Origin of the sequence: Gilliamella sp. B2824 (genome assembly GCF_026536245.1) — a bacterium.
Classification (GTDB): domain Bacteria; phylum Pseudomonadota; class Gammaproteobacteria; order Enterobacterales; family Orbaceae; genus Gilliamella.
Map to the genome: position 1 here is coordinate 1 of NZ_JAFNON010000001.1, position 57671 is coordinate 57671.

Consider the following 57671-nt stretch of genomic DNA (forward strand, 5'->3'; position numbering starts at 1 on the left):
TGGCAGAAGGTTTACGTTTTGCGATTCGTGAAGGTGGCCGTACTGTTGGTGCGGGTGTTGTTGCTAAAGTTATTAAATAATTTTATACACTAGCGACAATAAGAAGGGTGTCGTTTGATACCCTTTCTTATCTAGTCTGTTTAGCAAAATGTTTTTCTTTAAAGAGCATTTTGGAAAATAGATATTATTATAAATAACATAATCATAGGTTTTATATGCTAGTAAGTAACGAGAGTCAAGATACAAACACGAATCTAGACAAATTCAAATGGGGTTTAGTTCTAGTACTGATTGCGTTTATTGTCTGGGGGAATTTCTATTTTGCTGGACCTAATGATATATATCAACCAAATACTATTGTACGAATTATTGCGGTTGTTGTAATTTCGTTGTTAACTTTATTTATTGCCTTTACAACAAATAAAGGTAAGGCATTTTATGTGTTTTTACAAGAATCTAGAAAAGAGCTAAGAAAGGTAGTTTGGCCAACACGTAAAGAGACCGTACAAACAACTTTACTCATTGCTGCAATTACTGTGATTGTCGGCTTAGCACTTTGGGGAATGGATTCTTTATTCCGTTCAATAGTCTTTTATTTAACATCAATAGGACGTTAATATGAGCGAAGCACAACAAAAACGTTGGTATGTCATTCAAGCTTACTCAGGTTATGAAGCGCGTGTTGCACAATCATTACGTGAATATATCAAATTACATAATATGGAAGACGCATTTGGCGAAGTATTAGTTCCTACAGAAGAAGTCGTTGAGATGAAAAGTGGTCAACGCCGTAAGAGTGAACGTAAATTCTTCCCAGGTTACGTACTAGTTGAAATGATAATGAACGATGCGACTTGGCATTTGGTCAAAAGTGTACCAAGAACTATGGGCTTTATTGGTGGTACATCGGATAGACCAGCACCGATCAGTCAACGTGAAGTTGATGCAATTATGAATCGCTTACAACAAGTCGGTGACAAACCTCGCCCTAAAACGTTGTTTGAACCGGGTGAGCTTGTGCGTGTTAATGAAGGGCCATTTGCTGACTTTAATGGTGTGGTTGAAGAAGTTGATTACGAAAAAAGTCGCCTAAAAGTTTCAGTTTCTATTTTTGGTCGTTCAACACCTGTTGAGCTTGATTTTAGCCAAGTAGAAAAAAGCTAATTTATTTGAATATTTTTAATTCAATGACAACAAAAATCACAGAAATTATTCTGTGATTTTTTTTATGCAAAAAATCTGCCTTAAAAATAACAATTACTACTTTTTATTCGCTATTTAAATGTAATGACGTAGATAGCCCTGTTTGGATCCACGTCAACGTTTTATCCTTTCGATAAAATGATAGGATAAACATAAAGGTGAATTTGTTCATCACCGACAGATATGATTTGTACTGCATTTAGTTTTTTGTCTATTTTTACTTCATTAGTATATTTCTACTAGCTACTCTTCTCATTAAGTATCTTCACTTAAAAATATTTTTATAGCTCATAATGGTGTAATTAACTTTATGTTTTAAATCAAATTTTTCATTTTTATGCTATTTATACATTATTTTGTATGGTATTGACTATAACCATCTTATGGTTTGTTATCCTCGTATAGGCTATGCAATAATATTTTTTGGTTTGAAATGATGATGATGCATAAGTTTGCTGGCTTTTAGGGAATGGAAGGTGATTGCTTTGTCATTAAAACAATAATAACAATTACCATATTAGTATGTGCCGTATACCCAACTCCGGCTATATTTTGACGATGTTCATGGACAGAAAAATTTATACCGTTTCAATTTATTAATATTTTATCAACGATCTATTTATTCGAGTTATTTTTAACGCAATTTTATTAGGTATTGCTGTTGGAGTTAATACGACATTTAGGGGTAATTTATGCACCGCATAGTGCTAGAATATGCTAAGCATATAATGGTTATAGGTCGAACTTTTTATTATCAATTATTACCCTGATTGTTGTTGTTAGACTTGTGTTATGCCGATAATGGGATGTTACGGAATTTGCTACCAACTATTTAGGTTTATCAAAAACTAATTTTATGGGTGTGCTAATATTTTCTTAGCACATTATCACTATGATTATATTTCAATTTTAGATTAAAAGCTGAAATGCCAAGATCAAATCAAACTTAAATCAACACAGTGTATTGTTGGTATTAGACTAGAAACTATTGAGTTGATGACCAAAAAAGCTGAAGATTGCCAAAAATATCATGCCGAAAATATAGTGTGCAGGGTGTCTTTGTATGAGATTTCAGTTAACTGGCATGATTAAATCTTACTTTTAAAAGTTAATTCCATTTAATTTAAAGCCAAAAGACGGCGATGAATTTTATCTAAAAATTCATCGAAAAGGAATGTTGGTATTAGATGAGTAAATTGCCTAGACAAATTCAATAAATTATTTTTAGCAATACAATTTGATTTGTTTAACTCTTTTTATTTTTTACTAAGGATAAAGTATAAGACTACCTTTCATAAGGCGATCTTATTTTATCTTTTACATCATTTGCTTTTGTATTGGTTGCTTTAGTCAACAGCAACCAAACAAGGATATATTTGTGTGCGAGGTTGCTTTTATTACAATATTCAAAATTAGCCATTTACAATAAAATACGTTTCAATATTGCTCTTTTAGTAAAGATTATTATGGCTATATGTTAATTAGCAAAAATAAAAGTCAAAAAACAATATTAAACCTCACAGTTAAAATCTTCTAGTTGCTGCTGTAAATCTAACCATTTCATCTCTGATTCTTCTTGATCACCTTTAAGTTGGCTCTGTTTAAGTAATAATTCGGTTAATTGTGATTTATTTTCTGTTTCGTAAATAGTTGGATCAGCTAATTGTTCTTCAATCGCTTTTAATTGTTTTGTCAGGTGTTCAAGAACTTGCTCTTCTTTTTGCAACAATTTTTTTATTGGCTGCATTTGTGATCTTAATTCCGCTTCACGACGTTTTTGTTCTTTGCGCTCTTGCGAAGAAATATTTTGAACACTATCTTTTTTAGCCGTATCTTGATCGGGTTCAGGCTGATTTTCAGCTTTCTGTTCTTCAGCAAGCCATTTTTGGTAGTCATCAAGATCGCCATTAAATGGTTCGACTTTATGATTGTGGACTAAATAAAACTCATCAGTTGTTGAACGTAATAGATGACGATCATGTGATACAACAACTAAAGCTCCTTCAAAATCAATAAGGGCCTCGGTTAATGCCTGACGCATATCTAAATCTAAATGGTTAGTGGGTTCATCAAGTAACAATAAATTGGGTTTTTGCCAAACAATTAATGCTAACACTAATCGCGCTTTTTCACCGCCTGAAAATGTTTTTACAGGTTCATTGACTTTATCACCATGAAAATCAAAACCACCTAAATAGTTACGCAGTTCTTGTTCTGTTATTTTAGGATCAGCAAGTTTGGTTAGATGCCAAAGTGGTGATTCTTCACCACGCAAATACTCTAACTGATGCTGAGCAAAATAGCCTAATTGAACACCTTTGGCTAAATTAATATGGCCTTCTTTAGGTTGTAGTTCGCCCGCTAATAATTTAATTAAGGTCGACTTACCCGCTCCATTGCGTCCTAATAAACCAATTCTTGAGCCTGGCACAAGATTCAATTTAATTTTTTCAAGGACAATTTTATCTCCATAGCCGGCAACCACTTTATCCATCATCAATAATGGACTTGGTAAAAATTCAGAAGGTTTAAAATTAAAATGGAAAGGATTATCCACATGAGCCGGTGCTATCAGTTCCATTTTTTCTAGCATTTTAATTCGACTTTGCGCTTGTTTCGCTTTGGTTGCTTTAGCTCTAAAACGGTCGATATAACTTTGCAAATGAGCGACTTTCTGTTGTTGGCTTTCGTATAATGATTGTTGTTGTGCCAGTTTTGCTGAGCGCTGTGTTTCAAATGAGGAATAATTGCCTGTGTATTCAAATAATTTCTTTTGTTCGATGTGAATAATTTTATTCACTAGCGGATCTAAAAAATCGCGGTCATGTGAGATTAAAATTAGTGTACCTTGATAATTACTTAACCACTTTTCAAGCCAAATTACAGCATCTAAATCAAGGTGATTGGTCGGTTCGTCCAGTAGCAGTAAATCAGAACGACACATTAACGCTTGTGCCAAATTTAGTCGCATTCGCCAACCGCCCGAATAGGATTTAACCGGTAACAGAAGTTGTTCGTTAGAAAATCCTAAACCATGTAATAGTGTTGCAGCTCTTGCCTGTATTGACCAAGCATCAATGGTATCGAGTTTTTCATGAATAATTGCAATTTGTTCACCATTATTTTCTTGATTAGAAATGGCTAATTTCTGTTCTAATTGGCGATACTCTCGATCCCCATCAATAGCATACTCAATAGCAGGCACATCTAAAGCGGGTGTTTCTTGATTAACCCAAGCAAGTTGCCATTGTGCAGGAATGCTCAAGCTACCACCGTCTGCTTGAATTTCACCTTTGATTAGCGAAAATAAGGTGGATTTTCCACAACCATTTTTACCAACTAATCCCACTTTTTGTTTAGGATTAATAGTAGCGGAAGCATTATCTAATAGTAGATTAACACCTCGGCGAATTTGGATGGAATCAAAAATAATCATGATATAGTGATCTATTATTCAAAATAAAATGCGCTATCCTAGCAAAAATTGAAGTTCAAGTAAAATCAAAATAGGATGACCAAGATGGTAATGAGTCCTTATAATCTAACGCCTAAAATTGCACAACAAATTGTTGATATAACCATGAAAATCATTGATTGCAATATCAATGTGAGGGATAGGTAGGTAAGGCTTTCAGATAAATGAAAGCCCTTTATGATTGCTAAAGGGCTTAACGTTATTTAGTTCTATTATGATTGTTTGATTGCTGTTAACGATCGACGAATAAAGTACAAACAGATCGCCACAAATACCGCTAATCCCAAATATTGTGGTAATGTACCTAAGTCAGCCGATATAGCCAGTGGTGCATCACTACCGCCACTGGCAATACTGATAACAATCACTACCGCTAATAACACACCAACTAAACTTTCACCCACAATTAATCCCGAAGCAATTAACGCCGCTTTACGATCAACTTTTTTATATTGCGCTTGAGGATCTAAATTTTGTTTTTTTGCCTTAGCATAAGCACTACGCTTAATTAACCACGACAGTATGGTGCCCACGAAGATTGGCATAGTAATGGTCGGTGGTAAATAGATACCTAAGCCCACCGCTAGTGCAGGTAAACGGAAGCGACATTTTGATTTTGCTAAAATTAAATCAATGATGATAATCATTGTACCAACCGCCAAACCGATTATAATCATGGTCCAATCAAGTTGATGAGAGAATATTCCTTTGGCGATAGTTGTTATTAAGGTTGCTTGCGGCGCAGCTAACACTTGTGACTGATCCATATCTGCTCGTGGTAATGCCCCAGTAAAACCATATGCGTTATAGAGAATCTCAAGAATAGGCGCGATAACAATAGCACCAACCACACAACCAATGAGTAAAGCAACCTGTTGTTTCCAAGGGGTCGCTTTAACAAGATAGCCTGTTTTAAGATCTTGTAAATTATCATTAGAAATACAAGCAACGGCTAAAACTGAACTGGTAGTAAATAGTGCTAACGCAGTCGCAAAATTGGATCCTTCAACGGATGCTAACATACCATTGGCTTCACCTAAACCTAATAAGATAAGCGAAATTACAATAGCTGCGACAATGGCAATGCCTGATATTGGACTTGCGGACGAGCCAACTAGTCCAGCCATGTAACCACAAGCGGCAGCAACTAAAAAGCCCATAATAAAAGCAAATAGCACTGCACAAAATACTAATGCCCATGCAACGCCTGTTGATAACCCACTGCCAGAAATAAATGAATAAAAAGTCACGATTAAGATAATTAGTATCCCACCCATTATCAAAAAGATTGATTTAGGCGAGAGATCGCGATCTGTTTCGGCGATATCATTCGCTGAAACATCAGAACGTAAAGTGCTGAATGATATTTTTAAGCCTTCAATAACTGGTTTGATTAATGTTAATAATGTCCATATTGCAGCAATTGCAATTGTACCCGCACCAATGTAGCGAATGTCTTTTGCCCAAAGTCCCATAGCAATTTTAGATAAAGGCTCATTAGTATCATAATCGGTTATAAGACTTAAAATAGGAATACCAAATCCCCAACCAATAATTGTCCCAACTAACACAGCAATACCCGAAATAATACCAATCAAATAACCTGCGCTAAGTAAAGCTAACGAAAAACCCATTGGTAATTGAAAGATTGATTTACCACCGGTAAACCAATAAGAGATACTTTCAGATAGTAATCGAAAACCATTGGTACAAACGCTGACTACAGAAGCGATGACCCCACCGACTAAAATATCTTTCAGCCCTTCATTGGTATCGTTATCCCCTGATTTTGAGCCAGCTTTTAAAATTTCCGCAGCGGCGATTCCTTCGGGATAAGGTAGTGTGCTTTTTACTACCATAACATGACGCAATGGGATTGAAAATAATACGCCCAACATCCCTCCTGCAGCACATATGGCAAAGGTTTGTAAAAACGGAAAACCTTGCCAGTAACCAATCATTAATAATCCCGGTAATACAAAGATAATTGAAGACAGGGTACCCGCTGCTGATGCTTGGGTTTGCACCATATTATTTTCTAAAATGGTTGAGCCAGAAAAAAGCCTCAATATTGCCATAGAAATAACGGCTGCTGGAATAGCAGAAGAAAATGTTAATCCAACTTTTAAACCTAAATAGACATTAGATGCAGTAAAAATAATCGTTATAAAGGCACCTAGAATAGTGCCTCTTAATGTAAGTTCACGTAAGTTATTCATTTTTATTAATGTAATTGATTTATCATACCGACATTATATACTGAAATTTACTTTATTTGTTGTTTATCTGTTTTTGTTTGTCTTATTTGGATTTTTTTTTGCTTGTTAAATTTTTTTTAGTGTAATTGTGCTTGAATTTATTATGAATATTTTGAGTAGTAATAGGTTAGTAATATTAAAATAATAACTGTTTTATTGTGAATATATTACAATATGCGCTTAGATCAATTTAATTGAGATATCTACCGTGAATGGATTAAAGCGTCTACAAGCTATTACAAAGCAACTTCGTGATCCGATTAATGGTTGTGAATGGGATCGCGTACAGACTTTTACCTCATTAAAGCCTTATACTTTAGAAGAAACTTACGAAGTTTTAGAGGCTATCGATCAACAAGATATGCAAGAACTGAAAAATGAATTAGGCGATCTGTTATTTCAAATTGTTTTTTATGCTGATTTGGCTGACGAACAAAAGGCGTTTAATTTTGATGATATTTGCAATGCGGTTGCTGATAAATTAGTCCGTCGTCATCCACATATCTTTTCAGATAATCCTGCTGCAAAACCCAATTGGGAGCAGCTCAAACAACAAGAGCGTAATGAGCGAGCACAGTTCTCGATACTCGATGATATTCCTAATTCTCTTCCTGCTTTGATGAGAGCTGAGAAAATCCAAAAACGCTGTGCATCTGTTGGTTTTGATTGGTTAGCGTTGCAGCCTGTCTTAGATAAAGTAAAAGAAGAGCTAATTGAAGTCGAGCAAGAGCTAAATAAATCAACACTTGAACAAGGAAAAATTGAAGAAGAATTAGGCGATTTGATTTTTGCAACGGTTAATTTAGCACGTCATTTGAAAGTTAAATCGGAACTTTGCGCGCAAAAAGCAAATAACAAGTTTGTTCGTCGATTTAAACAAGTGGAATCACTATTAAAACAAAAAAATCTGGCTTTAGTTGATGCAACACTTGAACAAATGGAAGACGCGTGGCAAAGTGTTAAGCAATTAGAAAAATCAAATAGCGAAGTAAATAAAAATGACTGAACAAAAAAACGAACTGTATCAAGAAATAGAAGCATGGGCACAAAATGCGATATTACATAGTCCAACATGGAGCATTAATCAGCTTGATTACTCTGAAAAGAGCATCACTGTTGTAGAAATGATTATCAGTGAAATTGCCGAAAAAAACTTTAGTATTCCTGAAGAACAATTAAATATGATTGCTCAAGAGTATGGATGCTACCTATTACTCACCGCACATAAAATATATGGTGGCGAGTTTTATTATAATGAAGAGTTTGAACAACCTATGCTGATTTGCTGTGAACCCGATGCAATGATTGTGCTAATGACCTGGAATAAAGTGAAAGGGCGTTTATTGGGTGATAAAACTGATCATATTGCTTATTTTCTTGATGAGTTTGGTAAAGCGACTTTCCAACCTGAAAAAGGCACGCATGTGGTTTATTTATAACTTCATAAAGTGTATTGTTTAAGATTCTTAATGAAAAGGTTAAGTAAGATTAGCGCCTAAAGCTAAACTTAATCTTTATTCCAAGGATGGCTGAAAATGAATTACACACTTTATATCGGCAATAAAAACTACTCTACGTGGTCTATGCGGCCTTGGGTGGTGATGAAATACTTTGATATTCCCTTTGCTGAAAAATTGGTTAAATTTGATAGTTTTGATGAAGATTCTATATTTAAAACTACGATATCATCCATTTCAAAATTTGGAACTGTTCCGATACTTGTTGATAACGATCTTGTCATTACTGATTCTTTAGCGATTTGTGAATACTTAGCTGAACAGCATCGCAATTTAGCACTATGGCCAACGGATATAAAACGTAGGGCAATGGCTCGTAGCTTAGTTGCAAAAATGCATTCGGGATTTCAAGCGATTCGAAATTATTTACCCATGAATATCGAGGCTGAATTGCCAGAAGTTGGGCAGATAATTTTACGTGATCACCCCGAAGTTAAAAAAGAGCTCTTGTTCTTAGATGATTTATTAACGTCTTTTTTATCTTCTAACAAATCAAATGATCGCTATTTATTTGGTGATTTTAGTATAGCTGATGGATTTTATGCACCTTTATGCTTAAGATTAAAAAATTATCATATTCAGACAAGCTCAACTTTAGCTAATTACATTGAAACGATTTGTTATACTAAAGGTATTCAAGATTGGATAAATGCAGCGTTAAAAGAACACAGTTTTGTCACGATGGATGAACCTTATCGATTACACCGATAATTAAAGATTTTGCTAAAAAATAACCCCACTTAACATTGCGTAAGTGGGGGTAATCTTTGGATTTAATCTAAAAACGCAATCACACTTCTAAATAATCTAAAATTCCTTCTGCTGCTTTGCGTCCTTCGCTAATGGCAGTGACGACTAAGTCAGAGCCTCGTACTGCATCGCCGCCAGCAAAGATTTTGGCATTGGTTGTTTGATAACCTTTCATTTCTGGAGCGATAATCCGTCCTTTATCATCAAAATCAACACCATGTTCGGCTAGCCATGGCATAGCATGGGGTTTAAAGCCAAATGCCATAATTACAGCATCAGCAGGAAGAACAAATTCTGAACCTTCAATAATAACCGGTGAGCGGCGGCCTTTAGCATCTGGTTCACCTAATTCAGTCCTGACCATTTTCACGCCGGTAACGTGTCCGGTATTGCTAATTTCTATACTTAATGGTTGTACATTAAATTGAAATTGTACCCCTTCCTCTTTGGCGTTTTTGACTTCGCGTTTAGAACCCGGCATATTGGCTTCATCCCGACGATAGGCACAAGTCACGTTAGTTGCACCTTGGCGGATTGAAGTGCGGACACAGTCCATCGCTGTATCTCCCCCACCTAATACAACTACACGCTTATTTTTCATGTCGATGTATGGGGTATCTTTGGTTTGTTCATGATGCATTATGTGCTTAGTATTGGCGATCAAAAATGGTAACGCATCATAAACGCCGTTAGCATCTTCATTTTCAAGTCCTGCGCGCATTGATTGATAGGTGCCTGTTCCAATAAAAACAGCATCAAACTCATTAAGTAACTCAGATAATTGAACTGTTTTTCCTACTTCGGTATTTAGACGAAACTCAACTCCCATCTCGGTAAAAATTTTACGACGGTTAATTAATACTTCCTTATCCAATTTAAATGCAGGAATACCAAAGGTTAATAGCCCACCAATTTCAGGATGACGATCAAAAACTACCGGTGTTACACCATTACGTACTAAAACATCAGCGCAAGCAAGTCCTGCAGGACCCGCACCAATAATGGCGACTTTTAATCCGGTTTTTTCAACATTAGTTAAGTTAGGTTTCCAGCCCATTTTAAAGGCTTCATCGGTAATATAGCGTTCAATATTACCGATAGTAACAGCGCCAAACTCTGCGTTTAAGGTGCATGATCCTTCACAAAGTCGATCTTGAGGGCAAACACGGCCACAAACTTCCGGTAAACTATTAGTTTGATGAGAGAGTTCAACTGCCTCTAAAATTTTACCTTCGTTAACTAATTTTAGCCAATTCGGAATATAGTTATGCACAGGGCAACGCCATTCACAATATGGGTTACCACAAGCCAAACAGCGATCGGCTTGGGCTTGAGATTGCGCAGGGGAAAATCCTTCGTAAATTTCAACAAATTCTATTTTACGAATATTCAACGGTTTTTTTGGCGGATCGACACGTTGTAAATCGATAAACTGATAAACATTTTGACTCATTTTCGTGCTCTCCTTACTGTGCTTGAACGCGTAGTTCTGCTGATGAACGACTACGATGACCAAGCAGCGCTTTTACATCGCTCGATTTAGGTTTAACTAAAACAAATTGTTTAGCAAAATCTTGCCAATTAGCTAAAATTTCTTCAGCGCGTGATGAGTGAGTAAGTTGAGCATGCTCCATGATTAAGCCTCGTAAGTGCTCTTCATGTATTGAATAATCAGCAACATTTAGCATTTCGACTAACTCTTTATTGATACGTTTATGAAAATCACCGTCAGCATCTAAAATATAGGCAAATCCACCAGTCATACCAGCACCAAAGTTAACCCCAGTTTTACCAAGTACGCAAACAATCCCGCCTGTCATATATTCACAGCCATTATCACCGATGCCTTCAACAACACTGATAGCACCAGAATTACGTACGGCAAAACGTTCACCGGCACGACCTGCGGCAAATAATTTACCGCCAGTTGCACCATATAAACAGGTATTACCGGCAATGGTTGCTTCATGGCTTAAAAATGCCGAACCTTGTGGGGGGCGAATGACTATACGTCCGCCCGCCATGCCTTTACCAACATAGTCATTAGCATCACCTGTAAGGGTTAAATCCACACCACCGGCATTCCATACTCCAAAGCTTTGACCGGCTGTACCATTAAAGTTAAGGTTGATAGGATCGGTCACTAAACCTTGATCGCCATATTTTTTAGCAATATAGCCGGATAAACTTGCCCCAACTGAACGATCGGTATTTTGAATTTCAAAATAGAAACTTTTGCTTTGACGATTATCCACTGCTTCTTGTGCTTGGGTTATGATCGCTTTATTAAGTAGTCCTTTGTCAAAAGGTTTATTATCCTCAATACAATATACCGGTTTACCTTCAAGCGGTGTCGCTGTTTTGAGTAATCCTGATAAATCAAGTTTTTGTTGTTTAGCTGTTATGCCATCGAGTTCTAACAGCAAATCAGTACGACCAATTAAGTCGATGATGCGACTAACACCTAGTTCAGCCATAACTTCACGCGTATCACGAGCAATAAAGCGGAAATAATTCATCGCTTTTTCAGGTAATCCATGATAGTGCTCACTTCGTAATTTCTCATCTTGAGTCGCAACGCCGGTTGCACAATTATTAAGATGGCAAATACGTAAATATTTACAGCCTAAGGCAACCATTGGCCCCGTTCCAAAGCCAAAACTTTCCGCCCCTAAAATAGCGGCTTTTACAATATCAACACCCGTTTTAAGGCCGCCGTCAACTTGTAGGCGTATTTTGTGACGTAAACCATTAGCAACAAGCGATTGTTGTGTTTCAACCAGACCTAATTCCCATGGCGAGCCGGCATATTTCACAGATGTTAATGGGCTGGCTCCGGTACCACCATCGTAACCCGAAATCGTGATTAAATCGGCATAAGCTTTAGCAACCCCTGTTGCAATTGTTCCAACACCCGGTTCCGAAACTAATTTAACTGAAATCATCGCTGTTGGATTGATCTGTTTCAGGTCAAAAATAAGTTGTGCCAAATCTTCAATTGAATAAATATCGTGGTGAGGAGGTGGTGAAATTAATGTTACCCCAGGGACTGAAAAACGTAATTTTGCAATATAAGGTGTGACTTTATCACCCGGCAATTGCCCTCCTTCACCCGGTTTTGCGCCTTGCGCCACTTTAATTTGAATCACATCCGCACTCATTAAATAACCTGGTGTAACGCCAAAGCGACCAGAAGCCACTTGTTTGATGCGTGACACTTTTATACTGTTATAACGAGCAGGATCTTCGCCGCCTTCTCCGGAGTTTGAAAAACCACCTAACGTATTCATTGCGGTTGCAAGAGATTCATGCGCTTCAGGACTTAACGCGCCAATTGACATCGCAGCGGAATCAAAACGTTTAAATAAAGCCTCTTCAGGTTCGACTTCATTAAGTGCAATAGCCCCACTTTCTGGTGGGTTAAGTTTTAATAAATCACGTAATGTAGCAACAGGTCGATTATTGACGATATCGGCATAACGCTTATACTCTTCATAACTACCATTATTTACAGCTTTTTGTAATGATTGCACCACATCTGGATTATAAGCGTGGTATTCGCCACCATGTACAAATTTGAGTAATCCACCTTGTTCTAATGGTTTACGACGTAACCACGCTTTTTTGGATAGGTTGAATTGGTCTTGAGCAAAATCATCAAAATTAGCACCACTAATTCGGCTTGTGACACCTTGGAAACAGAGTTCTACCACATCCTTATGTAAGCCAACTGCTTCAAACAGTTTAGAACAACGGTAAGAGGCGACTGTCGAAATGCCCATCTTGGACATGATTTTATATAAACCTTTATTAATCCCGTTACGATAATTAAGTATGGCTTCACGGTAGGTTTTATTAATCGTACCTTTATCAACCATTTGCGCTAAAGTTTCATACGCTAAATATGGATAGATTGCAGTTGCGCCAAAGCCTAGTAAGACAGCAAACTGATGTGGATCTCGACAGCTTGCAGTTTCAACAATAATATTGGCATCGCAACGTAAATTTTTCTCAACTAAACGTTGTTGCACGGCACCAACAGCCATTGGCGCAGGAATGGGTAGGCGATCGGCTGCAATATTTTTATCTGATAGAATCAGCAATACTGTGCCATTTTTTACTTTGGCTTCAGCATCACCACAAAGCTGTTCAATTGCATCACGTAAGCTACCATCAATTTCATAAGTAATATCAAGCGTTTCTGATTTATAGTATTTTGACTCTAACGTCGTTAACTGCTGAAAATCTGAATACACTAAAACTGGATATTTAAATGCCACACGATGCGCTTGTCCTTCCGCTTCGGCAAACACATTCATTTCACGACCAATACTGGTAGAAAGTGACATAACGTGCGCTTCACGCAATGGATCGATAGGTGGATTGGTTACTTGCGCAAATTTTTGTCGGAAGTAATCATAAATTAAGCGAGGACGGCTTGATAATACCGCAAATGGCGTATCATCGCCCATAGAGCCTGTTGCTTCTTGACCATTTTCACCTAAAACGCGAATGCATTGATCAAGTTCTTCATTGCTATAACCAAATTGTTTTTGGTAAGTCGCCAGTAACGTATCATCATAATCACGAGAGCCGATATCATCATCAGGAAGATCTTCAACTGGAACCAGACGTTTTACATTCTTAGCCATCCACTCTTTGTATGGGTGACGTTTTTGTAAATCGTTATCGGTTTCGGACGATTGTAAAATGCGACCTTCTTCGGTATCAATCACCAGTAATTCGCCCGGACCAACGCGCCCTTTAGTTACCACTTCATCTGGTTGGTAATCCCAAATACCGATTTCCGATGCGCAGGTAATGAGTTTGTCTGTGGTAATAACATAACGAGCAGGGCGTAGACCGTTACGATCTAAGTTACAAGCAGCATAACGACCATCCGACATAACAATGCCTGCTGGACCATCCCATGGTTCCATATGCATAGAGTTAAAATCAAAAAAGGCACGCAGATCTTCATTCATATCTGGATTGTTTTGCCATGCTGGCGGAACAAGTAAACGCATTGCACGCACTATATCCATCCCACCAACAAGGAATAATTCAAGCATATTATCAAGTGAACTTGAATCTGAACCCGTTACATTCACAAATGGCGCGGCATTTTGTAAGTCAGGTATAAGCGGGGTTTTAAATTTATAAGATCGCGCTTTGGCCCATTGGCGATTGCCCTCAATAGTATTAATTTCACCATTGTGGGCTAAATGTCTAAATGGCTGGGCAAGTGGCCAACGTGGTACAGTATTGGTTGAAAAACGTTGATGGAATAAACAGATTGCTGTTTCCATACGAATATCTGCCAAATCTAAATAGAATCGAGGTAAATCTTTGGGCATGCAAAGACCTTTATAGATATTGACCTGATTTGAAAAACTACAGACATAAAACGTATCATCTTGCACACGTTTTTCTATGCGACGCCTAACCATATATAAACGACGCTCTAAATCAATTTTTGTCCAACCCGCAGGCGCATTAACAAAGACTTGTTCAATTCTTGGTAGTGATGACAGGGCAATTTCACCCAACACACTTTTATCAATTGGCACTTCGCGCCAACCTAAAATTGATAAAGTTTCATCCGCTAACTCTTCTTCAACAATTTCACGACTAGCTTGAGCTTCGGCTTCATCTTGGCTTAAAAATAGCATGCCTACAGCATAATTTGTTGCTAAACGCCATCTGGCATCTTCAGCTACTAGCCTAAAAAATCGATCGGGTTTTTGCATTAAAAGCCCACAGCCATCGCCCGTTTTACCATCAGATAAAATGGCACCACGGTGCTGCATTCTTGCCAATCCGTGAATTGCTGTACGCACCACCTTGTGACTTGGTTGCCCTTCAATATGGGCTATCAAACCAAATCCGCAGTTATCTTTTTCATGATGCTGGTTATATAACATATCATTGCCTCTAAATCATCGCTTTTATATTTTGTGAAGGTATAGGCATTAATCCCATAATGGCTAAGAAATTAAAGAAAAAAGGTATTTTGGTCAAATAAATATTACTTATAAGTCAATCTTTTAATAAGGTCTATCAGAGTTATTAATGAAGCTAATAATTGATTTGTAGCTTGTTGATTATTAAGGTAATGATTAAGTATATGGCTTTTATTCTCAAAAAAAATTATATAATTAATATCAATGATAATTGTTATTTTTGTAAATAAGTTTAACTAAATTTAGATGTTTAAGTATGAAATTATGCTAATATTTAATAGCTAGGATGGATAAATTAATATTGTTATAATCTATTATCTTTATTTTCAATAATTCAACTATGCAAACCAAAATAACAATTGTCGGTGCTGGTGCTGCTGGGCTTTTTTGTGCGGGATTACTTGGTCAAAAAGGCTTTGATGTAACAGTCATTGATAATGGTAAAAAATTAGGACGTAAAATATTAATGTCTGGTGGCGGTAAATGTAATTTTACTAATCTCGATGTTGAGGCAAAACATTATATTTCGCAAAACCGCCACTTTTGTAAATCTGCATTAAAACGATTTTCCCAATGGGATTTTATCCAACTCGTTAATCAATATCATATTGCCTATCATGAAAAAGATCATGGTCAGTTATTTTGTGATAATTCAGCTCAAGATATTGTTGATATGCTTATTCAAGAGTGCCAGAAAGGGCAAGTTAAGTTTATGTTAAAAACACAACTTGAAGATGTGGAGGCTGAACAGCAAGGATTTAAGTTATCTACTTCTCAAGGCTTTGTTGATACTGATAAACTAATTATTGCAACCGGTGGACAGTCGATGCCAGCACTAGGTATGACCGCTATTGGATATAAAATTGCCGAAAAATTTTCGATTCCTGTTGTGCCAGTCAAAGCGGGGCTTGTGCCATTTACGTTACATAAGCCTTTGTTAGACGTGTTATCCTCGTTATCAGGAATTGCTGTTTTAGTTGAAGTATCTAATGAACGAATCAGTTTTAAAGAGAATCTACTCTTTACTCATCGTGGATTGTCAGGACCGGCGATTCTACAAATTTCGAGTTATTGGCAAGTAGGAGAAGAAATCGTTATTAATCTTTTACCTGATTTAGAGTTTGAATCGGCATTTAAGCCTTTACTGGAAAATAATCGTAATCAAAGTCTAAAAAACTGTTTAGCACAAATTCTACCTAAAAGATTGGTTGAGGTATTAATACAACTTAATTTCATTTCTGACACTATTGTTAAGCAGCTTAATCCAAAACAACAGTCTGAATTGTATAAAAAGTTAACCCAGTGGCGCATTATTCCAAATGGTACTGAAGGGTATCGAACAGCCGAAGTGACCTTAGGCGGCGTGAGTACTGATGCACTTTCATCTAAAACAATGGCAGCCAATACCCAACCAAACCTGTATTTTATCGGCGAAGTTGTCGATGTTGCTGGTTGGCTAGGTGGATATAATTTTCAGTGGGCTTGGAGTAGCGCATTTGCTTGCGCACAAAGCTTTAATTGATTTTATATTGTTATCTAACTATCGATAACGCCCATTTGAATATGATATTTTTTGACTTTATATTGTAAAGTTGTACGGGAAATATTCAATAATTTAGCCGCAGTAATAATTTTGCCATTGGCTTGATTTAATGCATCAATAATTAATTGACGTTCATAATTTTCCACTTGTTCAGTTAAATTATTACCGTTAGGTGGGGTAGTTGGATTATTTTTGTCGGATTGATTATTTGTTTCAACTACGGCATATGGGCTGTTAATATCAAATAATTCTTCATCTAAGGTTATTTGTTGTAATTCGCCCGGTTCACTTTGTAATACCATACTTCGTACAATTGCATTCTCTAGCATTCTTACATTGCCAGGCCATGGTGCTGACATTAACTGTTTAAGTGCATGTTCACTAATACCACTAATAATAACGTTAAAATCATTTTTATGTTTATCGATAAAATAACGCGCTAAAACCGGAATATCTTCTGTTCGTTCTCGTAAAGCGGGTAATTTAATTAAACCAACATTTAAGCGATAAAAAAGATCGCTGCGCATTTTACCACTTTGTAACAGTTCCGCTGGGGATTCATTCATTGCTGCCACAATTCGAACATCTGAATGTATCTCTTTATTCCCCCCTAATTGCCAATAGGTTTTTTCCTGAAGAAATCGTAATAATTTGCTTTGCATATCTAAAGGCATAGCATTAAGTTCATCTAAAAATAGTGTGCCTCCGTTGGCGAGTTCTAAATAACCTTGTCGATTTTCAGCACCCGTAAATGCCCCTTTAACGGTTCCAAACAAAGTACTTTCGATAAGCGTTGTCGGTAATGCACTACAATTAAGTGAAATAAAAGCCTTATCACGGCGATGGCTGGTTTGATGAATTAATCGAGCAAATAATTCTTTGCCCGTGCCTGTTTCACCTACAATCAGTACAGGAACGTCGTTTCGACCTAAAATATTAGTTTGATCGATAACATCCTGCATTTTATTCGAAACAAAAACAATTTCAGGTAAAGGTTGTTCTTTATTTTGATACAGTTTTCTATTGAGTGTGAAGACTTGATCTTGAAGTTGCCTTACATCAGATAAATTACGGCCTATTTCTACCGCACCAATAATCTCTTTTTTACTGTTGTAAAGTGGTACTGTAGTATGTAAATAATCAACAAGTTTACCTAAATGATTATAGTAAGATTGGTAATTATCTTGATATTCCTTACCTTGTTGTAATGCTTGTAACATTGTACTATCTTCTTTCTTCAAATTAGGATAGACTTTGAGCAATGGTTTACCAATAGCTTGCTCTTCTGAGTAACCATCAAGATCTGCGCTTTCCTGATTGTAATAAATATATTTACCTTCTTTATCAATAATGGCCATTGGCTGATGCATTAAATCAAAAAAATGTTTAAATAGTTCTAATGCTTTTAATAATTCAGGATCGATTATCATGATATCCGTACCTTTGAAATTAGGATTATTTGCTAAATATAACTAGCTTTAGTTTGTTCAACCATCACTAATAATGACAAATATTCGTCATAAAAACATATTTTTTACTAAATGACTAATATTATTTCTATGCCTATATATTTAATTTATTGATTTTTAATTGTTTTTAAGTTGGCATGCTGATTGCATTACCTGAGAAAAGCCTTTTTTCTTATTCATTGTGTACTTTTTTATGTACTAATTAACTGGAGGTCATATGTCTGACACAATTATGTCTAATTATAACAAAATACGCACCAATCTTATAACCAAAGATCGTCGTTTTAGTGCGGAAGGTAGCAAACTTTGTTTTGATGGCATTGATTTAGTCGATTTAGCCAAAAAATATCCAACCCCTTTTTATGTGTTTTCTGAAAAAGAAATTGATCGTAACGTTCAAGAAATTAAAGATGCATTTAAGGCACATCCAAATACCAAAATTTTCTATGCATCTAAAACTTGTTCAGTCATGGGCGTACTCAAAGCGATTAAAGATGCGGGTATTTACGCTGAAGCTAATTCAATGTTTGAAGTGCGTAAATGTTTGGAAATTGGTTTTCCAGGAAGCCAAATTGTTTTCAACGGTGTGGTTAAAAAACCTGTTGATTTAGAATTTGCTATCAAAAATGATCTTTATATTATTAATGTTGATAGCTTATATGAACTTGATATTATTGATGAAATTTCACAGCGTTTGAAAAAAGTAGCAAACGTGTGTGTCCGTGTTGAACCAAATGTACCTTCTGCAACTCATGCAGAGTTAGTCACTGCTTATCATGCTAAATCAGGTATCGACCTTGAACAAGCTGAAGAAACTTGTCGTCGTATTCTTGAAATGCCTTATGTACATCTTCGTGGTTTACATATGCATGTTGGCGATCAGGTACCAGAAGCAGAACCTTTTGCTAAAGCAACCAAAGTATTAGTTGACGAATCACGCCGTTTAGAAGAAGTACTTGGCATTAAATTTGATTTAATCAACGTTGGTGGTGGTATTCCTGTTCCATATAAATATGATGAAGAAAATGGTAACCCATTAGAAGACAACATGTACGCAGGTATTACAGCACAAGATTTTGCTGATGCGGTAATTAAAGAAGTACACAAATGGCGTAAAGATGTTGAAATTTGTATTGAACCAGGACGTAAAGTAACAAGTTCAGCTGCTGTATTGTTAACCGAAGTAGCTTGTGAAAAACGTAAGACTAATTACGATTTAGACGGTAACATCGAAGAGCATGTTGAATGGAAATTTGTTGATGCAGGTTATAGTGTTCTTTCTGATAGTCAACATTTTGATTGGTTCTTCTATGTTTTCAATGCTTCAAGAATCAACGAAGCACATGATGAATACATCAAATTAGCAGGACCATTATGTGATGGCGGCGACTATTATCATGTAGGGGTTAAAGGTGAAGAATTTTTAATGCCAAAAGATACTCAAATTGGTGATATTGTCGCTTTCCTTGATGCGGGTGCTTATACCATCGAAAGCCAAACTGTTTATAACAATCGCCCACGTACTGCTGTTGTTATGATTGATAAAGAAGGCAAAGATCGATTGATTCGCCGTGAGGACACTTACGAAGATATGGTTGGATACGACGTGTATTAATCATGAGTTATCTGGGGCATATAGTGCTCCAGATATTATAATGTGAGGTTATTTTATGAGTGATTCTAAAGGTTCAAGTTTACTTGGTATTAAAGACATTGTATTTATGAATGTTATTGCAATACTAAGTTTACGTCAAATTCCTAATGTGGCGCCTTATGGGGCATCAGCAATGGTGCTTTGGTTACTTGCTGCATTTTGTTTGTTTTTCCCATTAGCGATGGTCTGTGGTGAACTTTCCACCGGTTGGCCGAAAGATGGTGGGATCTTTGTGTGGGTAAAAGAAGCGTTTGGTAAACGCATTGGTTGGATTGTTGTTGTTTGCTTCTTATTTTCTTGTGTGCTGTTTTTCCCACTCATGTTGCAATTTGGTTTTACCGCAATTGGCTATATGTTTAGTGCCGATTTGGCGCAAAATCAGGTGTTTATTGGTGTAGGATCGATGGTGGTATTCTGGATTTTGACACTGATGAATATTCGCGGTATGCAGTGGACCAAAATTATCAATAGTGTGAGTGCATGGCTTGGGGTATTTATTCCTGCTGCAATTATTGTGTTATTAGCCATTGTTTGGTTATTAACTGGTCACCCGATGGCAACTGATTATAGTCATGTTAGTGATTGGATCCCAGATTTAAGCAGTTGGGACACCATCGTGTTTTTATCTAGTATGATGTTTGCTTTTGCTGGTCTTGAAGTGGCACCTATGATTGCTGGACGTACTCGTGATCCACAACGAGACTTCCCTAAAGCGATGGCGGTATCGGCAATTGTAATTGTTGGTATTTACATGATTGGTACTTGGGCAATTAATACTTTATTACCTGCTGCTGATACTGATATTGTTGCTGGCGTAATGCAAGCGATGGAAGCAGCGGCTAAAGAGTTACATATGCCTTGGTTATTACCGGTTATGGCAATTTGTTTATTCTTTGGTGCATTAGGTCAAATTAACTCATGGTTAGTTGGTCCTATTTATATGTTACAAGAAGCATCTAAAGAAGATAATTTGCTTGGTGAACGTATTGGTCGTTTACATCCTGTATATCAAACACCAGCATTTGCTTTAGTTATCCAAGCAATAATTGTAACGGTACTTTGTTTCTCAACGTTTGTATCACCAAGTATTGCGGCAGCTTATTGGATGTTAACCGCATTAACAACAATTTGTTACTTTATTCCTTACTTAGTGATGTTTATTGCTTACTATCGTTTACGTATTACTCAACCAGATGTACCACGTAGCTTTAAGATACCAGGTAAAGTATTACCAATTGTTTTACCCGGTTTAGGATTCTTATCTACGCTATTTGCGGTGATCTTAGTCTTTATTCCACCTGCACAAATTGATATGGGTGGTTATGTTGAGTATATTGCGAAAATTGTTGGTGGTGCAGTGCTTGCAATTGTCCTAGCTGAATGGATATATTACCGAGCACAAAAACGTAATCGTTTGCAACAACAATAATATAGAGGAGTAAGAGTATGTACAAACCTATATTGGAAATTGATTTGCGCAAATTAAGGAATAATGCGCGAGTCGAAAAAGAGATACTTGCTAAGCACGGCATTGAAGTGATGGCGGTCAATAAAGTCTTTGACGGTTGCGTTGAAACCGCCAAGGCGGTGCTTGATGGTGGTATTGATGTAATTGCCGAGTCAAGAACTTACAATCTAAAAAAACTTAAAGACGCGTTAAATTGCAAAACGTGTTTATTACGTAGTCCTTGTTTGAGTGAAATTAGTGATGTTGTTAAATATGCTGACATTAGCTTAAACAGTGAAAAACAAGTTATCCAAGCACTTTCTGATGAAGCGGTTAAACAGCAGAAAATTCATCAGGTTTTATTAATGGTGGATATGGGTGATTTACGTGAAGGTATTTGGTTTGAACATGTTGATGATATCATCGATACTGTCAAGCTTATCTTATCGTTACCGGGTGTTGAACTTTATGGTCTTGGAACAAACTTCAATTGCTATGGTACGGTTTTACCGACTGTAAAAAATGGAGTAGACTTTTTACAAATTGCGCGTAAAGTAGAGCAAGCTTGTAACATTAAGATCAAATATTTATCAGCGGGTAACTGTACGAGTTATCATTTACTTGATAAAGGTGTTTGGCCTGAAGGCTTAAATCACATCAGAATTGGTGGTTTACATGAGTTTGGTATTGAGTATGTGGATATGAAGTATTTAGATGAATTCCATCACTCAAATAAACCTGTCGATAAAGCATGCAGTAATTTGTATAAATTGTATGCGCAAATTATTGAACTCAATAGTAAACCAACTGTTCCTGTTGGTGAGTTAGGTGTAGATGCGTTTTTAAATAGTAAAACTTTTGTTGATCATGGTACGCGTAAACGCGCACTTCTCGCTTTTGGACGTCAAGATGTACCGTCTGAAAACTGTGTACCGATTAATGATAGTATTACTGTTTTAGGACAGACCAGTGATCATACTATTGTCGATATTGAAGATGTTACTGAAACATTGCGTGTTGGCGATATCATTGGTTTTGAACTTGATTACACAGCATTACTTATGGCTTGCCAAACAAATGGTGTAGAAAAACGTTTTATTTATTAATTCGTGTTAGCTGCTGGTTACGCCAGCAGCTGTTATTAATTATTAGGCGGTTTACATGGCAACATCAGAATCACAAGAAAGTCCTTATCCCAGTAGCTTAAAGAAAAATCTAAAAAATCGTCACTTATTGATGATTTCGTTAGGGGGATCAATCGGTACGGGATTGTTTATTGGTATTGCAGCACCGCTTAGTACAGTAGGCCCATTAGGTACTATTATTGCTTATTTAATGGCTGGCAGTATTATGCTTGCAACTATGTTATGCTTAGGTGAACTTTCTTGTGCTTTTCCCCACGCTGGTTCTTTTCAACATTATGCATTAATGTTTATTCCGAACCCAATTTGGAGTTATACCATTGGTTGGTTATATTGGTTAAGTTGGGTGCTGTCGATGGCAGCTGATTTGACTGCTGCTGCTATGATAGCCCATCAAGTTTTTCCTGCAATTCCTATTTATCTTTTTAGTCTTTTAATCCTTACAGTTATTACTTGTGTGCATTTAACTTCTGTTCGTGCATTTGGTGAAAGTGAATATTGGTTTTCAACCATTAAAGTCTTGGCGATTATTGCGTTTATTTGTATTGGCATTTATTTGTTATGTCAAGAATATAACCAAACCCACGTGTTACCAACACTTAAGACAGAACATGGCTGGTTTCCGAATGGTTTTTTATCGATTTTTGTCTGTATGACCATTGTAACTTATTCGTTTCAAGGTGTTGAGTTAATTGGTAATGCTGCTGGTGAAGCGCAATCACCACAAGCAGTATTACCCAAAATTATTACTGGCGTTGCTTTTCGAATCATTTTGTTTTACGTGTTAGCGATTGCGGTATTAGCACTGGTTTATCCTTATGGCACAGAACATACCGAGATCAGTCCTTTTATATGGGTATTTAATAAGGCAGGTATTAGCTTTGCTTCTTATGGGATGCTGTTTGTTATTTTTTGTGCTGCCATTTCAGCTGCTAATTCAGCAATTTATGCTAGCTCAAGAATGTTATGGTCTATGGCTCAAGATAACTTAGCCCCTAAATATTTTTCAGATGTGAATAAACGAGGTGTGCCAACAAAAGGGATTTTATTTATTGCACTGATTGCATTAGTATCCTTATTTTCTAAATATATTGCGGCTGAAAAACTTTATATCTATTTAGTTGCAGGTACCGGACAGGTCGGTTGTTTTGCTTGGATTGTTATAGCTTGGTGCCAGTACCGTTTTCGTAAAGGCGTCAATACTGGTCAGTACCCTAAAGAGATGATTAAATTCAGATCGCCTTTATTTCCTTGGTTAGCCATTATATCAATTATTGCAAATACAGTGATTATTATGGGGGTTTGGTTTGATGAGTCAGGTTACTTCATTCTATTATCTGAGCTAGTGTTAATTGCTATTATTCTTATTTCTTACTTTTTTTATAAAAAACGTAATCCCGACAAAAGCCATTAATCGGCACTTTGTATGTAATCGAGTCAATAAACATATTGTCTTGATTACATAGGACTGATTATTAGTAGCAAACTGTATTATTGTTGAAATCAAATATAATCATGTTTTGTTAATTATATCTCAATTTGTTTGTACTATTTTAGAAAAGCAGCTACACCAGTAAAAACAACTTGTGCCGCAATAGCGGATATAAGTAATCCAGTCAATTTTGATAAAATTGATATACCGGTATTTTTTAGCACTTTAGCGATTGTTTTAGCGCATAGCAACATAGCATAGATACCTGAAGATGCAATGAATAATGAAATTGCACCAATCAAATTTTGTACAACACCCAACGAACTCGAACCTAACACAATGATGGTACCAATGGATGCCGGCCCCATACATAAAGGAATTGCTAAGGGCACAACACTAATATCTTCATCGCTACTTATTTTATTCTTTTCTGGTGAGTCATTCATCAACGAAACCGCTGTAATAAAGAGTAACGCACCGGAGCCAATTCTAAATGCATCAAGAGTAAAACCAAAAACACTAAACATAGTATTACCAAAAAAGAATAACACAATACCAATAATAAAAACGGCACACGATGTTTTAAGTGCTGTTTTACGGCGTAGTTGTTCATCATATTGTTTTGTGCCACTTAAAAATGCGCTCAAAACTGCTGGTGGTGTCATTAATGCAAACAATTTTATAGTTGTTGCAAGAATTTCGAAAAGATAGTCACCCATAGCATAACCTTCAAAAGAATAATAAAATTTGCTTTAACTTTGTCAACGCTAGATAGTTGGCAGGAAAAAATATGTTTTTAAATATAAAAACGGTCACCGTAAAGGTGACCATCATTAGACAGATATATTTTATATTGTTTTTTTAAATCATTAACCAATAAAGAATTAGTTAAGGCGCTCTTTAATACGAGCCGCTTTACCACGAAGTTCGCGTAAGTAGTAAAGTTTAGCTTGACGTACTTGACCACGACGTTTCACAGTAATTGAATCAACAATTGGTGAGTGAGTTTGGAATACTCGTTCAACACCTTCGCCGTTCGAAATTTTACGTACTGTAAATGCAGAATGTAAACCACGATTGCGAATTGCAATAACCACACCTTCATAAGCTTGAAGACGTTTTTTGTTACCTTCAACAACCCATACTTTTACTTCAATCGTATCGCCTGGGCGAAAAGACGGGATGTCTTTTTTCATTTGTTCTTGTTCTAATTGCTGAATAATTGCATTTTTCATAATGTTATCTCTTACTAGTTATACTGAAATTTTAGTTGCTTTGTTTATCACGGTATTCTTGTTGAAATTCAGTGAGTAAACATTGCTCTTCATCAGTCAGAGCTAGATTTTCAAGAAGATCGTCTCTTCTCAACCAAGTTCGTCCTAGTGATTGTTTCAATCGCCAGCGACGAATCGCTTCATGGTGACCAGACATTAACACATCGGGCACCGCCATTCCATCTAACACCTCTGGTCTGGTATAGTGTGGACAATCAAGTAAACCGTTAGCAAAAGAGTCTTCTTCTGCTGATGATTCATGATTCAACACGCCAGGAATAAATCTTGCTAGAGCATCAATCATGGTCATTGCCGGTAATTCACCGCCACTTAACACGTAATCCCCAATTGACCATTCTTCATCAATTTCGGTTTGGATAACGCGTTCATCTATACCTTCGTATCGACCACAAATCAAAATCAATTTTTGATATTGTGACAACTCGCAAACACCTTGTTGGTTTAATTTGCGCCCTTGCGGGGAAAGATAGATTACTTTTGTATCGTTACCTGCTACTGCTTTCGCTGCATGAATGGCATCTCTAAGTGGTTGTACCATCATTAACATGCCGGGACCGCCACCATAAGGTCTGTCATCGACAGTCTTATGCTTATCATGCGCAAAATCGCGCGGGTTCCAATAATCTACTGTTAACAGTCCATTTTTTACGGCTCGACCAGTTACACCATAACAGGTAATAGCTTGGAACATTTCGGGAAAAAGGCTAATTACGCCAATCCACATATTCTTACCTTACCAATTAAAATGCTGGATCCCAATCGACCACAATCATTTTTGTTGTTAAATCAACTTGTTTAATAAATTGTTCTTCAACAAAAGGAATTAAACGTTCTGTTGCTCCAAATGCATCTTTTAGATTTGCTTTAACAACCAACACATCATTAGAACCGGTTTCCATTAAATCAGTGACCTGACCTAAGTCATAACCATTAATTGTTTTTACTCGGCAACCAATCAGATCTTTCCAATAAAAATCACCATTATTAAGTTCTGGTAATTTTTCTGCATCGACAAATACTTCGGCATTAGTTAATGCATTGGCTTGATCACGATCGTCAACACCTTTGAGTTTCACAATCATGTCTTGATTATGGGGTTTAAAGCTTTCTACGATTACTTCTTGCCATTGCCCAGCACGCTGAATATACCAAGGTGTGTAATCAAAAATACTATCTGGAAATTCTGTAAACGAAAAAATCCTGAGCCATCCACGAATGCCGTAGCTTGAACCAAGTTTACCCACAACAATTAGATTCTCAGTATTCATCATTACAATTACTATTAGTTACTAATATTAAGCAGCTTTTTGTGCTTGTTTGATCAATGTATTAACACGATCAGAAACGGTTGCACCTAAACCTACCCAATGATTTACGCGATCAAGATCTAAACGTAATTCTTCCGCTTTACCTTGTGCAATTGGATTAAAAAAGCCAACGCGCTCAATAAAACGACCATCACGTGGGTTACGGCTATCAGTGACAACTACTTGATAAAAAGGGCGCTTTTTAGAGCCACCACGAGCTAAACGAATAGTTACCATAACATCCTCTTAAATTAAAAAATAATCTTTATCTTGTCCAACATGGACAAAATCAAAGCCCCGAAATTATACTCTTTCTGGCAAAAAGTGCAATGGCTGTTTATGGCTGATAAAAGGTAATACATTTATTAATCAATATCTATAAATAATCAATCTCACCAATAATAATTACTGGGATTGATTCGGTTCAAAAAACAATCATTAACAGTCGTTTTAATCTATATCTTTACCCATTAATGCCGCACTTAGCCCTTTTCCATGCATATCAAGCGCTAAAGAGCAAGTTATGCCACGGGTGATTGCACAATTTTTTTATACCTCCAAATAGCTGATAACTGTTTGACTAGCTGTCATTCAATTAGCGTTGAGTCAATTGCAATAATCTCTTTGACAGCTTTACGAGCACATCACCCATGACGGTAACATGATCTTTGGCTATTTGTTTAAACGTTACTTGCGAAAAATCGGCAACTCGTTCTGTAATGACAATATTAGCAGAAATACCGACTTTAAAAGATATTCATGCAGATTTATTGTTTTCAGGTGAGTTTTATTTGATTTGCCACAAAGATAATGTTCTTGAGTAGAAACAATCGGTTGAATTAAAGGAGTTAGAAAGGCATAACTTTATTGCTTTTTTAAAAGGTATAATTATTTGTATTTATACTAAAACAATTGACGCAGCTATAACATTCAATATGCTATAGAAGTTAGGCTGTAGACATTTATGATGGGATTAGTTTCAGTTAATCATGGGATTAGTATTACAACTAGGTTAACCTTATTTCAATTTGAACATGACAATATTGCGGTAATCTTACTTGAAGGCATCTCGCTCAAAAGAGCAGTTTATCTGATTAAGCAAAGAGATCGACAATTACTAAAATCAGCTTAAAAATTTTATCAATTTATTAGGAATAATAACATGATAAATTAATATATTAATTTATTTGTATATTGTACTTAATATTGTCTTAATTTTTTGTTTTTTTCTTAAAGAAAGCTCGTTTTAACACGTCAAAAAAACCTAGTGAACGTACCATTTTTTGTCCATCAATATAAACACGAATAGCTCTAAGTACTTGTTTAGGTTGTTTAGAAGCAAAGGTAAAAGTACCATCTTTTTTGGTTTGAATTGAATAACGTGGAATCCATTTACCACCAAATAGTACCGATGCAATAACAAAATCGACTTCATTCCAAGGAATTTGAATATATTTGCGCGGATCATGCTGATGATAAAACTCAAAAGCTTTGTCTCCGATTATAATATTGCCATATTCCGTTAAACCAGTAAATGCTGTTGCTTTTACCGTTAAATCAATCTTCGTGTTTAATGATTGAACCATCTATTGTGTCCCTAAACCAGACTTGAATTAGTGATGATATCCTTTTCATCATCGTTATGTGATGAAAAGGATAGTTTGATTATTAAGAATTTGTTGCTTTAAACTAAAACGGTATATTTTAAAAATACGTTGGTTAAAATATTATCTTTTATAAAAGACCAATAACGTGGCCAATAATACCTACAACAAATAATCCAAGGATAATGATAATAGGTGAGACTTTTTTACGTAGTAACCACATACATAAAAATGTTAAAAGTAATGGTACAAGTCCTGGTATTAATTGATCCAAGTTATTTTGCAAGGTAGTCACTTTTTCTTGTGTCAAAGATAATCCAGCTTGCATTTGTTGTAATGCTTTTTGAATGCCTTCCGCACCAGCGGGTAATGCATTCCAATCAATAAATGCACCATTATCTAATTTTACGGTTGAAACGACTGGTTGGAATTTTATCGATACCCACCTTTGTACCAAAGCCGCCAGTACAAACATCCCTAAAATAGACGCACCTTTCGTAATTTTTTGGAGTAAACCACCAGATAAATTATCGGTAATTTTTGAGCCAGTACGATAACCAAACTCTTGGGTATACCACATGAAGCTCCAACGAATAATGTTCCAAAGTAAGAAGAATAGAATTGGCCCCATAATGTTACCGCTAAGTGCAAGCGATGCTCCAAGTGCACCAAGCATTGGTCTTACTGTAAACCAGAATACTGGATCACCCACGCCAGCTAACGGTCCCATCATCCCAACTTTCACCCCTTGGATCGCAACATCATCAACCGCAGCGCCGTTGGCACGCTCTTCTTCTAGCGCAAGCGTTACCCCTAGCACAGGTGATGCTAAATAGGGATGAGTGTTAAAAAACTCTAAGTGACGTTTTAATGCAGCAGAGCGATCTTCTTTGCTGGTATATAATTTTTTGATAGCTGGGATCATTGAGTAAACCCAACCACCATTTTGCATACGTTCATAATTCCAAGAACCTTGGAGGAAAGTCGAACGCCAAGCAACCGCTAAACGATCTTTTTTGCTTAATTGAATTCTATCAGTCATTTTTTTTCTCCAAGTTCTTAGTAATCATTTAAAATGTCGTCAAGTGGATCGCCTTTATCGCCGCCATTTGAAGAGTTTCCGCGTTCAGAAAGGCTAAGATAGATTAACGCCAAGGCAATGCCGAGCGCACCTAGCGCAATTAAGGTTAATTGTGATATCGCTGCAACCACAAAGCCAATAATGAAAAATGGCCATACTTCGCGGTTTGCCATCATATTAATGACCATGGCGTAACCAACCGCAACAACCATTCCTCCACCAATTGCCATACCTGTTGTTAACCATTCAGGCATCGCTTCTAATGCGCCTTTTACCGTTTCAGCAGGGATAAATAAAAGAGCTGCTGCTGGGATTGCGATTCTTAGACCTTGCAAACAGATCCCCAAAATTTGCAATAATTCTATTTTACGAATATTTGCTTCTTCTGCTGCAGCATCCATCATATGGACTAATGGAACAGCAATGGTTCGCACAATCATAGTTAAGAATAATCCAGCTACAGCAAGTGGAATGGCAACTGCAATTGCGGTTGAAACACCAGCGACACCTTGCCCACCTAAAACTAAAATGATAGATGAAGCCACTGCGGCTAATGCTGCATCAGGTGCGACTGCTGCCCCAATGTTTGCCCAACCTAATGCAATCATTTGTAATGATCCACCTAATACAATACCCGCTTCTAAATTTCCGGTCACAAGTCCAATCAACGAACAAGCAACCAAAGGTTGATGAAATTGAAACTGATCTAAAATCCCTTCCATACCAGCTAGGAAGGCAATAACTATCACCAAAATGATAGCAATAATTGATAATGTCATAATATAACCCCTTAAATAAACTAATTCTTTTGCTCAGCTAATTCTTGTTTCGCTTTCTTTAATAATTCATCCATATTATCGTTAGAATCATTAGGTACTTTACGAACGTCAAATTTGACGTTTTTAGCTTTTAACTTTTCGAAGGTTTCAACGTCTTGTGCATTCATTGATAACACTTTATTAACCATGACCTTACCCACAGAATGTGCCATCGAACCAACATTGACAACATTGATATCAACACCACCTTCAATGGTTCTTAATACATCTTCAGGGTTTTCAAATAGCAATAAAGCTTTGGTATTGCCAAAACGAGGATCATGCGAAACTTCAATGATTTTTTTGATAGGAACCACGTTTGCTTTCACACCTGGAGGCGCCGCTTCTTCAATCAGTTTTTTTCTTAACTGGTCCTTAGCAACTGAATCTGATACGACAATAATACGGGTAGGATTGGTTGATTTTGTCCAAGAAGTGGCGACTTGACCATGTAATAAGCGAGAATCGATACGAGCTAACACAATTTTCATCTTTCCATCACCGACAACTGTACCTTCTGGAATAGCTTCAGCGGGTTTAGATGTTTGTGTTTTGGCAGGTTCAACTGTTGCGCGAATGCCTTCTTTAGCAGATTCTAAAATTGCTGATGCAATTTCTTTGGCTGTTTCCATCGAAAAGCGTGATGAGTAAGCTTCAATTAACATAGGTAAGTTTAAACCAGCTACAATCGCCCAATTACTATGTTCACCACATAAATTATTCGCTTGATTGAAAGGTGTTCCGCCCCATAAATCCACTAAAAAAAGCACTTCATCTTGATTATCGAATGTTGCTATTGCAGCAAGCATTCTCTCTTTTAAACTTTCAGGACTATCACTTGGATGCAAGGTAACCGCTTTAACGTTTTCTTGTTCACCAAATATCATTGTTCCTGATTGTAGAATCCCTTCTGCAAACTCGCCATGAGTTGCAAGAATAATTCCTACCATAGATCTTCCTCCAAATATTTATCTCATTGGATAATAATAAATTACTTTAAATGAGCACCAAAAACTAGTTTGGTTTAGTTAAGTCATATGTAAAAACATTGAACATAAATAGTCTGTTTATAAAAAATATGAGGTACATAGTTGTTTGTAAAACAAATGTTTATATTCCTAATTTTTATATAATTAACTGTTAAATCATAACATTTATTAATAAGTTAAGTATAGATAATCTATTTTTTTATAGAAGAATTTTATCTATTTTTAAAAAATCATTTATTCTTGTTACGAAATTTTGCTAATTATTGATCATCCATCTAATAATGGATACTGTTATTTTATGCTTATTGATAATCAGTATTTAATCTTATTATATGATGATTATTACTGGTTATTGACGCAAAATTAATTATCAGTTATTTAATCCATAATGATGGATTTTGATATTAAATCAACAAGTTGTTGACTAAAACATCTACCATTTTAGACTTTTAAGATGATTTTCTTCAAAGCTAATTGATTGGTTTTTGTCCATTTCGTCAGGTATGTTTTGCTAACATGCAACTCAATATTGCTGCTGATTTAATTTTAAGGAGTTTTTTATCGCTCAACTTTAGATCACATCAAACAATGTCAAAGATAACTGATGTGATCTATACGCTAAATTAGATTGTCTTAGTTTTTTGATTTATCAAATGCAACTGTAAAAATTAAATTGAGATTATTTTCGTCAAATGTACTATATTGCTATTTTTTAAAAATACATTTGAACTAAAAATCACCTTTTTTAAAGGTATTTTAATCGTTATTTTATAAGCCATGATCTTTTAGCGCACGACGAATAAATCCACTATTTTCTGATAGGACCTTTTTGGCTTGCGTAAAAGATAGATTAGCTAAAATCATTAAAATAGCTGTTTTACAGTGTCGATTACTTTGTTGTAATGCTAAAGTCGCGGTTTGTCGGTCACAATCGGTTGCTTGCATAACAATTGATATTTGGCGCTCAATCAGTTTAGCATTGGTTGCTTCAACATCTACCATCAAGTTACTGTAAACTTTGCCAATTTTAATCATACTTGCTGTGGTTAACATATTTAGTACAAGCTTTTGTGCCGTGCCTGCTTTCATTCTAGATGAGCCGGTGATCACTTCTGCACCAACAATGGGAGTGATTGCGATATCGGCTAATTCAAGCATGGGAGCTTTGGGATTGCAGCATAAGCTTACAACTTTGCACCCCAGTGATTTAGCAAAGTGCATGGCACCAAGAACATAAGGTGTGCGCCCACTAGCTGCAATTCCGACTAAAACATCGTTGGCTGATAAATTGATCTTGGTTAAATCACGTTCAGCTAATTGTGGATTGTCTTCAGCATTTTCAACAGCATGAAAGATTGCCTGCTGACCACCAGCGATTAAGCCGATGACCAGTTCAGGCGGTGTGCCATAAGTTGGTGGGCATTCACTGGCATCTAAAATGCCTAAACGCCCCGATGTGCCAGCACCAATGTAAACTAATCTACCTTGATTTAACAAAGCATGACTAACTACATCTACTGCTTGAGCTATGTTGCTTAATTCTTGCTCTACTGCTAAGGCAACTTTTTTATCTTCATTATTGATAATTTTAAGAATTTCTAATGTAGAGCAATTATCAATTTGTTCACTATTGAGATTGCGGCTCTCGGTTAACATAGAAGATAAATTAATATTTTGCATGTTTTCTTAATCCTAGCCATAGAAGAAATATTATTAGCGTAAATAAGCAACCAAAACCTACACCAATAGCAATAACAGGGAGGTTGAGCGCAACGGCTAAGGTATAAAGCCCTAACATGATCATCATTGCACTATATTCGCTTAAGTTTTGGATTGATATGACACTACCTGCACCGACTAAATCTTTGCCCATTTTTTGGATCAAGGCATTGAGTGGTACTAAGAAAAATCCACCTAGTGCACCAATGATCACTAATAAAATATAGGATGAAATGATATGGCTTTGCAATGTAAAAGCTATAACGGCAATGCCCATCATGATTCCAGCAGGAATACAACGTAATGTTTTATCGATCGAAATAAATGCACTAGCTAAACCAGCGCCAATTACAATGCCGATGGCAACAATGGCATTAAGATTGGTCGGGGTTGAATTGTCAACAATACCTAAAACCACAGGCACCCAGCTAATCAATAAAAAACGTAATGTAATGCCTGCTCCCCAAAATAGGCTGGTGCCTAATAGCGTATATAAAGCTTGTTTATTACTGAAGATGATTTTGACTGTGCGGGTAAAATCTTTCACCATACTGGTAAATTTCCAGTGAATATCTTTTCTTGCAGCAGGTAACTTGGGAATAAATATGTTAGCAATTACGGCGAGTGCATACATTAAAACACAAGTAAGTAAGGATGCACTGACATTCATATCGGCAATATGCCCACCAGCCAAAGAACCCAGCAGAATTGCTGCAATTGTTGATGCTTCAATTAAACCATTCGCTTTTATTAACTTATCACCCGATGTCAGCTCGCCTAAAATACCATATTTTGCTGGAGAGTAACCGGCAGCGCCAATACCCACTAAAAAATAACCGATAAAGGGACTAATATTTAAGCAGATACTTGCTGCGCCAATTAATTTTAGACCATTGGCTATCATCATCGCTTTGCCTTTAGACATACTATCGGCAAATTGGCCAACAAAAGGTGAAAGAATTATAAAAGGAACAACAAAGCTAATTTGTAATACTGATTGGCTCCATTGTGGGTAATGCAAATTTTTAATATAAGCAAGAATAGCAAAAAAGATTGCATTATCCGCAAATGCTGAAAAAAACTGCGCTAGCATGGTTGCTACCATGCCTTTGCTTAATAGTGAATATTGTTTCATAGTAGATTCTGACTTATTCATCGGCCATTTTTCTTAGCGTGATAAAATCGATTTTACCCGTGCCAAGTAATGGTAACTCTTTAACAACCCGAATATCACGTGGAATGGCTAATGTTGGTATACCCAGTTCTTGAGCGGCTTGATTGAGTAATTCTCGATTAATGTTAGACGATGTGGTAAACAGTACAATTGCTTCGCCTTTAGCCGAGTCTGTTTTCACTGTTGCGCCATTCATCGAATCGGGATCGACTTTTTTGGCTAGAGCTTCAACACTTTCTAATGACACCATTTCACCGGCAATTTTAGCAAATCGTTTTAAGCGTCCTTTAATGGTAACAAAACCTTCGTTATCAATAGCGACAATATCGCCAGTATCATACCAACCTTTTTCGACCTTGCCGTTTTCATCTGTGGCAGCAGGGACTTCAAGTTTACCTGGATTTTCAACACGTAAGTAGCCTTTCATCACGTTAGGCCCTTTTAATTGTAGTTCGCCACCATCGGTAATCCCTGATATCGGAATTAATCGTGAAATCATACCCGGTAGTAATCGTCCAACTGTGCCCGCTTTAAAGGCCATAGGCACATTAAGGGCAACAACCGGTGCACATTCGGTCACACCATAACCTTCTAAAATACGAATACCAAATTTATCTTTCCATTGTTCTCGAACTGAATCTGGTAGTTTTTCAGCACCCGCAACTACGTAACGTAAGCGCATAAAATCATAAGGGTGTGCATATCGCGCATAGTTAGCTAAGAATGTTGGTGTACCAAATAGAACAGTACAATTTTGGTCATAGATAATTTCGGGAACCATACGATAATGTAATGGATTTGGATATAAAAAGGTTCGACTGCCTGAAAACAGCGGTAAAAATAGACCAGCAGTAATACCAAAAGCATGAAACAGTGGCAAAGCTGACATAAAACGGTCAGCTGGTGTTGGATCGATAACTGTTCGAATTTGTTCTACATTGGCAATCAAACTATTATGGCTATGTACCACACCTTTAGGATTACCTTCAGAGCCGGAAGTAAAGAGTACTAATGCTTCGTCATCACTAGATTGACGACGCTGAACCAAACGTGGAATATATTGATGAATTAAAATATATAATTTATCACTGAAGGTTAAGCTTTTACGTAAATCTTCAAGGAAATACCATTTAACACCCTTGACTTCTTCAAGTAAGTAATCAAGCTTACCTTTTTGGATGAATTTTCGAGAAGTAATAATGGTTTTAATTTCAGCCGCTGTTACCGCACAGGTTATGCCTTTGGTGCCTGCTGTATAATTAAGCATTGCTGGAATTCTGTTTTTAACCGATAAACCAAAAATAGTTGCAACAGTAATTGTTGCATTTGGTAATAACAGCCCGACTCGTTCTTTTCTTTTTGTTATTTTAGCAATGATGCAACTAACACCAATAATTTGTTTAAGAAGGTTTCGGTACGACGCTTCCGATGTTGTCGGGTCTTGCACCATACGTGACTTAACCCCGTATTTTACTTGTGCTTCAAGTAAAGCTTCAAATAGTGTCAATTTGGGGCGACTTGCCATGCGAGCATTCATCATAATTTCATGCAGTTTTTCGCCTGCAATGTAACGCCTATCTCTGGCTTTTGGCGCATTTGGCATTGGAATAGAGGTCGGCTCAAGAACATGAATAGTTATCTTTGGAAACAAATGCCGTTTGAATAATCCTTTTAAACGACTGGTTAAGGTAAACTCCGCCCCTTCAATCCAAACTGGTACGATAGTCGCTTTAGAACGAGCCGCAACAAAAGCCGCACCATCATAAATTTTCATTAACGAACCTGTTATTGTGATTCGGCCTTCAGGGAAAATCACAATTGGCCGGCCTTTTTCAATTTCACGAACTAATCGTTTTATTGCCATAGGACTGATAGGATCCATTGGCACAAAATCAACATAACGCTTTGCTAAACGTACCAACCAATGGTCTATATAGCCTGCGTAGATAGCAAAAACAGGTTTTACTGGTAAAAAAACACCGATTAAAACGCCATCGAGGAAGGAAACATGATTAGGCGTGATAAGAAGCCTATCTTGTTTTAAATTATCTAGATTGCCATGAACTTTAACATGAAATAAAATCTTAAGAAAAAATTTTAGTATTTTAAATAACATCTGATTTCTCAATTGTCGTGCAAAATTACACTTTGTCATAATAGTGAAAAAGTAAGCAATATACAAGATAAGCAATTTATCCTGTTATTTCAATTAAAACAAAACATTATTATAAATGCCATTAGGGCTATTGAATAATTAGACAATCGATGTTGCTCAAAAAAATAAGCATTAAAAAATGGACTGGAGATAAAATGTTAATATTAACGGCTAATGAGATTAAAAAAGTTTATACCATGCAAGATGCGATTGCAGCAGATAAGCAAGCTTTGAAAATTTATACCGAAGGTAACAGTGAGGTACCATTACGGATTAATTTTGATATGCAAAAGGGGCAGAGTTTATTTATGCCTGCACATATAAAAGGGAGCGATATTGTCGGCATTAAAATTGTGTCAGTCTTTCCTGATAATCCAACCTTAGGTAAGCCATCAGTACCGGCACAAGTCTTATTGCTTAATCCACAAACAGGTGAAGTTTGTGCAATGTTAGATGGCACTTATGTTACTCAACTTCGAACTGGTGCGGTACAAGGCGCGGCAACAGATTTATTAGCGCGTAAAGATGCTCGTCGCGCGGTATTAATTGGTACGGGAGGACAAGCTGTATCTCAGTTGGAGGCAATGCTAACTGTTCGTCCACTAACAGACGTGGCCATTTTTGATATTGATAGTGAAAAAGCCAAACAGTTCACCGAAGCGATGAAAAGACAATTTGAACATTTCTCTGCTAATTTTTATTGCTCACAGGACTTGGATCAAGATATTAGTCAAGCCGATATTATTACTTCTGTGACGACTTCAAAAGTAGCGACGTTTAATGGTGCTAACGTTAAACCAGGCACTCATATTAATGGTGTTGGTGCTTATACGCCAGAAATGCATGAAATTCCAAGTGATGTAGTGAAAAAATCGTCTATTCGTGTTCTTGATACTAAAGCAGGTGTTTTTGCTGAAGCCGGCGATATCATCGATCCGATCAATCAAAAGTTAGTGTCTAAAGATGATTTTTTAGAATTAGGCAATTTAGTGATGGACTCTACGCTATGTCGTGAAAATGATCAGCAAATTACGTTATTTAAAACCGTTGGTACCGCTGTGCTAGATGTTTACGTTGGCTATGATATTTACTTAAAAGCCAAACAAAAAGCAATCGGCTTAATAATATAAAATAGGGCAATAGCCCTTTTTTTTACACAAATTTTTAAGTAAGCAATAGCCTTTTATCGATATAAAACTTAACTTTTTAATTCTTCTTTTTGCGAACGCCCAAGTAATGCCATTGCCGCTTGTTTTGGATCTTTATGTTCATATAGGACTTGATATATCTGTTCTGTAATTGGCATATCGACGTGATTGTTTTTAGCTAATAGCCAGACTTCTTTGGTGTTTTTATATCCTTCGACAACTTGAGCTATCGTTTTTTGTGCTTCTTCAATGGTTTTATTTTGACTTAATAATATACCAAAGCGACGATTACGTGATTGATTATCAGTACAAGTTAAGACCAGATCACCAAGCCCAGCCATCCCCATAAAGGTGGCAGGGTCAGCGCCAAGTTTAGCACCTAATCGCATCATTTCAGCCAATCCTCGGGTAATTAGCGCTGTTCGAGCATTGGCACCAAAACCAAGTCCATCAGATAGACCTGCACCAATAGCAATAACATTTTTGACAGCGCCACCTAGTTGTACGCCAATAAAATCTTTACTGCTATAAACACGAAAACTTTTACTACAGTGAAATAAATTCTGTAACTCAGTTAAAAACAAATCATCGGTCGATGCAACGGTTACCGCAGTGGGTAAACCTGATGCGACTTCTTTGGCAAAGGTCGGACCAGAAATGACTGCTAAAGGAATTTCATTACCTAGAATTTCTCTTGCTACATCTTGTAATAAACGTCCTGTGTCGGCTTCTAAACCCTTTGTCGCCCAAACGATTTTTGAATCTTTACGTAAAAAAGGTTTAATTTGCTTTAAAATAGTAGCAAAAGCGTGACTAGGTACTACAATAAGTAAGATGGGTGCAGCACTAACAGCGGTTTGTAAATCCGTTTCAACCTGTAATTCAGGTGGAAAAGCAATATCTGGTAAAAATTGCTTATTTTGCCTATCTTGCTGCAAAATAGTCATTTTATCAGGGTTATGACCCCATAATAGTGTTGGATGACCATTACGAGCCAGTAATATTGCTAAAGAGGTTCCATAGGAACCTGCTCCAATGACTGTTACTACAGCGCTTTTTTTCATGAATAATCCGATAAACTGATTAAAAATTTATTGCCAAACAACCACTATTGTAGTGTTTCAGCAGAACTAGCTTCAGCTTGTTGTTGAAGATAGTTAAGGAATAGTGCATCAAAATTTACTGGCTCTAAATTGAGTTGAGGGAATGTACCTTTGGTCACTAAACTTGACACGACTTCTCGAGCATAAGGGAACAATATATTTGGACAGTAAGCCCCAACGCAGTGTTGTATTTGGTTTTCATCAAAGCCAATTAATGAAAAAATACCGGCTTGAGTAACTTCACATATATACACAACTTCATCTTGTGACTTCACTGTTACTGTGACGCGCAAAGCAACTTCATACACGCTTTCATTCAAAATTTGAGATGATGAATTAAGTTCAATATTCATGTCAGGTTGCCATTGTTTTGTAAAAATTTCTGGCACATTATTGGTTTCGAACGAAACATCTTTAGTATAAATACGTTGAATTGCGAATTGTGTTTCGGCTTGTTGTGTATTGTTTTGTTCAGTCATGATAAAACCTTATTTATTTTTAAATTATATTATTTTCTAACTAATGGTAAATTTTCGCCATTCCATCCAGCAATGCCATCTTTTAAGGCATAAACATGTAAAAAACCTTGTTTTACAAGAATTTCTCCAATATTTGTTGATGATAAGCCATTTTCATCGATTAAAATAATAAGATCCTCTTTGAATTTATCAATGGTTTTGGCGCTTGCATTTTTAATATCAATCGGCAAGATATTATGAGATTCAGTCACATGCCCTTTTTTGAAGCTATCAGCAGAACGAATATCAACAATAACGGCATTTTGCTTATTGATCATATTGATTGCTTGAGCATTATTAATAATCTTAACTTTCGATAATTTGCTTTTAATCGTTAATACAATGATTGCAATGAATAACACAATCCAACCGAGTGAAAGTAAAAGGTGATTTTTTACAAAAGGAATAATTTCGAGTGTAATAAAGTCCATACTTATGTGATTACCTGATTTTTTCGATATAAGCTAAGATTATAGCGATATTATGCGGTGAAATATAGTACCATTATGTGAAAACATTATTAATGTCATGATGATTATTCGATTTTTAAGTTAAAAATAGATGACTTTAAACAGAATGATATTGATAAGGTTACTCAATTGATTACGTTTTTCTAATTTAGTGATATGAATTCCAATCAAATATCCTCCAAATAACGCAAGGAATCTTTATTAGTTTCTCCTATTTTTTGCATATCATGGTGACCAATTTTTCTGGTTTGTTTCAATATTAACCATCGAACAGACAACAAATAGCACTTACTTTTTCTAATACTAAAATAACACTGAGCAAAACTAAAAATTATTATTGAATTATCATGAGGCATTAAAAAATGCTGGAGTAAAGTTCAAACAAAATATCTGTATGCACCAATACTGAAAGTTTATAAAAGCTGCAACTGTATATAACTTATTTTATATTGGTTTTAGTTTAAGCTTTTGTAATCTTTGATTAGGTAGCAATGATTGGTTTTGGTGCATTACTTTGGTGCTTATTGCTTTATTTTGGTGCAATAATAATATTTGTGTTATTATCAGGTTAGCTTATTGACCACTTAAGCATGGTTAAAAAATGGCATCATATTTGCATAACTGTAAACAACTTGGCAAAAATGCCTTTTAAACTGAACAATTATTTGTCCTTAATGGAGAAGATACATGTCTACACAAAAAGTTTTAACACTAATTAAAGAAAACGATGTTAAGTTTGTTGATTTACGTTTTACCGACACAAAAGGTAAAGAACAACACGTAACAATTCCTGTTAGCCAAATTGATGCTGATTTCTTTGAAGATGGTAAGATGTTTGACGGTTCATCAATTGCAGGTTGGAAAGGTATTAATGAATCAGACATGGTATTAATGCCAGATGCATCAAGTGCGGTAATTGATCCATTTTTTGAAGATGTGACGTTAAATTTGCGTTGTGATGTTTTAGAGCCTGCGACATTGCAAGGTTATGATCGCGATCCCCGTTCAATCGCTAAACGTGCTGAAGAGTTTTTAAAATCATCAGGTATTGCTGATACGGTTATTTTTGGACCAGAGCCAGAATTTTTCTTATTTGATGATGTGCGTTTTGGTACGCCAATGTCAGGTAGCTTTGTACATATTGATGATATCGAAGCAGCTTGGAACTCAGGCACTAAATATGAAGAAGGCAATAAAGGCCATCGTCCAGCAGTTAAAGGTGGTTACTTCCCACTTCCTCCCGTTGATTCATCCCAAGATATTCGTTCTGAAATGTGTTTAATCATGGAGCAATTAGGTTTAGTTGTTGAAGCGCATCACCATGAAGTAGCAACAGCAGGTCAAAACGAAATTGCTTGTCGTTTTAATACATTAACTAAAAAAGCCGATGAAGTGCAAATTTATAAGTATGTAGTACAAAATGTTGCGCATGCTTATGGTAAAACAGCGACATTTATGCCTAAACCGATGTTTGGCGATAATGGTTCAGGTATGCACTGCCACCAATCATTAGCCAAAGATGGGGTAAACTTATTTGCAGGCGATAAATATGCGGGTCTATCTGAAATGGCGCTATATTATATCGGTGGTATTATTAAACATGCTAAAGCAATTAATGCCTTTACCAACCCTGCAACTAACTCGTATAAACGTTTAGTCCCAGGTTATGAAGCACCAGTGATGCTTGCTTACTCAGCACGTAACCGCTCTGCGTCAATTCGTATCCCTGTTGTGACTAGCCCTAAAGCACGTCGCATTGAAGTTCGCTTCCCAGATCCAGCCGGTAACCCATACTTATCATTTGCAGCGCAGTTAATGGCTGGTTTAGATGGCATTATCAATAAAATTCATCCGGGCGATGCGATGGATAAAAACTTGTACGATTTACCACCAGAAGAGTCTAAATTAATTCCACAAGTGGCTGGCTCACTTGAAGAAGCACTTAATGCTTTAGATGCTGATCGTGAGTTCTTAACTCGTGGTAACGTATTTACTAATGACACTATCGATGCTTATATTGATTTAAAACGTCAAGATGTTGATCGTGTTCGTATGACTCCACATCCTGTTGAATTTGAGTTGTACTATAGTTTATAAGTTATTTTCGATTTAACTTAAAGTGCTCCACCGCTAATCAGCGGTGGTGTCTAGCGAGGGCGGGAATTGAAACGATGACATTTGATAATGAATCTGATGCTAATCTTGTTCTCGATTCAATAATCACAAGTATTTTATTGCTCGATAAAAATCTTCATATTCTTTATGCCAATACGGCAGCTCAGCAATTATTATCGCAAAGCACAAAAAAATTATTAGAGAGTTATTTGCCTGATTTATTGAGCTATTATTCGTTGGATTTTGAACTCATGTTAAGTGCGTTAGAACAAAATCAAGGTTTTACGGATAATGAAGTCAATTTAGTGATTAATAATGAATTGCATATTTTATCATTAACGGCACAATTATTAGCAAATGGACGCATTCTTATTGAAATGGCGCCATTAAATAACCATAAGCGTCTTAGCCAAGAGCAATTACAACAAGCTCAACAAAGTGCTGCTCGAGAATTAGTTAGAGGGCTTGCTCATGAAATTAAAAATCCATTGGGTGGTCTACGTGGCGCAGCTCAATTATTATCTCGGGAATTACCTAAAAATGAATTACAAGATTATACACAAATTATTATTGAGCAAGCCGATAGACTCAGAAACCTGGTTGATAGATTACTGGGCCCTCAGCAGCGGTTACAGCAAAAAGAACAAAATATTCACAAAGCAATAGAACGAATCTATGCTTTACTCTGTTTAGAAAAGCCTATTAATATTCAAATTTTACGTGATTATGATCCAAGCTTACCTGAGTTAATTCATGATTCTGAACAGATAGAACAAGTGATTTTAAATATTGTCCGTAATGCATTGCAGGCTATAGGAACAAAAACAGGAACAATAACGATAAGAACAAGAACAGCCTTTCAGGTGACTTTACATGGACAACGTTATCGACTTTGTGCCCGCATTGATATTGAAGATAATGGGCCTGGCGTACCGGTTCATATACAAGATACCTTGTTTTATCCAATGGTGAGTGGTTATGAGGGGGGAACAGGAATTGGACTTTCGATTGCACATAATATAGTCGATCAACATCATGGAAAAATTGAATTTAATAGTTGGCCTGGACATACTGAATTTTCTGTCTATTTGCCAATTAAACAATGAGGTAAATTAAAATGAATGTTTGGATTGTTGATGATGATAGTTCAATTCGATGGGTATTAGAAAAAGCACTTACCAATGCTCACTTTAACTGCGTTACTTTCGCGAATGGTCAAGAAGTGATTGATGCGTTAGATACGCATGTGCAAAAACCTGCTGTATTGATCTCGGATATCAAAATGCCAGGACTTGATGGGTTAACCTTGTTACATTATGTGAAGGAACAAATACCGAATTTACCTGTAATTATCATGACAGCCCATTCAGATCTTGATGCAGCGGTCAATGCTTATCAAAAAGGTGCTTATGACTATATTCCTAAACCATTTGATGTGGATGAAGTCATTCAATTAGTTGAACGCGCAATTTTACAAACGCAAACAAACAAGACAAGTCAAACCACAACAGCAAAAGCCTCAACCGGTATTATTGGTGAAGCCCCCGCGATGCAAGAGGTTTTTCGTATTATTGGGCGGTTATCTAAATCATCGATTAGTGTATTAATAAATGGTGAGTCAGGAACCGGTAAAGAGTTAGTTGCCAAGGCGTTACACATCCATAGTCCGCGTTCACAATCGCCTTTTATTGCTCTTAATATGGCCGCAATTCCTAAAGATTTGATTGAATCCGAACTTTTTGGGCATGAAAAGGGCGCTTTTACTGGCGCTGCTCAAATCAGACATGGTCGATTTGAACAAGCTAATGGTGGAACCCTATTTTTGGATGAAATTGGCGATATGCCGTTAGATGTGCAGACGCGATTATTACGCGTACTTGCTGATGGACAATTTTATCGAATTGGTGGTTATTCACCGGTTAAAGTCGATGTACGGATTATTGCCGCAACCCATCAAGATCTTCAAGCGAGAGTAAGAGAAGGTAAATTTAGAGAAGATCTTTTTCATCGTTTAAATGTTATTCGTATTTTATTACCACCGTTACGAGACAGAGCACAAGATATTCCAAAACTTGCTGAACACTTTTTGCATACAACTGCAAAAGAATTAGGTGTTGAAAGTAAAATTTTTAGTCCAGAAGCTTTAAAAATTTTATGTATGTCAAAATGGCCAGGGAATGTTAGGCAGCTTGAGAATACCTGTCGATGGGTCACAGTTATGTCCTCAAGTAAAGAAATACTGGTACAGGATTTGCCACCTGAACTACTACAAATGTCTATGCCTAAAAATTCAATAGAGTATGAACCCCACTCTCAACCATTTCATCAACCAGAGCTTGAAATGAATTGGCAAAATTTACTTGAAAATTGGGCTAAACAAGCACTAATTGCAGGCAAAACGGGTATATTAACCGAAGCAGTAAACGATGTTGAACGTATTTTATTGAATTGCGCGTTAAACTTTACGCGTGGTCATAAACAAGATGCCGCACATTTATTAGGATGGGGACGTAACACGTTAACAAGGAAGTTGAAAGAATTATCAGATGATACACAAAATAAATTAGATGAGCTTTGATCATTAATTAAATAAGTTAGTTTGATTACTTTTGAATTAAAGTTTTTAAACTAACTCAATTAAAGTTTATTTGAACAACGACTTTTCAATTCTTAACAAAAAATTTGTATATTTATTTCTGATTTTCTCTCATTATTAATTAGAACCATAATTAACATTTTTCTATTTTTAGAGCAATGTGATTCATTTAATATGATTTTGGTTGTTATTCTTTTAAAAAAAACAAAAAATAACTTTTCGCATAAAAAAACGAATTTATGCAGAAATATATTGACATTTGGGAAGGGAAACATATTTAATGTTTAAAACGCAAAACCTGTAAAACCCTATTTATCGTTAGATAAATCGTTATATTTAAGTTTATTCTTTCACTCTAATCATTTTCGATCCTCAATTAACTTCTTATTCTCCTTTTTAAGAGGAAAAACAGCTCTTTTTAATCAGAAAATATTTAATTCAGTTTCTTTTTATTTAAAATTTATTGGTATCATTTTAGGATTAATCACTGCTAATTCAGTTAATTCGTTAACTGCCACCACTTCAGCTGCAATTCATGGCAATGCACCATATTTAACTTTTGATAATGGAGCAACTAGCAGAAATAAAACAGATCCGCTTTTGAATATTACGCTTTACGATGGTCGAAGTTATAGCATCAAAGATAGTTTATCGACAAAAAGCAACCCAATTCGACTTCCTGCTGGAGGCGAAAAATTAAAAAATATTAAAACTGAACTTCCTTTAAATAAACTGAAAATCAGCTTGTTAGATCTAATTTCAAGTAAGGGTTATTGGAAAGATAATGATGGTGATAAGTTGTATACTGTTTCTGGCAATTTAACGTTAACGGTTAAAAGCGCTGATGGTGAAATGGTAAATAACCCTGAGCAGCTTTTGAATGATGCTTGTAATTCTCCCTATCAACTCAGTTTAACCAGTGATAGCGGCATTTTATCAACTCGCTATGGCTTGCCAAATTCTTCTAATTTTATTGGTAATCAAGCAGTTTACTATCTTATCCCTAATAAAGTGACCACTCCTTATTTTTGCTTTGCTCCGCCTAATTTAAAGTATAATGATAGCGATCCTTTTCCAAATTTTACATCTATGTCGGGACCAACAAGTCAATGGGATGGTAGTAAAGGATTTAAACTTCAAACCTTATATCAACCTTCGACCAATTTTCCAACCACAGCATCAAAAGGACTGTATTTTTATTTAACGGTAGCAGGGGCATTATCAAGTGAATTAAGCTATAGTAAATCGCCACAAAACTCTGGGATTAGCTTAAATATTACAACCGATAATATTAAACAAATCAATGTTGCTAAAGTAGAATTTCAAGGACCAGATAATGGTTCAAGTGCTGCAGAAGCTGCAACTGCAAAAGATCCAACTACTTTTACCATTTATTCAGATAAGAATAAAAAAAATATGATATACCGCTTCACAATAAGTAAATGGTTTATAGCAAAACCTGGTTATATTGACTATCCTTCTGCTAAATCCTACTGTGAAAATTTAGGTTACAAAATAGCTAGTATTATTGACTTAACTAATGCAAATGGTTGGGAATGGCAAGGTGGTTTGCCTAATCAACCCAATAATTACCAGCGTAGAATTGGTCAAACTTTATTTGCTGAATGGGGATTTACTGATAAGAATTATTATACAAATAGTGATCTAGAGTATGGTGATTATTGGACTGGGCAAATATACGACAATCTGAATGAGCCTTATCTTGTCCATTCAGATACCGGTGATGTATATCATGGTTATCTTGGTGGTAATAAACAGCGAGTTGCTTGCGTTAACTGATAGCTTTAACACAAATTTAGTATGAAAATTATTTCCTCACAGCCAATTATAACGGTGTGAGGAGTCGCACTAATAACATTGTCATCTTCACTGGATAAAATGTATTTATTCGATTGTTATATTTCTAATCTACCTAAGACACCCATTCTTTTATTCTATTAAAGTTAATTGAATAGCTTTATTTTTTTCGTTACAATCTAATGCAAATGATAATTGTTATATTTATCATTTCTTTTTTTATCAAGAATGATGATTAGGAGCCAAAATGTATTCACGTATCAAATTTAAGTTTATAGTGTTGTTAACAGCGCTATTTGTGTTAGCGGGATGTGATGATAATAAAAAAAATGAGCAAAGTTCAGTTAATAAAATAACCATTGAGCATGCGCAAGGTAAAACTGATGTACCTGAAAACCCTAAAAAGGTGGTTGTTTTTAATATCGCAACACTCGATATTATGGATGCTTTGAATATTCCTGTCTCAGCGGTTCCTCAATCTGATGTGCATTTCCCTGATTTTTTATCGAAATATAGTGATAAAAGTTATACTAATGTGGGGACGTTATTTGAGCCAAATTATGAAGTTTTAAGTTCATTAGCGCCTGATGTTATTATCGCAGGTGGTCGTGCGAACGATGTTTATAATAAATTAAATGATATTGCGCCAACTATTTCTCTTGATATTGATCCAAATAACTTTTTGGCAAGTTTAACACAAAGAACTGAACAATTAGGCACGTTGTTTAATAAACAAGATCAAGCTAAAAAGCTTATAGCTGATTTTAATCAAAAAATTGAACAACTTAAACCAAAAACAAATACCGCTGGAAGTGCACTAGTCATTATGGTTAATGGTGGCAAAATGTCAGCATATGGACCAAAATCTCGCTTTGGTTTTATCTTTGATATATTAGGTTTTAAACCTGCCACAACATTCCAAGAAGCAGGGCGTCATGGTAACGCAGTTACCTCTGAGTTTATTTTAAGTGTTAATCCACAGTGGCTTTTTGTTTTAGATAGAGATAATGCTATTGGAAATAAAGAAGCGCAATCAGCTCAACAAGTTTTAAATAATGATTTAATTCAAAAAACGGATGCATGGCAAAATAATCATATTGTCTATTTAGATTCAACCTCAATGTATATTGCTGGTGGTATTCAAACTTATAGCCACTTAATGGATCAAATAAGCGAAGCTTTACAAAAAACATCAGCTAATTAATCAAAGATATGGTTAAGTCGTTTTATTTTATTACAGGCATTTTCATTTTGTTGATAATGTCTGTAATAAGTTTATTTATTGGGGCTGGGAATGTCACGCTATCTGATCTTTGGATCGATAGTACCATGCGAGAGATTTTTTTTGTTAGCCGCGTTCCCAGAACCGTTGCTTTATTATTTGCAGGTAGTGCCATGAGTGTTGCCGGTTTAATAATGCAATTGTTAACCCAAAATCGATTTGTTGAACCTACTTTAGTTGGCACTACTCAATCAGCCAGTCTTGGTTTATTAATCATGATGGTGCTTGCACCGAGTGCAAGTGTGATGACAAAAATGGTTGTTGCCAGCTTATTTGCTATGGCGGGTACAATGATTTTTATGGTGATTTCCCGAAAAATCATTTTCAAATCAGCATTGATGGTGCCGCTTATTGGTATTATGTTGGGGGCAGTCATTAGCGCGATTACAACATTTTTCGCTATGTATTTTGATTTATTACAATCGCTTGGTGGTTGGGAATCAGGCGACTTTTCAGGTATTTTACAAGGCCGTTATGAATTATTATGGTTAGTCGGCGGTTTGACATTGCTTGCTTGTTGGAGTGCCGATCAATTTACCGTTGCAGGTTTGGGACGCGACTTTTCAGTTAATGTAGGTCTTAATTATCGTCGAGTCATGTTGACGGGACTTATTGTTATTGCATTAATTGGTGGGATTGTTGTTGTGGTCGTTGGTGTTTTACCTTTTTTAGGATTGATTGTGCCAAACATTGTAAGTTTATTATTTGGTGATAATGTTCGTAAAACGATACCTTGGATCTGTTTATTTGGCAGTGGATTAGTATTAATTTGTGACATTATTGGTCGGCTAATTCGTTATCCCTTTGAAATTCCCGTGAGTGTTATTCTTGGCGTAGTTGGCGCTATTATTTTCTTAATATTATTGAGTCGAAGACGCCATGTCAGTTAATCAAAAACGTTATACAATAAGTCAAAAAAGAGTATTTTTGTTATTTATTCTGTCTTTAATTTGTATAAGTTGTTTTATGACTTTAAACCTTAAAGGCAATATTAGTTATATATTGATGCACCGTACTTGGATTGTTTTAACCATGATTCTGGTTGCTTTTGCTGCATCGACTTCTACCTTACTTTTTCAAACCGTGACCAATAATCGAATTTTGACTCCATCAATTATGGGATTTGAATCTTTGTTTGTGTTAATCCAAACGATTGTGATCTTTTTTATTGATACACAAGGTATTCCCTATATTGGGATTATTGGTAAATTTGTATTTGAATCATTATTATTAATTTTATTTTCTCTCTTTTTATACCGTGGTTTATTCACTAAACTCAAACAAAATCTACATTTAGTTTTACTAATCGGTATTATTTTAGGTACGTTGTTCCGTAGCTTTTCTAACTTACTGCAACGTTTAATGACGCCAACAGAATTTGCTGTGTTACAAAGTCGAATTTTTGCAACATTTACCCGTGCTGAACCTATCTTGATTATCTTTTCATTAATAATAGCCGCTGTGATTGGTGTATTTTTGTGGAAAATGCGATTTCGATTCGATGTACTTGCTTTAGGTCGGGATAATGCGATTAGTTTAGGTATCGATTATCAAAAGAGCGTTACAATAATTTTATTACTCGTTTCAGTTTTAGTCGCAATATCGACGGCATTGGTTGGACCGTTTACTTTTTTGGGTCTATTGATCGCTAATCTTGCTTATAGTATTAGCGGATCAAGCCAACATCGTTATTTACTGCCTACCGCTTTTTTATTGGGTATCATTTTTCTGGTCGGTGGGCAAATGTTTCTAGAGCGTGTGTTAAATATGGTTGGCGCTTTATCTATAGTGATTGAATTTATTGGTGGTTCTTTGTTTATTTTCTTATTATTGAAAAAGGTTCCAATGTGATTGAAATTGAGAATGTTTGTAAAAATTATCAAACTATACCCGTATTAAAAAATGTCAATGCGACTATTTCGCAAGGTGGGATTACGGCAATTATTGGACCGAATGGTGCAGGTAAATCAACGCTTTTATCAATTATCAGTCGACTGTTATTGGCTGATGAAGGTGTTGTTAAAATTCAAAATATGGATGTTGTTAATACACCAAGTGATAAACTTGCGACCTATTTATCTGTTTTAAGACAAGAAAATCGGTTTACCAGTCGGTTAACTGTTTTTGAACTTGTTGGCTTTGGGCGTTATCCTTATACCAAAGGGCGCTTAAATGCTGATGATTATAAGCATATCAATCAAGCTCTGGATTTTTTGAATCTTACCGAATATAAAGATCGTTTTATTGATGAATTATCCGGTGGTCAGCGCCAGCGTGCTTATGTGGCTATGATTCTTTGTCAAGATACCGAATATGTCTTACTCGATGAACCACTCAATAATTTAGACATGAAACATGCGGTTGCTATGATGAAACAATTACGTCGAGCAGCAGATGAACTCGGTAAAACCATCGTTATTGTCATTCATGATATTAATTTTGCATCCGTTTATTCAGACTATATTTTGGCGATGAAAAATGGTGAGCTTGTTTATCAAGGTAGTCCAGAGCAAATTATGAATTCACAACTTTTAGAGGATATATTTGATACTCCTATAAAAATTGAGAATGTCCAAAATCAAAATATTGCGATTTATTATTAACTTATTTTTTATGCTTGATATCGAACATAAACGAATTCAAACTTTAACCAGTTGAACAATGATTGTTCCTGCATTAACACTGTTAATCATCAGATAAAACAATTAAGGTTTACAATTTCTCTTTATTCATGTTTAATTGCCAACAATATGTTTGCTGAGACTATATTATGAAATTAGACGAAATTGCTTTGTTAGCGGGTGTTTCTCGAACTACAGCTAGCTATGTAATTAATGGAAAAGCAAAAAAATATCGTGTTAGTGATAGAACGATTGAAAAAGTCTTAGCGGTCGTTAAAGAGCATAACTATCAACCAAATCAAGTCGCAGCAGGACTAAGAGCTGGTAAAACACGCACAATAGGTATTATTATTCCTGATTTGGAAAATAGTAGTTATACAACAATTGCCAATTACTTAGAGCAATTAGCGCGCAAAAATGGATATCAATTATTACTTTCATGTTCTGAAGATAAACCAAGTATTGAGCAAGAGTGCGTAAGGCATCTTCAGCAGCGGCGAGTTGATGCTTTAGTCATATCTTCATCGTTTGTGTCTCCTCAAGATTATAGGTTTTATGATGGTTGGCAAAATAACCAAATTCCATTATTTGCCTTAGATAGAACATTATCCAATAATCAATTTAGAAACATCGTTGGATCTGATAAACAAGATGCCAAAACGTTAGGCTCCACGTTTAGTCAATTTGTTGATGGAACTGTCGTTTATATTGGTGCTTTGCCTAATTTATCGGTTAGTCAATTACGTCTTGAAGGATTTGAATCAATTGCAGCAAACCAGTTTAATAAAGTTGATTTTTTATATGCAAATAATTATAGTCGCTGTGACGCCGAAATTGTATTTAGTCATTGGTTAGAAACGCATGATATACCCGATGGTATTTTCACTACCTCCTTTTCATTATTACAAGGCGCGATTGATTCAATTTTAAAAAAATTTGGCTATCTACCCAATCAACTGACGATTGCTACTTTTGGTGATCATGAACTGCTTGATTTTTTACCGTGTAAGGTGATATCGCTTGCTCAAGATCATCAAGAAGTTTCACAAGTTGTTATCGCATTATTAATGGAAAGCTTGCGTGAACAAAGTTATAAGCCTGGTACAACCATTATTCCAAGGCGGTTGCTATATAGAGGAAGCTTGGGTAGAGCCTGTCTGAGCGATTATAAAAAATAACTTTTTTAAGTTTTAATCAAAAAATTGGATCTAGATCACATATTAATTATTAATAGAGATAATTTATTTGATAAATATTTTAATTGTATTCATCATTGCTGAAACGATTCAATATAATTCAATTAAGGATTTAGAATTGTTGAGTTATTTTAGCAAGCCCAACATTTTAACCCAGAGGTATTTATTCTATGTTTCATTTAGTTAAAGAAAATATTCATTTAAATGAACAAGCGACTAACAAGCAAGAAGCAATAAAAAAAATTGCCGCAGCATTAACGAGTGCAGGTTTTGTTGAAGATGGATATGTTAAAGGTATGCTAGAGCGAGAAGAGCAAGCTGCAACCTATCTGGGTATTGGTATCGCGATTCCTCATGGCACCACAAAAACTCGACATTTAGTGAAAAAAACAGGTGTACAGGTATTTTGTTTTCCAAATGGCGTTGAGTGGGGTGATGATGGTGAAAAAGCTTACTTGGCTATTGGTATTGCGGCAAGCTCTGATGAGCATTTAGAATTACTTCGCCAATTGACACATGTTCTTGGTGAAGATGGCGTTGAAGATAAAATTAAAAAAATTCAAACAGCGGATGAAGCAATTGCTATTTTAACTGACAAAGTAGAGCAACAAGATAACAAATTTACCATTCATCAAGATTCAGTGTTATTAGATATTCAAGCAGATAGCCTAGCAACCCTACAAGCATTGAATGCTTCGCGTTTAAAACAGCACAATGCAGTGAATGCTAATTTTATTGCCGATGTGCTTGATAACAAACCTAATTATTTAGGCAATGGGATTTGGTTAAGTGATAGTAAAAATGGTAATTTAAAAAATGCGATTGCCATTAGCCGTACAGTTAGTCATCTGAGTGAAGATAGTAAACCTGTAAAATTACTTATAACAATGTCGGTTGTTGATGATTCAGTTGCAGAAGTTGTGCATCACATCGCATCGTTGATTTTTAGACAAAAATTAGACCAACTTTTAACAGCAAATGTCGACCAATTAAGTCAGCTACTTATTTCTGGTTCTGAGATCAATAATTCTGAGCATGTTGAATCGATTCCTACTCTTGCTCAATCTAATGCAACCGAATCAAATGATAATGAATTAAGTCGTGAATTTGTTATTCATAATGAAAATGGCTTGCATACACGCCCATCATCTGTATTAGTTAAATTGGTCAAAGAATTTAATAGTAAAATAACAGTTGCCAATTTAGATGGTAAAGGCGAACCTGTAAGTGCAACGAGCTTAATGAAGATTGTTGCTCTGGGTGCTAAAAAAGGCAGCCGTCTTAAATTTACTGCTGTTGGACAAGATGCTGAGCAAGCGCTCAATGCCATAGGTCAGGCCATTGCTAGCGGATTAGGTGAGGGAACTGAATAATGACTTATCGTGTTGCAACAATTACATTAAATCCCGCTTATGATCTATTGGGTTTTTGTCCTAAAGTTGAACTTGGTGATGTTAATTTAGTGCAGACAAATGCATTACTGGCTGCTGGTAAAGGGATTAATGTTGCCAAAGTACTATCAGATCTGGATGTTAAGCTAACGGTAGGCGGTTTTTTAGGTAAAGAAAATCGTGATGGCTTTAACTTACTGTTTAAATCACTAAATGTCATCGATAAATTTCAAACCATTGATGGGCGCACCCGTATTAATGTTAAATTAACTGAAGAAAATAGCGAAGTTACCGACCTAAATTTTTCTGGTTTTACGATTAACGATCAAGATTGGCAGACTTTCGTTACCGATTCATTAGAATGGTTAAAAGATATAGATATGGTTGCCATTAGTGGTAGTTTACCTGCTGGCGTATCTCTGGAAAAGTTTACAGAATGGATGAAGCAAGTTAAAGCAATTTGCCCTAAAGTGGTTTTTGATAGTAGCCGTGATGCTTTAGTAGCAGGTCTTAAAGCCAACCCTTGGTTAATTAAACCAAATGATAAGGAACTTGAAATGTGGGTTGGTCGAAAGTTATCTACGCTTACTGACATCAAAACAGCTGCTTTACAAATTATCGATAGTGGTATTGAAAATGTGGTCATCTCACTTGGCAGTAAAGGTGCATTATGGGTAACAAAAAATGAAGCGTGGATTGCTAAACCCCCAAAATGCCAAGTTGTTAGTACAGTTGGTGCGGGTGACTCAATGGTCGCTGGATTAATGTATGGTCTTATGACTAATCAATCAATTAAAGATACGTTAGTGTTTGCATCAAGTGTTGCAGCGCTATCTGTTGAACAAGCAGGCGTAGGCATTTCTGATCGTCAAGCTGTAACAAATATGCTCGGCAAAATTGAAATTAACGCTGGATAGGAGTATTCATGAATATATATATTGTTGAAGGTAGTAATACAGGTCCAGTAAATGGACGATTAGCTAAAGCTGAACTTATTTTAGCTGCTAATGCTTTAAATTTAAATGTAGTTGAAAACGCAGCAAATGCCGATGTGATTGTTGCAGTGGGTACAGGATCAATTGCTGATACGTCAGTGATGGGTAAAAAAGTTTATGTTGTTGAAGATATCGATGATGTTTTTGCCAATTCGAAACAAATATTAAACGATGCGCCAAATAAAGCAAAAGTTTATGAGCAAACAGTGGCAACAGCTTCAGCTTCTGCTACAGGGATTAAACGCATTGTTGCTGTTACTGCTTGCCCAACAGGTGTGGCTCACACATTTATGGCAGCCGAAGCCATTGAAGAAGAAGCAAAAAAACGCGGCTGGTGGTGTAAAGTTGAAACACGTGGATCAGTTGGCGTGGGGAATGAATTAACACCTGAAGAAGTTGCTTCTGCTGATGTCGTTATTGCTGCATGTGATATTGATGTTGATTTAAGCAAATTTGCCGGTAAAAAATTATACCGTACTAAAACTGGTCCTGCTCTTAAAAAGACCGCTCAGGAATTAGATAAAGCATTCGAAGAAGCAACAATTTATCAACCTACAACCAATACCTCATCAGCTAAATCAAGTAATGAGAAGAAGAGCGTTTATAAACATCTATTAACCGGTGTTTCGTATATGTTACCTATGGTGGTTGCAGGAGGGTTAATTATTGCGCTTTCTTTTGCATTCGGATCATTTGAAATTGTTGATGGCGTACAAAAATTAATTGGTGAGCCACATTTGGCACAGATTGGTGGACTGGCGTTTTCACTGATGGTGCCATTACTTTCTGGATATATTGCCTATTCGATAGCCGATAGACCTGGCTTGGCTCCTGGCCTTGTCGGTGGTTTGCTTGCGGTATCAACCGGGGCAGGTTTTTTAGGGGGTATTATCATTGGTTATTTTGCTGGTTATTTAGCCTTGTTAATTACTCGATATTTACCACTACCAAAAACGCTTGAAGCATTAAAACCTATTCTAATTGTGCCTTTACTTGCAACATTGGTAACAGGTTTAGTCATGCAGTTTATTGTCGGTACGCCTATAGCATGGTTAATGAATGCTTTAACTGAGTGGTTAAAATCAATGGGTACCGCAAATGCCGTTATTTTAGGTGCTATCTTGGGTGGCATGATGTGTACAGACATGGGTGGACCAATTAATAAAGTCGCTTATGCGTTTGGTACAGGTTTGATTTCTGCTCAAGTCTATGCACCAATGGCAGCAGTAATGGCGGGAGGCATGGTTCCTCCATTAGCGATGGGATTAGCAACTTTAATTGCTCGTAAAAAATTTGCTAAAGCTGAACAAGAAAGTGGTAAAGCGTCTTTAGTTTTAGGTTTATGCTTCATCTCTGAAGGGGCCATTCCATTTGCAGCGCGTGATCCGTTACGTGTTATCCCTTGTTGTATTATTGGTGGTGCAATTACAGGTGGTATGGCATTAGCCTTTGGTTCAGAATTGATGACGCCGCATGGTGGGTTATTTGCATTAGCAATCCCTGGCGTTGTTAAACCTGTTGGTGGTTATTTATTGTCAATCTTAGTCGGCTCTGTCATTGCTGGTGTCGTTTATGCGGTTATTAAAAAACCGGAAGTTGTTGCTGAAGAAGTTACACAGTAATTATTTTTATACTTACAAAAAACGCCATTTTATAATGGCGTTTTTACTTTTTGATAAATAATAATTACTTTTTCACCCAACGCTGTAGGTCTTTAGCAATAAAATCATCCATTTTTTGTAATATATTTGTTGCATCATCCGATACGATTAATGTGTTATAAAAACTTTCTCGAATAAACCCCTCTTGTACTGCATGCTTTAAAAAGTTCAGCAGAGGTTGCCAAAATTGGCTATTGAATAGCGCGACAGGTTTTTCATGGTAGCCTATTTGCATCGCCGTCCAAACTTCAAAAATTTCTTCTAATGTGCCTGTTCCACCTGGCATCGCAATAAAACCATCAGCTAGTTCAGCAAGCCTTGCTTTGCGTTGATGCATATTTTGAACAACTTCTAACTGAGAAATGCCATGATGCGCAGTTTCGGCTTTAACTAAACGTTCAGGAATAACACCAATAACTTCACCGCCATTAGCTAATACGGCATTAGCAATAATCCCCATTAACCCTTTATTGCCACCACCATAAATTAATCGCCTATTTTGTTTGGCAATGGTTTGACCAAGTTGTTCAGCTGCAACACGATATTCAGCACGATTGCCTTCACTGGCACCACAAAACACACAAATATTCTTTTTCATAAACGTTTATTTTACCTATCTTGTCATTTTTAACTTATTTTAGCATAGACATAGACAAATTTGCTTACAAGCTGAGCAATTGATTTTATTTAGTGTTTTAACGATTGACATAAACGTAATAGATGGTTAATATTTTGTCCGTCAAGTGTTCCTCCATAGTTCAGTCGGTAGAACGGCGGACTGTTAATCCGTATGTCACAGGTTCAAGTCCTGTTGGAGGAGCCAACTTTTCCACTTCAACTCATATCTATACATCTCTATTTAGTTATAAATCAATATATTATATTTTTTAGTATATCTATTATCCCTATACATCTATAAATTTATTATTTTTTGGGGTACGAATGAGTGTTCAGCAAAAATTTTCAATTTTTCTTATAAAAAAGAATTTTATGCCAAAAATAATTAAAAGATTAACGAATAATCGATCAAAAATAGTCGAGTAACTGATAAAGACTTGTCTCTAAAAGACAAAGGTTAATTGTTGAAACAGTACTTTATTTAATAGTTAGCAAAGTGACTTATTCCAATATCGGCTTGAATTTTATGACTTCAGGCATTCTTAGCATAAAGAAATGACAATAAACATGAAAGTATGTTTCCGAAAGCCATAGATATAAAAATGCCATTTATTCCCATTTTTTCGACAAAGACTAAATATAGTCCTATAGAGAAATAATGATTATCTTAATATACAGGATAAATTACCACAGGTAGGTGGGCTGTCGCTTGAAAGAATGATCCAATTAGTACTTGTTTTCTGGCAAGATCAATTACGTTCACTATTGAAGTAAATGGTGGAAACAACCAAGGAAACAATAGTACATATAGTACTACAATGACGCTACAAAGTACCATTATTGCTCTTAAGCTTAGATTAAAAGCTTCTTTAATGCGATTAAGTTGATTACAGCTATAATTATTGGGAATAAAGAGCGTTATTGCACCAGCAATAGCAATCATCAGAATAACTATAATTTAGTCAATTCGATCAATCAATATCCATGCATTGATTGCATTTTTATCAAAGTTATTTGTGATCATTTTATTATATGCAACGATAATGAAATAAGTTGAGACTGTCATTAAAAACTGAAGATAATATTTATTTGAATTTTATTGTGGTTTAAGCATAGCTGCTATTTTTTATTTTATGCTAAAAATCAAATTGATACATAATTTTTTTAGTATATCTACGCTATTTATAGACTTAATGATTTGCTTAGTTTATAATCCAAATCCCCAAAATATTAGAATAATCAAAGGAAAACATAATGAAAAAAACATTAATTGCATTAACTGCTATAGCCTGTTTCTCAAGTGTAGCTTACGCCGAAAATAGTGGTGTTTATTTAGGTGGTCAATTAGGGGTTAGTATTCTAAAAGCAAAAAGCCTTCAAGATAAGTGGAAATACGATGATGGAGATGAAGTTGATACTGAAACATTTAAGACAGGTTCAATTTCTAAAGGAAAATTTGCTGGTGCATTGAACCTTGGTTATAACTTTAAATATGATTATGCAATTCCTGTCAGAGCTGAATTGTCTTTTACGTTACGTGGTAATTTAGATAAAGAAAAGAATAAGAGTATTATTGATGAAGATGGCGATGTTCTTCATTCTAAAGAAAGAACTAAAGCGCGTATGAATACGCTTATGGTAAATGGTTATTATGATATTGAGACTGGTACAGCATTTACGCCTTTTGTTGGTGCAGGACTAGGGGTTGCGTTTGCTAAGTTAGATCATAAATATTCAGAAAAATATGATTTCGATAATGAAGAAGATTATATCCAATTTTCAAAATCAAAAACTAAGTTTGCTTGGAATGTTGCTGCTGGTGTAGCATATAACGTTGCTGATAATTTAGATATCGATTTCACTGCACGTTATGTCGATGCTGGTAAACTTTCTATAAAAAGAAACGTTGACGACGAATTAAGCGTAAAAGCAAGTGGTAAATTGAGTTCTGTCGATTTACTAGCAGGTATTCGTTATAGCTTCTAATTAGCAATAAGTTAAAAAAGGGCGTTAGCCCTTTTTTAGTGTTCAATTATTTTCTTTGCAATCAATATGGTATAAGGTTACCCACGTCATATTATTTACTTCTATTAATCCTATTCGCATTGACTAGAATATTGTGAATGAAATTCAAATTTCTATTC

General features: G+C 35.9%; 46 protein-coding genes, 1 tRNA gene and 3 pseudogenes. 27 read left to right on the plus strand and 23 right to left on the minus strand.

From position 1 onward, the window contains the following. The 3 genes and pseudogenes from J3U56_RS00005 to nusG all read left to right on the plus strand — a co-directional run. Window positions 1-80: pseudogene (locus tag J3U56_RS00005) on the plus strand (elongation factor Tu); the annotation flags it as partial. A 135-nt stretch (window positions 81-215) separates the two neighbouring features. After that, window positions 216-617, plus strand: a complete 402-nt coding sequence (gene secE / locus J3U56_RS00010) for a preprotein translocase subunit SecE (protein ID WP_065633262.1) — start codon at window positions 216-218, stop codon at window positions 615-617. Window position 618: 1 nt separating this feature from the next. Beyond that, window positions 619-1164 (plus strand): transcription termination/antitermination protein NusG, encoded by a 546-nt coding sequence (nusG, locus tag J3U56_RS00015; protein WP_065633261.1) that lies wholly within the window; start codon window positions 619-621, stop codon window positions 1162-1164. A 1549-nt stretch (window positions 1165-2713) separates the two neighbouring features. On the opposite strand, the gene J3U56_RS00020 is transcribed toward nusG, so the two are convergent. Together J3U56_RS00020 and J3U56_RS00025 are read right to left on the minus strand one after the other, a co-directional pair. Further along, entirely contained in the window at window positions 2714-4639 is a 1926-nt protein-coding gene (locus J3U56_RS00020; RefSeq protein ID WP_267366252.1) for an ABC transporter ATP-binding protein, read from the minus strand. A gap of 251 nt (window positions 4640-4890) precedes the next feature. Then, complete coding sequence (locus tag J3U56_RS00025) at window positions 4891-6897, minus strand: OPT family oligopeptide transporter (RefSeq protein WP_267333826.1); 2007 nt, start codon at window positions 6895-6897, stop codon at window positions 4891-4893. A gap of 238 nt (window positions 6898-7135) precedes the next feature. On the opposite strand from J3U56_RS00025, the gene mazG reads away from it, so the two are divergent. The 3 genes from mazG (at window position 7136) to J3U56_RS00040 (ending at window position 9164) form a co-directional block, all read left to right on the plus strand. Continuing rightward, window positions 7136-7942, plus strand: a complete 807-nt coding sequence (gene mazG, locus J3U56_RS00030) for a nucleoside triphosphate pyrophosphohydrolase (protein WP_416380244.1) — start codon at window positions 7136-7138, stop codon at window positions 7940-7942. Next, the gene (locus J3U56_RS00035) at window positions 7935-8375 is read left to right on the plus strand and encodes a hypothetical protein (protein WP_065633257.1); all 441 of its coding nucleotides are present in this window, start codon (window positions 7935-7937) and stop codon (window positions 8373-8375) included. The genes mazG and J3U56_RS00035 overlap by 8 nt, the downstream gene beginning before the upstream one ends. Before the next feature lie 96 nt (window positions 8376-8471). Continuing rightward, entirely contained in the window at window positions 8472-9164 is a 693-nt protein-coding gene (locus J3U56_RS00040) for a glutathione S-transferase family protein (protein WP_267344649.1), read from the plus strand. 79 nt (window positions 9165-9243) lie between these two features. Here the strand turns inward: J3U56_RS00040 and J3U56_RS00045 are convergent, their stop codons facing one another. Together J3U56_RS00045 and gltB are read right to left on the minus strand one after the other, a co-directional pair. Continuing rightward, window positions 9244-10656 carry an FAD-dependent oxidoreductase gene (locus J3U56_RS00045; RefSeq protein ID WP_267333823.1) on the minus strand — a complete coding sequence of 471 codons (1413 nt, stop codon included), beginning with the start codon at window positions 10654-10656 and terminating at the stop codon, window positions 9244-9246. Between the two features lie 13 nt (window positions 10657-10669). Further along, the gene (gltB, locus tag J3U56_RS00050) at window positions 10670-15127 is read right to left on the minus strand and encodes a glutamate synthase large subunit (RefSeq protein WP_267366256.1); all 4458 of its coding nucleotides are present in this window, start codon (window positions 15125-15127) and stop codon (window positions 10670-10672) included. 379 nt (window positions 15128-15506) lie between these two features. Here gltB and J3U56_RS00055 point away from each other — a divergent pair, with 379 nt between their 5' ends. Then, on the plus strand, window positions 15507-16688 hold the full coding sequence (locus J3U56_RS00055) for an NAD(P)/FAD-dependent oxidoreductase (RefSeq protein ID WP_267366258.1): 1182 nt from the start codon (window positions 15507-15509) through the stop codon (window positions 16686-16688). Between the two features lie 14 nt (window positions 16689-16702). On the opposite strand, the gene J3U56_RS00060 is transcribed toward J3U56_RS00055, so the two are convergent. Continuing rightward, window positions 16703-18139, minus strand: a complete 1437-nt coding sequence (locus tag J3U56_RS00060; RefSeq protein WP_267333812.1) for a sigma-54 interaction domain-containing protein — start codon at window positions 18137-18139, stop codon at window positions 16703-16705. A 256-nt stretch (window positions 18140-18395) separates the two neighbouring features. Here J3U56_RS00060 and J3U56_RS00065 point away from each other — a divergent pair, with 256 nt between their 5' ends. Genes J3U56_RS00065 through J3U56_RS00080 form a run of 4 tightly spaced genes read left to right on the plus strand, consistent with a single transcriptional unit; the run spans window position 18396 to window position 23835 of the window. Next, complete coding sequence (locus J3U56_RS00065) at window positions 18396-19793, plus strand: diaminopimelate decarboxylase family protein (protein ID WP_267333811.1); 1398 nt, start codon at window positions 18396-18398, stop codon at window positions 19791-19793. Window positions 19794-19848: 55 nt separating this feature from the next. After that, window positions 19849-21261 carry an APC family permease gene (locus J3U56_RS00070; protein ID WP_065633707.1) on the plus strand — a complete coding sequence of 471 codons (1413 nt, stop codon included), beginning with the start codon at window positions 19849-19851 and terminating at the stop codon, window positions 21259-21261. A 17-nt stretch (window positions 21262-21278) separates the two neighbouring features. Beyond that, a complete protein-coding gene (locus tag J3U56_RS00075) occupies window positions 21279-22385 on the plus strand; it encodes an alanine/ornithine racemase family PLP-dependent enzyme (protein ID WP_065633706.1) in 1107 nt (368 codons plus the stop codon). Window positions 22386-22440: 55 nt separating this feature from the next. Then, on the plus strand, window positions 22441-23835 hold the full coding sequence (locus J3U56_RS00080; RefSeq protein ID WP_267333809.1) for an amino acid permease: 1395 nt from the start codon (window positions 22441-22443) through the stop codon (window positions 23833-23835). 134 nt (window positions 23836-23969) lie between these two features. Here J3U56_RS00080 and J3U56_RS00085 read toward each other — a convergent pair whose 3' ends face one another. The 5 genes from J3U56_RS00085 to rpsP all read right to left on the minus strand — a co-directional run bounded on the left by J3U56_RS00085 (window position 23970) and on the right by rpsP (window position 26692). After that, window positions 23970-24572, minus strand: a complete 603-nt coding sequence (locus tag J3U56_RS00085) for a MarC family protein (RefSeq protein WP_267333808.1) — start codon at window positions 24570-24572, stop codon at window positions 23970-23972. 165 nt (window positions 24573-24737) lie between these two features. Next, window positions 24738-25088 (minus strand): 50S ribosomal protein L19, encoded by a 351-nt coding sequence (gene rplS / locus J3U56_RS00090; RefSeq protein WP_065633703.1) that lies wholly within the window; start codon window positions 25086-25088, stop codon window positions 24738-24740. Between the two features lie 31 nt (window positions 25089-25119). Further along, the gene (trmD, locus tag J3U56_RS00095) at window positions 25120-25872 is read right to left on the minus strand and encodes a tRNA (guanosine(37)-N1)-methyltransferase TrmD (RefSeq protein ID WP_267333807.1); all 753 of its coding nucleotides are present in this window, start codon (window positions 25870-25872) and stop codon (window positions 25120-25122) included. Window positions 25873-25888: 16 nt separating this feature from the next. Continuing rightward, window positions 25889-26419, minus strand: a complete 531-nt coding sequence (gene rimM / locus J3U56_RS00100; protein WP_141671527.1) for a ribosome maturation factor RimM — start codon at window positions 26417-26419, stop codon at window positions 25889-25891. 24 nt (window positions 26420-26443) lie between these two features. Continuing rightward, on the minus strand, window positions 26444-26692 hold the full coding sequence (gene rpsP / locus J3U56_RS00105) for a 30S ribosomal protein S16 (protein ID WP_025314644.1): 249 nt from the start codon (window positions 26690-26692) through the stop codon (window positions 26444-26446). Window positions 26693-27419: 727 nt separating this feature from the next. On the opposite strand from rpsP, the gene J3U56_RS00110 reads away from it, so the two are divergent. Next, window positions 27420-27587 carry a hypothetical protein gene (locus tag J3U56_RS00110; protein ID WP_267366261.1) on the plus strand — a complete coding sequence of 56 codons (168 nt, stop codon included), beginning with the start codon at window positions 27420-27422 and terminating at the stop codon, window positions 27585-27587. Window positions 27588-27666: 79 nt separating this feature from the next. Here the strand turns inward: J3U56_RS00110 and J3U56_RS00115 are convergent, their stop codons facing one another. The 8 genes and pseudogenes from J3U56_RS00115 to aas all read right to left on the minus strand — a co-directional run bounded on the left by J3U56_RS00115 (window position 27667) and on the right by aas (window position 35956). Beyond that, complete coding sequence (locus J3U56_RS00115; protein WP_267333805.1) at window positions 27667-28041, minus strand: DUF956 family protein; 375 nt, start codon at window positions 28039-28041, stop codon at window positions 27667-27669. A gap of 148 nt (window positions 28042-28189) precedes the next feature. After that, window positions 28190-29101, minus strand: coding sequence for a PTS system mannose/fructose/sorbose family transporter subunit IID (locus tag J3U56_RS00120; protein WP_065633698.1), 912 nt, complete (start codon window positions 29099-29101; stop codon window positions 28190-28192). Window positions 29102-29118: 17 nt separating this feature from the next. After that, on the minus strand, window positions 29119-29919 hold the full coding sequence (locus J3U56_RS00125) for a PTS mannose/fructose/sorbose transporter subunit IIC (protein WP_065633697.1): 801 nt from the start codon (window positions 29917-29919) through the stop codon (window positions 29119-29121). A gap of 20 nt (window positions 29920-29939) precedes the next feature. After that, window positions 29940-30488, minus strand: a pseudogene (locus tag J3U56_RS12080) (PTS system mannose/fructose/N-acetylgalactosamine-transporter subunit IIB); the annotation flags it as partial. Between the two features lie 47 nt (window positions 30489-30535). After that, window positions 30536-30908, minus strand: a pseudogene (locus tag J3U56_RS12085) (PTS sugar transporter subunit IIA); the annotation flags it as partial. 807 nt (window positions 30909-31715) lie between these two features. Then, window positions 31716-32627, minus strand: coding sequence for an N-acetylmuramic acid 6-phosphate etherase (gene murQ, locus J3U56_RS00135; protein WP_267366265.1), 912 nt, complete (start codon window positions 32625-32627; stop codon window positions 31716-31718). Next, window positions 32614-33822 carry a lysophospholipid transporter LplT gene (gene lplT, locus J3U56_RS00140; protein WP_267333802.1) on the minus strand — a complete coding sequence of 403 codons (1209 nt, stop codon included), beginning with the start codon at window positions 33820-33822 and terminating at the stop codon, window positions 32614-32616. Before lplT ends, murQ begins: the two co-directional genes overlap by 14 nt. Further along, window positions 33815-35956, minus strand: a complete 2142-nt coding sequence (gene aas, locus J3U56_RS00145; protein WP_267366267.1) for a bifunctional acyl-ACP--phospholipid O-acyltransferase/long-chain-fatty-acid--ACP ligase — start codon at window positions 35954-35956, stop codon at window positions 33815-33817. The genes lplT and aas overlap by 8 nt, the downstream gene beginning before the upstream one ends. A 194-nt stretch (window positions 35957-36150) precedes the next feature. On the opposite strand from aas, the gene J3U56_RS00150 reads away from it, so the two are divergent. Further along, the gene (locus J3U56_RS00150) at window positions 36151-37125 is read left to right on the plus strand and encodes a hypothetical protein (RefSeq protein WP_267366269.1); all 975 of its coding nucleotides are present in this window, start codon (window positions 36151-36153) and stop codon (window positions 37123-37125) included. Between the two features lie 68 nt (window positions 37126-37193). On the opposite strand, the gene gpsA is transcribed toward J3U56_RS00150, so the two are convergent. From gpsA to J3U56_RS00165, 3 genes are read right to left on the minus strand one after another with little or no spacing between them, the layout of a single operon-like run. After that, complete coding sequence (gpsA, locus tag J3U56_RS00155) at window positions 37194-38207, minus strand: NAD(P)H-dependent glycerol-3-phosphate dehydrogenase (RefSeq protein WP_267366270.1); 1014 nt, start codon at window positions 38205-38207, stop codon at window positions 37194-37196. 44 nt (window positions 38208-38251) lie between these two features. Further along, window positions 38252-38725 carry a protein-export chaperone SecB gene (gene secB / locus J3U56_RS00160; RefSeq protein WP_267333798.1) on the minus strand — a complete coding sequence of 158 codons (474 nt, stop codon included), beginning with the start codon at window positions 38723-38725 and terminating at the stop codon, window positions 38252-38254. Window positions 38726-38754: 29 nt separating this feature from the next. Continuing rightward, complete coding sequence (locus tag J3U56_RS00165; protein WP_267333797.1) at window positions 38755-39195, minus strand: rhodanese-like domain-containing protein; 441 nt, start codon at window positions 39193-39195, stop codon at window positions 38755-38757. 726 nt (window positions 39196-39921) lie between these two features. Here J3U56_RS00165 and glnA point away from each other — a divergent pair. From glnA to fruA, 12 genes are all read left to right on the plus strand, one after another. Beyond that, window positions 39922-41331, plus strand: a complete 1410-nt coding sequence (gene glnA, locus J3U56_RS00170) for a glutamate--ammonia ligase (RefSeq protein WP_065633690.1) — start codon at window positions 39922-39924, stop codon at window positions 41329-41331. A gap of 74 nt (window positions 41332-41405) precedes the next feature. Continuing rightward, window positions 41406-42455 carry a nitrogen regulation protein NR(II) gene (gene glnL / locus J3U56_RS00175; RefSeq protein WP_267333796.1) on the plus strand — a complete coding sequence of 350 codons (1050 nt, stop codon included), beginning with the start codon at window positions 41406-41408 and terminating at the stop codon, window positions 42453-42455. A gap of 11 nt (window positions 42456-42466) precedes the next feature. Then, entirely contained in the window at window positions 42467-43927 is a 1461-nt protein-coding gene (gene glnG, locus J3U56_RS00180) for a nitrogen regulation protein NR(I) (protein ID WP_267333795.1), read from the plus strand. A 618-nt stretch (window positions 43928-44545) separates the two neighbouring features. Beyond that, window positions 44546-45745, plus strand: coding sequence for a hypothetical protein (locus J3U56_RS00185; protein WP_267366272.1), 1200 nt, complete (start codon window positions 44546-44548; stop codon window positions 45743-45745). A 265-nt stretch (window positions 45746-46010) separates the two neighbouring features. Continuing rightward, a complete protein-coding gene (locus J3U56_RS00190) occupies window positions 46011-46967 on the plus strand; it encodes a siderophore ABC transporter substrate-binding protein (protein ID WP_267333793.1) in 957 nt (318 codons plus the stop codon). A gap of 8 nt (window positions 46968-46975) precedes the next feature. Next, window positions 46976-47935 (plus strand): ABC transporter permease, encoded by a 960-nt coding sequence (locus tag J3U56_RS00195; RefSeq protein WP_416379591.1) that lies wholly within the window; start codon window positions 46976-46978, stop codon window positions 47933-47935. Beyond that, window positions 47925-48896, plus strand: coding sequence for an iron chelate uptake ABC transporter family permease subunit (locus J3U56_RS00200; protein WP_416380225.1), 972 nt, complete (start codon window positions 47925-47927; stop codon window positions 48894-48896). Before J3U56_RS00195 ends, J3U56_RS00200 begins: the two co-directional genes overlap by 11 nt. Beyond that, window positions 48893-49648 carry an ABC transporter ATP-binding protein gene (locus J3U56_RS00205; RefSeq protein ID WP_267348411.1) on the plus strand — a complete coding sequence of 252 codons (756 nt, stop codon included), beginning with the start codon at window positions 48893-48895 and terminating at the stop codon, window positions 49646-49648. Before J3U56_RS00200 ends, J3U56_RS00205 begins: the two co-directional genes overlap by 4 nt. A 167-nt stretch (window positions 49649-49815) precedes the next feature. Further along, complete coding sequence (gene cra / locus J3U56_RS00210; RefSeq protein WP_267333789.1) at window positions 49816-50844, plus strand: catabolite repressor/activator; 1029 nt, start codon at window positions 49816-49818, stop codon at window positions 50842-50844. A gap of 188 nt (window positions 50845-51032) precedes the next feature. Further along, a complete protein-coding gene (fruB, locus tag J3U56_RS00215; RefSeq protein WP_267343681.1) occupies window positions 51033-52235 on the plus strand; it encodes a fused PTS fructose transporter subunit IIA/HPr protein in 1203 nt (400 codons plus the stop codon). Beyond that, window positions 52235-53170, plus strand: coding sequence for a 1-phosphofructokinase (gene fruK / locus J3U56_RS00220; RefSeq protein ID WP_267366276.1), 936 nt, complete (start codon window positions 52235-52237; stop codon window positions 53168-53170). Before fruB ends, fruK begins: the two co-directional genes overlap by 1 nt. Before the next feature lie 8 nt (window positions 53171-53178). After that, a complete protein-coding gene (fruA, locus tag J3U56_RS00225) occupies window positions 53179-54870 on the plus strand; it encodes a PTS fructose transporter subunit IIBC (protein ID WP_267333786.1) in 1692 nt (563 codons plus the stop codon). 64 nt (window positions 54871-54934) lie between these two features. Here fruA and J3U56_RS00230 read toward each other — a convergent pair whose 3' ends face one another. Continuing rightward, window positions 54935-55507 (minus strand): TIGR00730 family Rossman fold protein, encoded by a 573-nt coding sequence (locus J3U56_RS00230; RefSeq protein WP_267366278.1) that lies wholly within the window; start codon window positions 55505-55507, stop codon window positions 54935-54937. A gap of 149 nt (window positions 55508-55656) precedes the next feature. Between J3U56_RS00230 and J3U56_RS00235 the strand changes: the two genes are divergently transcribed. Beyond that, window positions 55657-55732: transfer RNA gene (locus J3U56_RS00235), tRNA-Asn, on the plus strand. 462 nt (window positions 55733-56194) lie between these two features. On the opposite strand, the gene J3U56_RS00240 is transcribed toward J3U56_RS00235, so the two are convergent. Next, window positions 56195-56470, minus strand: a complete 276-nt coding sequence (locus J3U56_RS00240) for a hypothetical protein (protein WP_267366280.1) — start codon at window positions 56468-56470, stop codon at window positions 56195-56197. Window positions 56471-56781: 311 nt separating this feature from the next. On the opposite strand from J3U56_RS00240, the gene J3U56_RS00245 reads away from it, so the two are divergent. After that, the gene (locus J3U56_RS00245) at window positions 56782-57513 is read left to right on the plus strand and encodes an outer membrane protein (protein ID WP_267343678.1); all 732 of its coding nucleotides are present in this window, start codon (window positions 56782-56784) and stop codon (window positions 57511-57513) included. The last annotated feature ends 158 nt before the right edge of the window (window positions 57514-57671 follow it).

What these genes read in the sequence shown, in the direction of transcription:
- secE (WP_065633262.1), top strand. Translation starts at nt 216, where the DNA reads ATGCTAGTAAGTAACGAGAGTCAAGATACAAACACGAATCTAGACAAA.
- nusG (WP_065633261.1), top strand. Translation starts at nt 619, where the DNA reads ATGAGCGAAGCACAACAAAAACGTTGGTATGTCATTCAAGCTTACTCA.
- J3U56_RS00020 (WP_267366252.1), bottom strand. Translation starts at nt 4,639, where the DNA reads ATGATTATTTTTGATTCCATCCAAATTCGCCGAGGTGTTAATCTACTA.
- J3U56_RS00025 (WP_267333826.1), bottom strand. Translation starts at nt 6,897, where the DNA reads ATGAATAACTTACGTGAACTTACATTAAGAGGCACTATTCTAGGTGCC.
- J3U56_RS00035 (WP_065633257.1), top strand. Translation starts at nt 7,935, where the DNA reads ATGACTGAACAAAAAAACGAACTGTATCAAGAAATAGAAGCATGGGCA.
- J3U56_RS00040 (WP_267344649.1), top strand. Translation starts at nt 8,472, where the DNA reads ATGAATTACACACTTTATATCGGCAATAAAAACTACTCTACGTGGTCT.
- J3U56_RS00045 (WP_267333823.1), bottom strand. Translation starts at nt 10,656, where the DNA reads ATGAGTCAAAATGTTTATCAGTTTATCGATTTACAACGTGTCGATCCG.
- gltB (WP_267366256.1), bottom strand. Translation starts at nt 15,127, where the DNA reads ATGTTATATAACCAGCATCATGAAAAAGATAACTGCGGATTTGGTTTG.
- J3U56_RS00055 (WP_267366258.1), top strand. Translation starts at nt 15,507, where the DNA reads ATGCAAACCAAAATAACAATTGTCGGTGCTGGTGCTGCTGGGCTTTTT.
- J3U56_RS00060 (WP_267333812.1), bottom strand. Translation starts at nt 18,139, where the DNA reads ATGATAATCGATCCTGAATTATTAAAAGCATTAGAACTATTTAAACAT.
- J3U56_RS00065 (WP_267333811.1), top strand. Translation starts at nt 18,396, where the DNA reads ATGTCTGACACAATTATGTCTAATTATAACAAAATACGCACCAATCTT.
- J3U56_RS00070 (WP_065633707.1), top strand. Translation starts at nt 19,849, where the DNA reads ATGAGTGATTCTAAAGGTTCAAGTTTACTTGGTATTAAAGACATTGTA.
- J3U56_RS00075 (WP_065633706.1), top strand. Translation starts at nt 21,279, where the DNA reads ATGTACAAACCTATATTGGAAATTGATTTGCGCAAATTAAGGAATAAT.
- J3U56_RS00080 (WP_267333809.1), top strand. Translation starts at nt 22,441, where the DNA reads ATGGCAACATCAGAATCACAAGAAAGTCCTTATCCCAGTAGCTTAAAG.
- J3U56_RS00085 (WP_267333808.1), bottom strand. Translation starts at nt 24,572, where the DNA reads ATGGGTGACTATCTTTTCGAAATTCTTGCAACAACTATAAAATTGTTT.
- rplS (WP_065633703.1), bottom strand. Translation starts at nt 25,088, where the DNA reads ATGAAAAATGCAATTATTCAGCAATTAGAACAAGAACAAATGAAAAAA.
- trmD (WP_267333807.1), bottom strand. Translation starts at nt 25,872, where the DNA reads ATGTGGATTGGCGTAATTAGCCTTTTTCCCGAAATGTTCCAAGCTATT.
- rimM (WP_141671527.1), bottom strand. Translation starts at nt 26,419, where the DNA reads ATGATGAATACTGAGAATCTAATTGTTGTGGGTAAACTTGGTTCAAGC.
- rpsP (WP_025314644.1), bottom strand. Translation starts at nt 26,692, where the DNA reads ATGGTAACTATTCGTTTAGCTCGTGGTGGCTCTAAAAAGCGCCCTTTT.
- J3U56_RS00110 (WP_267366261.1), top strand. Translation starts at nt 27,420, where the DNA reads ATGATGGGATTAGTTTCAGTTAATCATGGGATTAGTATTACAACTAGG.
- J3U56_RS00115 (WP_267333805.1), bottom strand. Translation starts at nt 28,041, where the DNA reads ATGGTTCAATCATTAAACACGAAGATTGATTTAACGGTAAAAGCAACA.
- J3U56_RS00120 (WP_065633698.1), bottom strand. Translation starts at nt 29,101, where the DNA reads ATGACTGATAGAATTCAATTAAGCAAAAAAGATCGTTTAGCGGTTGCT.
- J3U56_RS00125 (WP_065633697.1), bottom strand. Translation starts at nt 29,919, where the DNA reads ATGACATTATCAATTATTGCTATCATTTTGGTGATAGTTATTGCCTTC.
- murQ (WP_267366265.1), bottom strand. Translation starts at nt 32,627, where the DNA reads ATGCAAAATATTAATTTATCTTCTATGTTAACCGAGAGCCGCAATCTC.
- lplT (WP_267333802.1), bottom strand. Translation starts at nt 33,822, where the DNA reads ATGAATAAGTCAGAATCTACTATGAAACAATATTCACTATTAAGCAAA.
- aas (WP_267366267.1), bottom strand. Translation starts at nt 35,956, where the DNA reads ATGTTATTTAAAATACTAAAATTTTTTCTTAAGATTTTATTTCATGTT.
- J3U56_RS00150 (WP_267366269.1), top strand. Translation starts at nt 36,151, where the DNA reads ATGTTAATATTAACGGCTAATGAGATTAAAAAAGTTTATACCATGCAA.
- gpsA (WP_267366270.1), bottom strand. Translation starts at nt 38,207, where the DNA reads ATGAAAAAAAGCGCTGTAGTAACAGTCATTGGAGCAGGTTCCTATGGA.
- secB (WP_267333798.1), bottom strand. Translation starts at nt 38,725, where the DNA reads ATGACTGAACAAAACAATACACAACAAGCCGAAACACAATTCGCAATT.
- J3U56_RS00165 (WP_267333797.1), bottom strand. Translation starts at nt 39,195, where the DNA reads ATGGACTTTATTACACTCGAAATTATTCCTTTTGTAAAAAATCACCTT.
- glnA (WP_065633690.1), top strand. Translation starts at nt 39,922, where the DNA reads ATGTCTACACAAAAAGTTTTAACACTAATTAAAGAAAACGATGTTAAG.
- glnL (WP_267333796.1), top strand. Translation starts at nt 41,406, where the DNA reads ATGACATTTGATAATGAATCTGATGCTAATCTTGTTCTCGATTCAATA.
- glnG (WP_267333795.1), top strand. Translation starts at nt 42,467, where the DNA reads ATGAATGTTTGGATTGTTGATGATGATAGTTCAATTCGATGGGTATTA.
- J3U56_RS00190 (WP_267333793.1), top strand. Translation starts at nt 46,011, where the DNA reads ATGTATTCACGTATCAAATTTAAGTTTATAGTGTTGTTAACAGCGCTA.
- J3U56_RS00195 (WP_416379591.1), top strand. Translation starts at nt 46,976, where the DNA reads ATGGTTAAGTCGTTTTATTTTATTACAGGCATTTTCATTTTGTTGATA.
- J3U56_RS00200 (WP_416380225.1), top strand. Translation starts at nt 47,925, where the DNA reads ATGTCAGTTAATCAAAAACGTTATACAATAAGTCAAAAAAGAGTATTT.
- cra (WP_267333789.1), top strand. Translation starts at nt 49,816, where the DNA reads ATGAAATTAGACGAAATTGCTTTGTTAGCGGGTGTTTCTCGAACTACA.
- fruB (WP_267343681.1), top strand. Translation starts at nt 51,033, where the DNA reads ATGTTTCATTTAGTTAAAGAAAATATTCATTTAAATGAACAAGCGACT.
- fruK (WP_267366276.1), top strand. Translation starts at nt 52,235, where the DNA reads ATGACTTATCGTGTTGCAACAATTACATTAAATCCCGCTTATGATCTA.
- fruA (WP_267333786.1), top strand. Translation starts at nt 53,179, where the DNA reads ATGAATATATATATTGTTGAAGGTAGTAATACAGGTCCAGTAAATGGA.
- J3U56_RS00230 (WP_267366278.1), bottom strand. Translation starts at nt 55,507, where the DNA reads ATGAAAAAGAATATTTGTGTGTTTTGTGGTGCCAGTGAAGGCAATCGT.
- J3U56_RS00240 (WP_267366280.1), bottom strand. Translation starts at nt 56,470, where the DNA reads ATGATTGCTATTGCTGGTGCAATAACGCTCTTTATTCCCAATAATTAT.
- J3U56_RS00245 (WP_267343678.1), top strand. Translation starts at nt 56,782, where the DNA reads ATGAAAAAAACATTAATTGCATTAACTGCTATAGCCTGTTTCTCAAGT.